Below are 56,113 nucleotides of genomic sequence, written 5' to 3'. Positions count from 1 at the left end.
GAAAACCGTGAGACTGACGCTGGCGGAGCCCAGCGTCGCGGCGATTTCAGGCAGGGCCGGCAAGTAACTGTCGGTCGCCACCGGCTGGGCCGCCAGCAGCAGCGGTAACATGAGCGCGAAGTTCAGGCGAGCGGGGCGCGTGGTGTCCGGCATGACGGTGTTCGGCACGGTATTGGGACGTGGGGTGAAGACGGCGGCAAGGCAAGGTTGCTCGGCGCGCGCACACCGCGGTAACAAGCTGAAACAGTGCGTGGCGGAAGCGGCGCCGGACACGACGCCGCGTCGATCGCCGGCTAGCTGCGCAATGATCCTGGCATGGATTCGCGCGCGGTGTGATCGTGCGCCATCGCGCCGACGCCCAACCGGTCGTATTCTGCCTTGTCGACCGGGCGCGCGTTCGCTCGCCACAGGCCGTTCAGCGGGACGCGCCGGGTCTGCCGGATCATGTGTTCAGTCAAACGGCACGGCCAGCCGGTCGATCACCGCGCTGGTCGCGGGCCGCACGCCGCGCCACCATGCGAACGCCTCGGCCGCCTGCTCGACCAGCATGCCGACGCCGTCCGCGATCCCGTGCACGCCCGCGTTTTTAGCGAGCCGGAGAAACGGCGTGAGCCGCTTGCCATAGGCGAGTTCATAGGCGGTGCCCGTCGGACTGAACACGCTCGGCGGGACAGGCGGCAGATCGCCGGTCAAACTGGCCGACGTCGCGTTGACCACCAGATCGAAACGTCCCATCCGCGCGAGGTCCGCGTAGCTGCCGGCAACGAGCGGGCCGCGTCCGGCGACCTGCGCGGCCAGCGCGCGCGCCTTGTCGACGTCGCGATTCGCGATCACGAGTTCCGCCGGGCCGGCTTCGAGGAACGGCAACAGCGCACCGCGTGCCGCGCCGCCCGCACCGAGCACCAGCACACGCTTGCCGGCCATCGGCAGATTGAGGTTCGCCTCGATATCGCGAACCAGTCCGATGCCGTCGAAGTTGTCCGCCAGGATGCGGCCGCCGTCGAACTTGAGCGCGTTGGCCGCGCCCGCGAGCTGCGCCCGCTCACTGCGTTCGTCCGACATCGCGAATGCGTCGAGCTTGAACGGCGCGGTGACGTTGATGCCCTTGCCGCCGCCGTCGAAAAACGCCCGCACCGCGGCAGCAAAAGCGCCTGCCGGCTCGAGCGGGCCCTCGATCGCCGTATAGCGGAGGTCCTGCTGCGTCTCTTGCGCGAAAAGGCCGTGAATCAGCGGGGATTTGGTGTGTCCGATCGGATTGCCGATCACCGCGTATTGGTCGGTCATCATTGGCTCACTTTTGAATAGAGGACGCCGTCGGCCTGCATCGCGTCGATTTCGGCCGCATCGAACCCGAGGGACCGCGCGACTTCCGCGTTGTGCTGGCCGAGATCGGGCGCGACCTCGCGAATCGTCGTATCGCAATCGGAAAACCGGAACGGCAGGTTGGGCAGGCGCAGCGTCCCGTAGCGCGGATGCTGCTGCTCGACGACCATGCCTCTGGCCTGGATCTGCGGATCGTTCAACACCTCGTCGATGCGCTGCACCTTCGCGCACGGAACGTCGATGCCGTCCAGCAGGTCCAGTACCGACGCGACGGAACGCGCGGCCACCCACGGCTCGACCACCGACAGGATCTCCGCGCGATGCGCATTGCGCCCGGTGCTGTCGTGAAACCGGGTGTCCGCGCCGAAGCCAGCCGGGCCGCCGTGTGCTTCGATCAGTTGTGCAAAGCGCTTCCATGCGTCGTCGACTTGCGCGGCGATCACGAGATCGCCGTCGGCGGCACGGAACACGCCATAGAGTGTCGAGGTCGGCATGTCGTGACCGGTCTGCTCGGGCAGCACGCCCTTCAGCGTGTAGCACTGCACCGCATATTCGTGCATCGACACCAGCGTGTCGTACAGCGCCATGTCGACGTGTTGCCCGCGACCGCTCTTCACGCGCCCCAGCAGCGCGGCATTGATCGCCGCGACCGCATGAATGCCGGTGTACATGTCGCCGAGCGAAATGCGCAGCAGCGGCGGACGCTCGCCGGGCGTGCCGACCATCTGCATGATCCCGCTCTTCGCTTCGGCGATCAGCCCGAAACCCGCGCGATGCGCATCGGGACCGGTGTGACCGTACGCGGAAATCGAGCAGTAGACGAGGCCCGGATTGCGCGCCGACAGTTCTTCATAGCCGAGCCCGAGCTTGTCCAGCGCGCCCGGCCGATAGTTCTCGATGAAGACGTCGGCGGAGTCGCACAGCCGCTGCATGAACGCCTTGCCGCGCGCGTCCTTCATGTTGACGCTCACGCCACGCTTGCCCATGTTGAGCTGCAGGAAGTAGCCGCTTTGCTGGTCGTCGAGCACGGTCGCGTGCTGGCGTCCGGCGTCGCCGGCGCCCGGGCGCTCGACCTTGATCACTTCGGCACCGAGCGCCGCGAGACAGCGCCCGACATACGGGCCGGCGAGGAAATGGCTGTAGTCGACGACGCGAATGCCTTCGAGGGGACGTGCCTGCATCACAGTGCCTCCGGACGGCGCGGCACCATCAGGCGATGTTCGCCGCGTTGAACGACCTGCCCGTCCTGATTGATCAGCTCCGACGGCAGCACGACGATGCCCCAGTCCGGGCGGCTCTTGCTGGCCCGCATCGAACCGACGCGGAACGTCACGTGCAGCACGTCGCCGACCTTGATCGGCAGCAGGAAATCCCAGGTCCAGCCGAGCGACATGCCCGGCAGGAAGCGATAGTCGCTCTGGGTCTTCAGGCCGTCGGCAACGGACAGGCCGAACAGCCCGTGCGCGACGAGGCAGCCGAAATGGCTGGCGTTCGCGTATTCCTCGTCCACGTGAACGGGCGTATGGTCGCCGGTGAGGTCGGCATACGCGAGAATGCGTTCCTTGGTCACGAGGTAGGTCGGGCTCGTGCACGTGTCGCCCTCGCGGGCATCGTCCCAGTATTTCTCGACGATCGTCATGGTCATGCCTCCGCGCGCGGGTTGATCGCCAGCGCCTGCGCGACGCACGAAGCCGGCCTGGCCTGAATCAGTTCGACGGCAAGCCCGTCGGGCAGGCGAATCCAGTTGCGCCCCTGCGGCATCTCCGTCACGTCGAATCGCCGCGCGGCGGCCAGCGCGGCCTCCAGGTCCTCGCACATCACGCCGAGATGGGCGAGCCGGCCTTCCGGGCCGTCATGTTCCGGTGCGTGGATGAACTGCATGCCGCCGAGCGTCCAGTACTGTCGCGGTGCGTCGAGCGGGCCGTCCACTTCGCGCAGCGTCATGCCGAGCACGTCCTCGAAGAAACGGATGTGCCAGTGGATGTCTTTCACCCAGATCGCGACGTGTTCGAGATAGGCTTTCGTGGCGCTCATGCCGTGGCCTCCTCGCGTTGGCGATCGGCCAGCGCGCGCTCCAGCCCCTTGATGCAGGCGACGAGCGTGGCATTGACCGGGGTCGGCACGCCATGGCGCTGCCCGGCGCGCACGACCGAGCCGTTGATGAAGTCGATCTCGGTGATCGAGCCTTTCTCCAGGCTTTGCAGCATCGAGGTCTTGAAGGCGGCGGGCAGCCCCTCGGCGGCGAGCGTCCAGGCCTGTTCGGGATCGGTCATCGACAGCTTGACGCCGGCCGCCTGAGCCGCCGCGATGGCTTCGGCGACCGCCGCGAGCGACGTCGCCTTCAGCAGCGGCTCGTCGTAGAGCTGCCCGTAGGTGAGGCCGGTGAGGCCGGTCAGCGCGCCCGTCGCGACATTCACCAGCAGCTTGTCCCACATCGTGCCGACGATGTTGTCGCTGATCGTCGTCGCGAGGCCGGCGGTATCGAACGCGGCGGCGATCGCCTGCACGCGCGGCGTGATGCGGCCGTCGAGCTCGCCGATGTAGGTGCTTTTGCCGATCACGCCGGATTCGATATGACCCGGCCCGCGCAGCACGCCGCCGACGTAGGTCTTGCCCGCGAGGACGCGCTCGCGGCCGACGGCGTCGCTCAGGATGTCCTCGTGGCCGAGGCCGTTCTGCAGCGACAGCACGACGGTATCAGGCCCGACCAGCGACAGGGCGCCGCGGATCGCGGCGTCGGTGTGGAACGACTTGACCAGCACCACGACCACGTCGGCCGTGCCGACTTCGGCCGCTTGCGTCGTCGCGTGTACGCGTACCTGCCGGGTGCCGCGGGCGTCGTCGACGCGCAGGCCGTCGCGACGCATCGCATCGACGTGTGCGGGCGAGCGGTCGATCAACCAGGTCTCGTGACCGCCTTCGGTGAGGGTGGCGCCGATCGCACAACCCAGTGCGCCGGCTCCCAGAATCGCGATTTTCAATGGTGTCTCCTTGACGTATGACCTCACGATAGGAGCCGCCGCTCATGCCGACAATGCAATGAGTACAATGACGTCATTGCCATGGACAATAATGCGACGATGCCCGCCGATCTGCCGGACCTGAAGCTGCTTCAGCTATTCGATTTGTTGTACGACGTGCGCAGCGTCACGCGCGTCGCCGAGCAGCTCGGCCAGAGCCAGCCGACCGTCAGCATCTGGCTCGGGCATTTGCGGGAACACCTGCACGATCCGCTCTTCATCCGCACCCCCGGCGGCATGGCGCCGACACCGCAAGCCGACGCGCTGATCGGGCCCTGCCGGGAAATTCTCGAATCGCTGCGGCGCTTCACTGCGTGGGAGATCGCGTTCGATCCCGCGACCGCCCAGCGACGCTTTCGCATCTGCATGACCGACGCGAGTCACGTCACGCTGCTGCCGCGGCTGCTGGCCCATGTCCGGGCGCAGGCGCCGGGCGTCCGGCTGGAAGCCGCACGGATCGACGGCAATACGGAGCGGGCGCTCGAATCCGGCGAAGCCGATCTCGCGATCGGCTACGTGCCGTGGCTGGGCGGCGGCATTTATCAGCAGAAGCTGTATGACCAGGACTGGATTTGTCTGGTGAATCGGCATCACCCGAGGATTCGCGGTCGGCTCGGGGCCAGGCAGTATCGTTCGGAAGGGCATGTCGCGATTACGGCGGGAACGGGGGCGCAACTCCTCGAACAGGCGCTGCGGCAGGCGCGCATCGAGCGAGACGTGGTGCTGGAATTGCCGGGCTTTCTGGGGCTGGGGGCGATCGTTCAGACGACCGACCTGATTACGACGCTACCGCGTCATATCGGCGAGACGCTGGCCCAGGCCGGCGATCTGGCGGTTCATGCGTGCCCGATTCCCGTCGAAGGCTTCGCGGTGCGGCAGCATTGGCATGCGCGCTATCACCACGAGGCCGGCAACCGGTGGTTGCGCGGCGTCGTGATTCGACTGTTCGGTGCTTCGCATTGACCTGCGGTTTGGGTGTTCGCGATGGCGGCCGCAGGTTTCGTGGTTTTCGGGTGTTTCCGCGTCGGCTATGCCCGCAAGTCGATCATCGATAGACGATCTGCGCGGCGAGGTCATGCTTGATCGATCTGGCCATGCTTCGGAACTCGGGGTACTCGTGCGGCTGCTTGCCGGTTTCCACGCGTTCACGTTGCCCGGCTACCGCTGCGCAGTTCGAGCAAACGTAGTCGAGAGAATTCGCGGCACGTCGTGCGTTCGCGGATGCCGAACCGGTGCGGCATCACGGCAACGGGCAATTTCCCCCTGATGTGCGCAAGGCACGACGCATGACGAGAACATTGGGCCGGATCACCCCTCGGAAACGCCCCATCCCTGGCTGCTGACATCTGCCAGCGCGTCGAACACGGCCGGCGAGCGTTCCAGGCGCGCGACCGTGCGGGCGCCTTCGAGCGCGGCGACCAACGCGGCTGCGGCCGAGGATGCGCGCGCGGAAGCGAACCCGCACCCCCTGAAATGCGCCGCAATCACCTCGGTCGAATCGGCAAACCCCCGCGCCACCCGCTGGGTCAGCTCGGCGTCGAGCGCGGGCAGTTCGTTTGCCAGGTTTTGCATGAGACACCCGTACTGAAAATCGGTAGCGACCATTTCGGCCGCAAACGTGCTGAAGATCTGGCGAACAAAATTCAGCGCATGACCGGTCGTATCAGCCGAGATGTTCTGCAAGACCGCAATTCGATGGGTGACGTAGTTGTCGATTGCTTCCTCGGCGAGTTGGGCCTTGCCGCGAGGAAAGTGAAAGTAGAACGACCCTTTGGGCGCGCCGCTTTCCTCGAGGATCTGGGTCAGTCCGGTCGCCGTGTAGCCCTGGATGCGAAACAGCCTTTCGGCCGTGGCAATCGCGCGAGCGCGAGCGTCAGTCTTGCGTGTCATGCCGGGAAATTACCACGTTCCGCTTGACCGGTCTATGGCGATCGCCATACTATGGTGATCACCATATTTCGGAGTTCGACGATGCCCGTCGACAAGAGCAAGCCATCGGCGCCGCGACGAACCGTCCTGGCGATGGGCGCGGCCGGCCTGATTGCTGCCTTGCTTCGTCCTGCCCGCGCAACCCCGACAGGAGAGAGTGATTTGGCCACGCCGACATACGGTGCAGGAACGCTTCCGAAAGGAGTGCGCTCGCGCATGATCCATGGGGTGAACGGCCTCGATATTCACATTCTCGAAGCCGGTTATGAAAGCGCCGGCCGGCCGCTCGCGTTGCTTTTGCACGGTTTTCCGGATCTGGCCTACGGCTGGCGGCATCTCATGCCCATCCTGGCCGACGCGGGATACCACGTCGTGGCGCCCGACCAGCGCGGTTATGGACGCACGACCGGTTGGGCGAACGACTATGACGCTCCGCTCGGGCCCTTCAGCCTCCTGAATATGACGCGCGACGCCCTCGGACTGGTATCGGCGTTGGGGTATCGGCATACGTCGATGCTGGTCGGGCACGACCTCGGCTCGCCCGTGGCGGCGTATTGCGCGCTGGCGCGACCGGACGTTTTTCCGTCAGTGGTGCTGATGAGTGCGCCGTTCCCTGGTCCGCCGGCGTTTCCGTTCGACACGGCGCAAAGCGAGCCATCGTCGGCTCAACCGAACAGCGAAGGTCGAAAGTTGGCGGCGGCGCTTGCCGCGCTCGATCCGCCGAGAGCGTATTACCAGCAATACCTGTGCACACGGAACGCCAACCGGGACATGTGGCATCCACCCCAAGGTCTATCAGCGTTTCTGCGGGCATTTTTCCACGTGAAGAGCGCCGACTGGCCGGGCAACAAGCCGCATCCGCTGAAGGCGCTCACGGCCGCGGAGCTGGCGCAAATGCCCACGTACTACGTGATGGATCTCGGCAAGACGATGCCCGAAACCGTTGCGCCATTCCAGCCGTCCGCCGCCGACATCCTTGCCTGCACATGGCTTACCGACGCGGAACTTGGCGTATACACGGCGGAGTATGGCCGTACCGGGTTTCAAGGCGCGCTTCAGGCTTATCGTGTCTTGTCCGATCCCGACCTGAACGCCGAGTTGCGCCTGTTTTCGGGCAGGACGATCGACGTCCCGTCGCTCTTCATTGGCGGCAAGCGCGATTGGGGCACCTATTCTGCGCCGGGCGCGCTCGATCTGATGAGGACGAAGGCGACGACGAGCATGCGCGGCATCGAGCTGATCGACGGCGCAGGCCACTGGATCCAGCAGGAGCAACCGGGCAAACTCGGCGAGCTGCTGCTGGCCTTCGCGAAGGCGTGAAGCGGGGCGGTGCGGGTCCAGTCGTGACGACAGCCTCCGGCTGCGCTGCCCACGGTCGCGGAGTCGCGCCCCGGATGCTGAAGGGCGTCTCGATGTCGGCGCGTCGAGCTGGATGTCACACAGTTACAAGATAGTCGTTGACGCGGCCGGCACCTGCCGTTAGTGTATGCACCGAAGTCCAAGAAGTCCGATTGCTGTTCATCAATTGCTCGCTCCTCCTCAGCGGTATTCGTTGTCCTCTCCCTCCTTGACGCTTCACGCGCTCTTTCAACAGAGCAATTCTCCGTATTTTTTTCTCAAGGAATCTTCATGGATACCGGTATCGTCAAGTGGTTCAACGACAGCAAAGGCTTTGGCTTCATTACTCCGGACAAGGGCGGCGACGACCTGTTCGCTCATTTCTCCGAAATTCGTGCCGACGGCTTCAAGACGCTGGCTGAAAATCAAAAAGTGAGCTTCGAAACGAAGCAAGGCCCGAAGGGTCTGCAAGCGGCCAACATCAAGCCGCTGTAAAGTTTGAAGGGCCCGGCCTCCCACGACGGACGCCGGGTCGCAGCGACATCCCAACGGAGCTTCGCCTCCCCAAGTTGGCGCGATCGCCTTGAGCTGTATCGAGTGATTCAGCTGGCCGAGCGTCACACGTCTCGTTGCACTTCATTCCCCCTCCGGCCGCAACGCCTTATTTTCGCTTTCCGACTGCGTCAGATTCAGTCCGCAATGGCTTTGAATCGGCTTGCCCGTGCGCATTTCGCACGGCACGCGCGCACTCGAACATCATTAAAATTAAAATGCACAACAAACGAATTCAACAATACAACGGCTATGCCGTCCAACCCTCGGCGCATCGCTTGCCCGACGGTAGTTTTTCATCCAACCTCGTGCTCGAACGCGCCGATAGCACGCACGACGAAGGCCGCTATCAGTTCTATTCGCTCGATTACTTCACGAGCGAGGCACAGGCGCTCGCGCATTCGGCACGCTGGGCACGCAACTGGGTCGATTCGCGCGGCTAACGGCCACGCCCTGCAGGCGGCGGAGGCGGCGCGATCCGATTCGAGCACCGTCGCTTCGGCGCCATTCCGTCGCAGGCCGGTGCAGACGAACGACCACGGTGGGTGAAGGCGGAAACGCGCATCGGGTCGAAATCGCGAGGTGTCGATGAAATACGACGCCTTTCGCGACCGGCGGCAATCGCCTCACGTCCGACAGGCCGTTTCGGCGCCGAACCGGTCGACCACGAATTCAGTGAAGCTGCGAAGCTTCGGTGATTGCTGCCTCTCCTGAAGATAAAGCAGGTTCATCGTCCGTTCAGGGCCGGCGAAGTCCGGCATGATCTCGATGAGGCGCTTCTCGCGAATGTCGTCGCGTATCAAGATGGAAGGAAGCATCGCGATACCCAGCCCTCTCAACGCCGCCCGGCGCAACGCGTCCGCATTGTCAATTTTCAGTCTGCCGTCCACGGACAGGCTCATCGGCCCATCCGGGCCTTCCAGCGTCCATTGGGTTTGCGCCGCGTGCCATTCCGCTCGGGGCGGATACGCATACGTCAGGCAGTGATGCTCGGCTAGCGCGTGCGGCGTAGCCGGCGCGCCATGTTCGTGAACGTAAGCGGGCGACGCACACAGCACCAGCCGGTATGGCGCCAGCGGACGCGCCACCACATCCGGGTTGGCGAGCGTGCCGATGCGAATGGCCGCCTCGAAGCCTTCGTCGAACAGATCGGCGAGCGAATCGGTTGCGACGATATCGAGCTGGATCTCGGGGTAGCGTCGGTAATAGTCCGCGAGCGCGGGAATCAGGCACTCGTTCGTAAACACGACAGGCGCGGTCACGCGCAAACGCCCTCGTGGCTGCTTGAGGTGAGCGAGCGCAAGCTGTTCCGTGTCGTCGACCAGACCGAGAATTTCGACGCATCGCTCGTAGTAAGCGTGGCCGAACGCGCTGACTTTCTGCTTGCGGGTCGTGCGGTGAACGAGCACCGCGCCCAGCCGGCTTTCCAGCGCCTGAAGGTAGTTGCCGACCATGGTCGGCGACAGATCGGCCGCCTGCGCCGCCGCCGTCAGGCTACCTGTTTCCACGATACGGACGAATACGGCCATCGCCTTGAGGAGGTCCATTGCGCAATCGTACTGGATTCTGTTTCAAGATGATGCGCGTTTATCGGCCACCGGTTTGGAAATACAGTGCGATAGACGAGCGAAAGGAGAGCAGATATGCCGTATGAACTCACGACGTTGTCGTGTCCGCTTCTGGACCAGGACAGGGTGTCCCGCCATGCGCATCGCTGGGTATCGGATGCCGGCGCGCAAGGGCGGCTGCTTGGCGCATGGCGCACGGAAATCGGTGAGCTATCGCGGATTGTCGTGCTGCGTGGCTTCGAGACGATGGATGCATTGCAGCATGAACGCAATCGGGCGTTGAGCGCCGAGCGACCTTTCGGCATTGAAAGCGCGGCCGTTCGATTGGCCATGGAAAGCCATGCACTTTTCCCTTTTCTACCCGATATCGAACCGGGCGCATTCGGCGGCTTCTACGAGATTCGTCGTTACTGGCTGAAAGCCGGCGGTATCGCGCCGACCATGGCCGCGTGGGAACGTGCGGTGGGCCCGGCCAAAGCCTATACGTCGCATCTCGTCTGCAACATGTACGCGCTCGATGGACCGCCACGCATCACGCACATCTGGGGATTCTCGAGTCTGGAAGAACGCATGGCGTTGAGAAAGCGGCACTACGCCGAGGGTCTGTGGCCGCCGGCAGGCGGGCCGGAACAGATCGAAAGGGCGACGTCGACGATTGGCTTGCCGGAGACGTGGTCGCCGTTGCGTTGAATGCGCCGCCGGCGCAGCACGTTTGGCGCGGACGGCGCGCTGATGGATCGGGCGGCGAGGGCTCGATACAGATGACATGTGCCGTCCGCGAGAAATTCGACAAGCGATGCTAAGCGATATCCGCGGAGACGGCATCGAGAAGCCATGTCGCGACGCGCCGGCTTGCCTTGCTGCGACGGCTTACTCGTCTTTGAATCAATGAGGTTTGCCCGAGGCATTCGAGCGGCGTTCCGTCGACTGTCACCAACTCGCCGGCAGCCAGATGGTCCGCGACCAGCGATTGGCGTGCGAGCGCGACGCCGGCCCCGCGGCGAGCAGCCTCGATCATCAAGCCCGCGTCATTGAACACGATCCGCCTGCGCGCCGGCGGGATATCGCATCCGTTGACCTCATGCCAGGCGTCCCACGATGGGTGGCGAGATCCGCCGAGACGGCTGCAGTCGTCCTCGAGCAACCTCATGCCCGCGAACGCGGCCGCGCGATCGGCTTGGCTCGCCCGACTGCCGGGCGCGTAGACCGGGACCAGCACGTCGTCGGTTGCCGTCATCCGTTCTCCCGGAATCCCCGCCTTCGGATGCAAGCGGATCGCAAGATCGTATTCGCCTTCGTCGAGCGCGACGATCTCGTCCGACACGTGCAGGTCGAGACCAATGTCTTCCAGCGACAAGGAGAGCGATGCGAGCCGGGGCGCGAGCCAGCAGTGCGCGAAGGACGAAACAACGGTCATGCGGACGGTTTCCCGGCGATCGGCCAGCCTGTCGTCGGCCCGCGCGAGCGTTCTCAGTACGCCTTCCGCCGTTGCCAGATAGGCCAGGCCATCGCGGGTCAATGCGAAGCGACCATGCTCCCGGTGGATCAGGCACGTCGCGAGGCGGGTTTCGAGCGCCGCTACGCGCTGGCTGATCGCACTCTGCGACACACCTATTTCGACAGCCGCCTGCCTGAAGCTTTTCAGCCGGGCGACGGCCTCGAAGGCCCGAAGCAAGTGCGTCTGGGGCGGATCACGGCGTACGGGCATCGTCAGGCCTTATGGGTGATAAGAAAAACGCCATCGACAGGGATCATCCGGGCCCCTAGATTATCCGGACGGAATCAAAAGACAAGGGAACGGCGATGGGGAACCACTTCGAGATGCTGGCACGTTGGACCGTCTGGGCGAATGGCCTTCTCTATGAAGCATGCGCCCGTCTTCCGTCGGCGGCGTATTTTCTTGCGCGCGCCTGTGCGTTCGGGTCGATCCACAACACGCTCAATCATCTGCTTGCCACCGACCGTATCTGGCTCGGCCGGCTCTCCGGGGAAGGGCACGACATCCCGTCGCTGGACTTCGTCGTCTGCCAGGATTTTGAAAGCCTGCGTGCCGAACGGCAACGCGAGGATGAGCGGCTTGTCCGCATCATCGGCGCGGTTGCACGCGGCGACCTGGAGACGGAGGTGAACTACACGAGCATGGACGGAACGCCGCAACGAAAGCCGCTTCAACTCGTCCTTTCCCACATTTTTCTTCATCACGCCCACCATCGCGGCCAGGTTCATGCGTTGCTGTCGCAAACGCACGTTGCGCCGCCGGCTCTGGATGTCACGTATTTTCCGCTGAGGTAAGTCGTGCTTGCGTGGAAAGGGCGCAGCGTCGATCCGGGCAAGTGCAACGACCAGACGTTCTGGCTGTAGCGCACCGATTCTCCAAATCGATCATCAGCCAATTCAACACATAGGCATCGATAAGTCGTCGCGATCATTACCACGACAATGCGCCACGCGAAATTCTCGGTGGACGCCAGAATGGCGTTCTGGTCTATCATCCACGATTCATCACGCTGGGTCGGGCACAGTGCACGATCGGCAAGTACCTCGATATTGTCTATAACCAGAAGCGCAGGTCGAAGTCCGGAGTGCCGATTCGCCCGCGGCATTTTCACGGTGCTTCCATCCGAATCAGGTCGCGGTTCAAGCCATTGACTCAGCATTGCGGCGAACCAAAACCGACATTCGGTACACAATCAACGAAATGAGCGATTTGAAAAACGAAGTCTCTCTCGATACGCCGAATGGTCCCGATCCGTCCCGTCGCCGCTCGCTGATTGCCGCCTGCGGTGCGCATGCCGTGCACGACGGGTTGACCGACGTCATTTACGTGTTGTTGCCGATCTGGCAGGTGCAGTTCGCGATCAATTACGCGCAGATAGGCTTGTTGCGCGGGCTCTATTCCGGCGTGATGGCGGGTTTCCAGTTGCTCGCCAGCCGGGCAGCGCGACGCTGGGGGCGGGAGCGTTTGCTGGTGGCCGGGACCGCCCTCGCGGGCGTGGCCTATCTGATCGCGGGTCAGGCCGGTGGGCTGACGGTACTGCTGATCGCGCTGGTGTTGGGCGGACTGGGCGCAAGCACGCAGCATCCGCTCGCGTCGTCGATGGTCACCGATTCCTACGAGGCAGGCGGAGGCGTGAAGGAGGCGCTGGCCCAATACAACTTCTCCGGAGACATCGGCAAGACGCTGATACCCGGCCTGATCGGCCTGCTGTTGACGGTGGTGACGTGGCGAACCGGCGCCACGCTGATCGGCCTGCTGGGCGTGATTTCAGCGGGCCTGCTGTGGTGGCTGATTCCGTCGCGCGACGGGTCGCGAGCGGCGCGCGACAAGACGCTGAAAGCGGCCATCGGCAACGGTTCGTCCGGCGGCTTGCGCGCGCTGCTTGCGACCGGCACCCTCGACAGTGCCGTGCGGATGGGCTTTCTGACGTTCCTGCCGTTCCTGCTCAAAAACAAGGGAGCCGGCACTGCCGGTATCGGTCTCGCGCTGACGTTGCTGTTCGTGGGCGGCGCGTTCGGCAAGTTGTTCTGCGGCTATTTGGGCGCGCGCATAGGGATGATGAAGACGGTGTGGCTCACGGAGTCCGCCACGTCACTGTTGATTGTGCTCGCCGTGTTCTCGCCGCTCTTCGCGATGATGGCGATGCTCCCGCTGCTTGGACTGGCGCTGAACGGGACATCGTCCGTGCTCTACGGTGTCGTGCCGGAGCTGGCCGGTGTCGGCAAGCGCGAGCAGGCGTTCGCCTTGTTCTATACGGGCACGATCGGCGGCGGCGCGCTGTCGCCGGTTCTTTTCGGCCGTCTGGGCGACATCGCGGGCGTTCCGACCGCGCTGCTCGCGCTGGCCTCGGTTCTGCTGCTGACGCTGCCGTTATCGTGGTACGTAAAGAAGGGCCTGGAAGCCTAGCCGCCCGCGATCGACCTGGCGAACGCGATGAACTGTTCGACGCAGGTTGACGAGAACGGTTCGGACCATGTGACGACCAATTCGAGAACATGCGGCCCCGCCAGCGGCACGTAAGCGACGCCCGAGCGTTGCAACGTCGACGTGAAGCTGGGCACGATGGCGACGCCGCGTTCCGCTGCCACCAGCGACACCAGTGTCGTGATCTGCGACGCGGTAGGCCCTATTCGCGGCACAACGCCCTCATGGGCGCACAGATCCTCGAGCGCCGCATTCAGCGCGGAACCGTAACCCGCCGGAAACGTGACGAAGTTCTCCTCGACGAGTTCACGAAACTCGATCGTTGCCTTACCCGCATATTGGCTTTGGGCGGGAACCGCGGCGACGAGCGGCTCCCGCGAAACGACGAGGGCCCCGATGCCTGCTTCGGACGTCTTCGGCGCGGCCCAACCGAATCCAACGTCCATCGTACCGCCGGAGATTTGCTGGCGTTGACTGGCGGTCGATACTTCCCGAAACGCCAGCTCGACTTCCGGCATGCTGCGACTCACCTTGCGGATGATGTTCGAAAACGCGTCGGACATCGGAATGGAACTCGCATAGCCGATCACGACGCGGCCGACCATACCTTGCGCCATCTTGCGCGCCGTTGCCTCCGCCTCGTCGACTGCATGAATGACGCTCCTCGCGTGTTCGAGAAACAGCGCGCCTGCCGGCGTGAGTTGCACCGCACGTGTCGACCGTTCGAACAAGCGGATCCCGAGGTCGGATTCCAGCGCCGCGATATGGCGCGTCAAAGGCGGCTGGGCGATACGCAAACGCAACGCCGCGCGTCCGAAGTGCAATTCATCGGCGACGGTCACGAAATAGCGGAGGCGGCGTAGGTCGAGCATTTTTGTCTTTTCGGTATCAATGGCCACGAAAACAGTATTGGCACGCGTGTCGCCCACTCGTCAGACTGTCACGCAAACCAGATAGGGCATCCCCCGTGGGCAACAGAACCATCCGATTCGCATTTTTCCTGTGTGGGTTTGCGGCTTTTCTCAATCTTTATTCGACTCAGGGCATCCTGCACGAACTCGCCGCGGCATTTGGCGTGAGCGCCGAACAAGCAGGCCAGGGCATCAGCGCTACCACCTTGGCGGTCGCCATTATCGCTCCGTTCGTCGGTGCGCTGGCCGCCCGCTTCGATCGCCAGACGGTGATTTCGTGCGCCGCCGTGGCGTGCGCGCTCCCCGTTCTCTGGTCTGCGCACGCGGCGAGCTTTTCGTCGTTCCTCGCCGCCCGATTTGCCGCGGGCATGCTGATGCCGTTCATTTTCGCGATCTCGATCGCCTGCATCGGCGAGATCTTCAGCCACGACGCGGCGACGGAGGTCAGTGCGCTCTTCGTCGCCGGCACGACACTCGGCGGATTCGCCGGGCGCTTCGTGACCAATATCCTGACGTCTGCGTTCGGCTGGCGTCACGCGCTCGATTTCATCGCGTTCCTGTGTCTCGCAACGGGCCTTGCGATCCACGCGTGCCTGCCGGCGTCCGGCGCCGCGTGCCCGGACGACGATGGCGCATCGACGCCGCGCTGGAAGCTTTTGACGCACGGCCCGTTGCTGGCGTCGTTTCTGGTCGGCGCATGCGTGCTCGCATCGCAGGTCGCGACGTTCACCTTCGTCGGACTGCGACTGGCCAGTGCGCCATTTGGCTTCAATACGGTCGAGATCGGCGCGATCTATGCGGTATTTCTCGTCGCAGTCGTCGTCACGCCGCTGGCGGGCCGCGTCGCGGCGCAACGCGGCCCGCGCGATCTCGCCATCGCGGCGGCCGTACTCGCGATCGTCGGGGCATTGCTGACGCTGTCCGACAGTGTCGTCGCGATCCTGACCGGTCTCGCGCTCAGTTCGACCGCGGTGTTCGTCGAGCAGGCGTCGGCCAATGCGTTCATCTCGCGGGTGGCACGGGGTGCAAGATCGACGGCGATCGGCATCTACCTGTCCTTCTATTACTTTGGCGGAAGTCTCGGCTCGGTCCTGCCCGTCCCCCCATGGAATCGCTGGGGCTGGGCGGGCTGCGTTGCATTCGTCGTCGGTGCGCAGGCGATCGCAGGTGCACTCGTGTTTTTCTTCTGGCGCGGGATGCCTCCCGCCAGCGCAAGCAGACCGCGCTCACCCGAAGTGCGGCTGACTCGGTAGTTCACTTCAAATCACACCTGGAACCGGAGAGAAAAGGATGGAAACGTTTCAATCGCAAGCGGGGTTGCTCGATATCGTCACGCCTGTGCTTCACGAGATGAAAGGCGGAGTCCTGAAGGATGCGCTCGTTGCGGCCTTCTCGGCCGAGGAGGAGACGCTTCGGGACATTGAAAGTGCATTCCGCCGGTTGACCGAGCGTAGCTATCCGGCGTCGGCGCTGCGCACGTTTTTTGCCAGTTGGTCAAAGACCAACAATTCCGCGGCGAGCGTTTCCGGCCTTGCAAACCGGATCACGCTGCTCGCGCGCTCCGAAGCTGGTTCGGCGGCGTCGAACCAGCTTCATGACGTCTGCGCCAGCCTGCAGCGCATCACCGATGAGGATCTCGGCGCGCTGGGCGGTGTGCTCCATGCCGATCTCTTCTATACGATGGCGACGGCTGCGTGCGGTGACGACACATGGCTGCTGAAGTCCGCTTGCCTTCCGTCCGCGCAGGCATTCAAAGACTGGACGGATCGTCAGCGGCTGAAGGAGCGGGATCTCCTCATCGGCTTGCTGACCACGCTGGTTCACGAGGTTTACACGCACGGCGAAGTCGAGTTCATCCACGACCTCTACAAATCCTGGTTCCACACGCACGTCGGCATTCCGGCCGATCGCGTGCGTCACATCGTCGCGTGGGTCACCGTGCATACCGGCGGCACCGAGAGCAACCACTTCGGGCACGCCGTACAGGCGGTCAATGCGTTCGCCGACGCGATGCAGGTGACGATCGACGAGTCGGCCGCGACGACACTGTTCCAGGACTACCTGCGCCGCAAGGCGACCGTCATGCGCGAGTGTGCGCAAGCGCTCGTCTGACACAGCGCAAGGGCGGGCCGGGATCAGGACCCGTCCGACTCAATTCGTATCACTAAGCATGAGGCGCCGCCGATGACCGGCTCGCCTTGCCGTGGCTCCTGATCTCATAGGTTTTCGCCTACAACGACATGAATACACGCGACCTCCCGAAAATCGAGTTGCCGCTGTCGGACCGTGCGCGGAGCATTACCGCACCGGGCACGTCAAGCATGCGCAGCAAAGCAAACGCATTGAAGGACCGTGGCATCAAGGTAATCAATTTCGCCGCTGGAGAGCTTTCTTTAGATGCTTGTCCGCCGATGAAGGCGGGCGCGATCGATGCAGTGGAAAGCCGGCGCAATCGCTATACGCCCCCGATCGGATTGCCTCAGCTCCGTGAAAAGCTGGCGGAAAGCGTGAGCCGGCGATGCGGGACCCTGTTCACGGCAGACGAGATCGCCGTAACGGCGGGCGCAAAGCAGGCGCTCTTCAATGCGTCGATGGTCTTGCTGAACCCCGGCGACGAAGTGATCGTTCCGACGCCCTATTGGGAGACTTTTCCGACCCAGATCCGACTCGCCGGTGCAACGGCCGTCTGCGTCGACACGCAAACCGATCAGTACCGGCTGACCCGGCGTGCGGTCGAGAGCGTGCTGACGGACAGAACCCGAATGATCGTGATCAACACGCCCAACAATCCGACGGGAACCGTCTATCAGCGAGAAGAATTGCTTGGAATCGCGAGGCTCGCGTTCGACCGCCAAATCTGGGTGGTGTTCGACGAATGCTACCGGCATCTCGTCAGGCGCCCCCACGAGCATCACAACATTCTGTCGCTTTTCGAGCCGCTCAGGCAACAGACCGTCCTCGTCGACTCGTTTTCGAAAAGTCAGGCCGTGACCGGCTGGCGTGTCGGCTACGCGTGTGCGCCAGCACACGTGATATCCGCGATGCACAACCTGCAGGGACATACAACGTCAAACCCCAGCAGCCTGTCGCAGTACGCGGCGCTCAGTACGATCACGTCCGGCTCCGAAGCATTCATTGCAGAGATCAACCAGTTCCTGGAACGGCAACTGACCGAGGCACGCGCGTTTCTGGACCGGATCGAGGGCATCGCATATGCACCGCCGGAAGGCGCGTTCTATTTGTTTGTTGATGTTTCCGGAAAGTTGGGCCACCACTACCGCGGGCAGCGGATCCGCGATGTCGACCATCTCGCCGAACTGCTGCTGACGGAAGCGCACGTCGCTGTCGTTCCCGGCGCCGGCTGCGGTGATCAGAACTGCATTCGGATCTCCTATGCAATCGAGCACGAAGAGTTGGCCGAAGGCCTGATGCGCCTCGGCCAATTCATTGCGGAAATCGACGTCGATTGAACTCGATGGCTGACGCCAGAACGCGGTGCGATCGGCTTGCGGAGTAGTGCTGACATGGTGCGCCGGCCCGGCAAGTCTCATCACGATCGAAACGTTCATCAATCAAGGAGGAAGACAATGGAACATTCGACGCACGCTTTCATCGACTACGTCAACGACGCACTGGTCGATGTGGAGGACAGGCAGCTCGTCGATGCGCTGCTGACTGGCTTTGAAAACAATCGCGACAGGTTGCGCGAATACCGAAAAACCTATGAAGGAATCACGTCGAGAAAATGGTCCGCCGACTCGCTCTGTACCTTCTTTTGCGGATGGCGTAGCCCCGACGGCGCCGCCCATGCCGTATCGAGCATCATCGTGCGACTCCTGCAGGAATCCGAGTCGCTCGATGCCGAGCAGAACAAGGTGAAGATGCTGACAGCCGCGCGACACTGCGGCGAGATTATCGTCGAGGATATTGGTCTCGGCGAGCTGCACGGACATCCGCACCACTCGAAGCTGTATCACCGGATGGCAACTGCCATTTGCGGTTCTGACAACTGGCGTCTGCAGGACCGGTTTCTCGATCCCGTCACGAAGGAATTTTCTGCATGGGTGGGACAGAAGCGTCCGCTCGCTCCCGACCTGATCGAGGCCATTGAAATGATGGCGATGACCGAGCTGTTCAACACGGGCGAATACAACCTGATGACGCCGATGTGGAAGAAATGGATCCGCGAGTCGTTCTCGGTTACGGCGACCGAAGTCAACCGGATAGCGTCGTTTCTGAGCGTGCATTGCGGAAGCGTCGAAGCGCGGCATTTCAGGCACGCGGCTGACGCGCTGACGCTCTATGCGGAAGCATCGAACCAAAAGATCAATTATCGCCGTATCGGCATGCTGTCCGACGAGTATGTGATCCGGGCCTGCGAGCACCTTGGAAAAATGGCGTCGGTGCTCCACGCGTGATGGGCCGGTGAAACAAGCCGAACGCGGCGCACACCGGCGCGACCTGCGAGGCCGGATATGGAAGCTGCGGACACCGGCCGGCGAATGCATTCGAATCTTGCTTCGTCAAATGAACAAGTCCACCTCTCGCTGCGGCGAGCTACTGAATCGAGGTTAATGAGCATGCGTATCGAATCAGATTCGATGGGTCCCATCCAGGTCCCGTCGGACAAATACTGGGGTGCACAAACCGAGCGCTCCATTATCAATTTTCCGATCGGCCAATCCCGCTTCAAGTGGGGGCGGTCGATCATCCGTGCAATGGGCATCCTGAAGAAGGCATCTGCGCTCGCGAACCTCAAACTCGGCGAGTTGCCGGAAGCGATCGCCATCCCGATCTCTGAGGCGGCGGATGAAGTGATTTCCGGGGCACTCGACGAGCATTTTCCTCTGGTGGTGTTTCAGACTGGATCCGGAACGCAGTCGAACATGAATGTCAACGAGGTCATCTCCAATCGCGCAATCGAAATGAAGGGTGGGGTGCTCGGCAGCAAGACACCGATTCATCCGAACGATCACGTCAATCGCGGCCAGTCGTCGAACGACACATTTCCCACTGCGATGTATATCGCAGTCGTCACGGAACTATTCGACGTGTTGTTCCCGAGCGTGATGGCGTTGCGCGATACGTTGTTGGAGAAATCCGAGCGATTTTTCGACGTCGTGAAGGTGGGGCGCACGCATTTGCAGGACGCGACTCCGATCACACTCGGGCAGGAGATTGGCGGCTGGGTGAAGCAGATCGACTATTCGCTAGCCTCGATCCGAACCAACCTGACTGGCCTGTACGATCTCGCGATCGGTGGCACGGCTGTGGGAACGGGGTTAAACGCGCATCCGCTGTTCGGTGACACGTGCGCGGCAATCATTGGAGAACTCACAGGTCATCCGTTCCGGTCGTCGGCCAACAAGTTCTTTGCGCTGTCCGCGCACGACGCGCTCGTCAGCACGTCCGCGGCGATCCGGACGCTTGCGATGGCGCTGTTGAAGATCGCCAACGATGTTCGCTGGCTTGCAAGCGGGCCGCGCTGCGGGATCGGCGAGATCCACATTCCCGAGAACGAGCCCGGCTCGTCGATCATGCCCGGGAAGGTCAATCCGACGCAATGCGAAGCGCTCACAATGGTTTGCACGCAGGTATTCGGCAACGACGCGACTGTCGCATTCGCCGGGAGTCAGGGGAATTTCCAGCTCAACGTGTACAAACCCGTGATGGTCCATAACGTACTGGAGAGCATCACGTTGCTCGCCGACGCGTGTCACGCGTTCAACGTGCATTGCGCGGTCGGCATCGAGCCCAATCTCCAGCAGATCGACGAGAACCTCGAAAAGAACCTCATGCTGGTCACCGCGCTCAATCGCCATATCGGCTACGACAACGCAGCGATCGTTGCGAAGACGGCCCACCGCGAAGGGAAATCGCTGCGTGAAGTCGCGAATGCGCTGGGATTCGTTGCGCTGGCAGATTTCGACCGATACGTCGTGCCGCTTGACATGACGCGATCCTGATAAGTAGCGCTGGTTTCTTTCCATTGTGATGCAAGTCGCCGATCAAGAACAAAGGGGAACCACATGCCCGATACGGACATTCGCAGAACCACCCTCAGGGAGCTGCTCGCGATCAAGCAGTGCATTCGCGTCCTTGAGGCGCATAGCCCGATCTCCGCATTGCTGGCGGAGCGCGCTCGGCTCGAACTGGCTTCGGGACAGTGCGTCGGCTATGACGCGATCTGGTCGAGCTCGTTGACCGATTCGACGCATAAAGGCTTGCCGGACATCGAGATCCTGTCGCCGAGTAATCGCCTTCAAGGCATTCGGGAGATTTTTGACGTGTGCGCTCTGCCGATGATTTTCGACGGCGACACCGGCGGGAAACCGGAGCATTTTGCGATTCACGTGAAAATGCTCGAGCGCGCCGGCGTATCGGCCGTCATCATCGAGGACAAGTGCGGGCTCAAGAAGAACTCGCTGTTCGGCAATGCGGTGCCCCAGACTCAGGACGATATCGAGGACTTCTCCGAGAAAATTCGGGTCGGCTGCGCGAGCCGGATAGGTCGCGACCTGATGATCGTTGCTCGCTGCGAGAGTCTGATTCTGGACAAAGGTATCGACGAGGCGATTGGTCGCTGCTTCTCATATGTCGAGGCGGGTGCGGACGGGATCATGATTCACAGCCGCAAGAAGGATGGTCAGGAGATCCTGGATTTTGCGCGGCAGTTCCGGCGGCGCCATGTGGACGTGCCTTTGATCTGCGTGCCGACGAGCTATGCCCATCTCCGGTTCGACGAGCTTCAGGAGGCCGGATTCAACGTGGTGATCTATGCAAACCACATGCTTCGAAGTGCGTATATGGCGATGCGAGATGTTGCCATCGACATCCTCACGCATGGAAGAACGCTCGAGGTCGAGCCGCGATGCCTCGGCATAGATGAAATCCTCGATCTTGTACCGGGAACGCGATGAACGACCGTCCTGCTGCCCTAATCGACGCGCATCGTTTTTCGAACGTGACGTTGAGGTTTGCAGCCAGATTCCGGTTCGGACAGCAGGCGAGTTCACGGCCGTACTCGACGTGTATGGGCACGCCACATGCAACGTGGAGGAGGCTGCCCACTGTGTAGGGGCGCACATCGACGAACATGGACGTGATCCCGCTTGAAGTGCGACACGGCTGCGCTTGGGTAGCAACGCAGCGAATCTGGATGGCCCGGCGTACGTGTCAGGTTATTTCGCTGGTTGAAGGCCCGGATAAGGTGACGGTGCTGCCGCCAGCGTTGGCTGCACGCCGCTGTCGCGCTCGGCCACTGAAGCCGGGCTATCCGCCGAACCGTGCCCCGCCGGCAACGCCACCCGCACATAAAGAAATGCGCGCCGTTCGCGATCGGGCAGCACTTGCGGCCCGTAGCTGATCCTGACCGCGCCATCGTCGATCTCCCCGCCCCGCGCGAAACGCCACGCGCCGGGATCGCTGTCGAGCAGGAATTCGGCGCGCGCATACGCATGCGGCTCGAACAGCTCGGGGATCGTCACCGTCCTTCCGTCGAGCTTGTCGAGCAACGCTTCGACCACGTTGAAGCCGTAGCCGTCGCGCACGATGTCGCAGATGAAGCTGCCCGCGATGCGCGGATTCAGTTCGATCACGTGCGGCACGCCGTCATGCACGATGCAGTCGAGATGCACGGGCCCCCACGTGAGCCCGGCGGCGGCCGTCGCACGCGTGCCGACGTCGATCAGCGCGCGCAGCGTGTCGGCGTCGAGATCGAGTTCCGACGTATACCCGCGCTCGAGAAAACCTGCACCATGCCGCTTCAGCTTGCGCAGCGCGCCGACGTAGCGGCCGTCGAAATACTCGACGCAATATTCGCTGCCCGCCAGGAATTCCTCGATGACGACGCGTTCGGTCGCAAGCGCGGGTGCGCCGGCCTGCGCGGCGGCGGCGAGCGTGTCGAGCTGCGCGCGCACGGCGGCGATGTCCTCGCAGCGGCGCACGCCGTCGCTCGCGGAGCCTTCCGACGGCTTGACGACGACCGGGAAGCGCAACGGGGCAGCCGCCGCCGCGAGCGCCGCCGGCGCGGCCAGCGTACCCGCGACGAACTGCGCGGCCGGGATGCCGTGCTCGGCGAGCAGCGCTTTCTGGTTCGACTTCGACACCGCGTACGCGACATGCCGCGCATCGGGGCCGGGCAACCCGAGCGCATCGGCGACCCATGCCGCGGTGCGCGCATAGGTATCGTGCGCGGTCGTCACGCGCAGCGTGTCGAGTTCGTCCGGAAAGTGCGCGCGCAGCCAGCCGGCGAGCTGGCCGGCGTCGGGCGCGAGGTTGACCGTCTCGACGCCGTCGGGAAACACGCCGTCGAGACGATGCCCGGGCGCGGTGATGACGGTCACGGCCACCTGGCGTGCGAGGGCGGCGCGCACCAGCGCGATGCTGCTGCCGGTGGCGCGTGCGCCGATCACGATGAGTCGCTTCATGAGGAATCCTTGATCGAAGGCGGAAGAGGGAAACCGGCTAGCGTGCGCGCCTGCGCAGGCGCTGCGCCTCGAGGCGCGGCAGCAGATGCTGGACGACGCGCGGCAGCGTATAGATCGGCAACTGCGCGCACGCGAACACGAGCGCCATGGTCGGCGTCGCGGCTAGCCCTAGCGCGGCCCACATCAGCCCAACGTTGCGATTGGCGACGATCAGCGCGACGTTCAGGCGCGTGCGGACGTCGCCGGGCGTGAGCCCGTACGCGACAATCTGAAAACCCGCGTTGACGGCGAACGCGAGGGCGATCGCGGTCAACGCGCGGTGCGGGGCGTCGATGATCGACTGCTGCATGCCGGCCATCGTGCCGAGCGCGAATATGAGCAGCGCGACGACGACGATGGCGTCGATCGGTGTCGCATGGCGCGCGAGCCGTGCGCCCGCAAAGCGCCGCACGAGCAGCGCGACGCCCTCGGCGCTGCCGATCAGCAGCGCGAGCCGCAGCGCGAGGCTCGACGGCGAGATCGACACCGCCGCGTCGTGGCTGAACCACGCGGTCAGCAGCGGCGCGGTCAGCGGCACGAACACCATCGACGCGAGGGTCGCGACGAGCGCGACGCTGGCGTCGAGCGACAGCATCCGCGCGATCGTCGACGTGCCGCTCGACGGCGGCGCGCAGTAGGCGATCACCAGTGCCACGACCCAGTCGTACGGCAGGCCGGCGAGCCGCGCGGCGATGCCGAGCGCGACCGGGCACGCGATCATCGTCATCGCGGGCAGCAGCAGCGACACCGCGGGCCGTCGCGCGACCGCGCGCACGGCGCTCGGTTCGACGCGCAGCAGCGTGCCGAGCACGAACACGAACACGGTAACGGGCATCAGCGGCCGCGCGAGCGCCGCGAGCGGCGGCACCAGCAGCCCGAGGCCGACGCCGCACGCGAGCACGGTCGGACCGCGCCGCACCAGCGCGGCGATCAGTGCACGCACGGACGAACCTCGGGCCGGCGGCGAACGGGCGTGAAGCCGAAGCAGGCAACGGATGGCATGCGGATTCCTCGGAACATGCCCTAGGCTAATCCGGATGATGGGCGAAGTAAAATGATATAAACTGAATCGGTAACAAGAGAAATCGATATGAACATCCCTCTGCTCGAAACTTTCCGGGCCGTCGTGCAGGAAGGCAGCGCGTTGCGTGCGGCCGAACGGCTCGGCTGCACGCAATCGAACGTCACCGCGCGGCTGCGTCAGCTCGAGGAGTCGCTGGACGCGCCGCTGTTCGACCGGCACGGCAAGCGGCTGGTGCTGAACGATGCCGGGCGCCGGCTGATTCCGTATTGCGATCGCATCCTGCGCCTCGTCGACGAGGCGACGCAGGTGGTGCGCGAAACGCCGATTGCCCGCAGCTTCCGGCTCGGTTCGATGGAAAGCACGGCCGCCACGCGGCTGCCGGCGCTGGCCGCCGCGCTGAAGGAACGCGACCCGGCGCTCGGCCTCGCGGTGCAGATCGGCAGCGAGCCGGATCTGGCCGACGCGCTGCTGCGCGGCCGGATCGACGCGGCGCTGACCGCACGGGCGGTGGTCCGGCCCGGGTTGCGTTACGGGCCCGCGTTCGCGGAAGACATGGTGCTGGTGAGCGCGGCGACCGTCACGCGCCGGCAGTTGCTGGCCGGCAACACGGTGCGCTTGCTCGCGTTTCACGATGGCTGCCCGTATCGCGCGGTCGCGGAGCATTGGCTGAAGGCGCGCGGCATCGCGATCGAATCGGTGTCGTCGTTCGGCACGTTCGGCGCGATCCTCGGCTGCGTGGCGGCCGGGATGGGCGTCGCGATCCTGCCGAAGCGGATCACGACCGAACACGTGGCGCGCAAGGCGCTGCGCGCGCACGCGTTCGACGATCTCGACAGCGTGACCACCTACCTCGTCACGCCCGACGAAGCGCCTGCCTTGCCCGAGCTCGACGCGTTGCGCGCGGTGCTGGGCCGGCAGGCGGGGGCGTTGCTCGCGCGCTGATACACGCATGACGCGGCCCTAGGCCGGCGCAACCGCGCCTTCGTCCGCGAAGAAATCGGCCTCGATCTCGCGAATCCGCCGGCAATCCTCGAGCAGCCGCTCGAAGGTCGGGCTGTACAGGCCGACCGTGCCGAGTGCGGTTTGCAGGTCGGTGGTCACGCGCAGCGTGTCGCCGACCTTGATCCACTGCTTGAGCCCGACGAACGACGGCAGCGCCTGGATCGCCTGCCACGTGAAATCCTGCCGTAGCACGCCGTTGCGCGACGACAGCAGCAGCACGTGCCCGCAGTACCCGCGAAAATCCGTCGGCGCGGCGACGTCGCCGAACAGCCGCTCCGGATGCAGCACCGCTTCGACGGCGGCCGACACGTGATTCTCGCCGCTGACCGCACTCGTCAGCCGCGGATCGAGGCTGCCGTGCAGCCGGGCGTTCAGCTCGACGATCGTCGGGCCGTCGACCGTATCGAACAGCTCCAGGTGGGTCGGCCCGAAACGCACGTCGAGCGCGTCGAGCACGTCGGCCGCGTAGTCGAGCAGCGGGGCGTAGCGCGGGTCGGCGTGGTTCAGCACCAGCATCTTGTCGAGCCGCGGCGCGTGCGTGCGGTCGCGATGCACTTCCCACAGGCTGACCACGCGGTGCCGGCCTTCGAACGATACCGAGTCGACGATGTATTCCTGCCCTTCGGAATAGCTCTGGATCACGATGTCGTCGTTCGGCTGGTTGTACAGCGAACGGGTGGCCAGCACGTCGCGCGCGGCGGCCTCGACCTGCTCGAGCGTCCGGCAGATCTTCACGCCGGCCACGCCCGCGCTGCGCGCCGGCTTCACGACGAGCGGCAGCGTGCCGTGCGCGCGCGCCCAATCGAGCGCCTTATCGACCGACGTGCTGTGGAAGTGCGCCGGCGCGCGCAGCCCGGCCTGGCGAATGCGTTCGTTCATCGCGAACTTGTCGCGCCGTGCGGCGGAGGTCGCGAGCGGGTTGCGCGACGGCACGTCGAGCCGCTCGGCCAGCGTGTCGGCCAGCTCGAGCGCCGCATCGAGGCCGTGCAGCACGGCGCCGATCCGCAGATCGTTCAACTGCGCGAGTGTCGCGTCGATGTCGCCGCGATGCTGTACCTGGCGGATGTAGTCGGATGGCACGAACTGGTTCCGGTAGATTTCGGGCAGATCGGGGTCGCTGATCACATGCGCGCAATGGATGCCGTATGCACGAAACGCGGGGGCCAGGTAGGCGGCGGTCGACGCGCCGTCGACGATCAGGACGGTATCGATGAAGCGATGCTGCATGGATTCCTCGCTCGGATGGGGATCGGTTGAAGGAGGTCGGGCGACGGCGCGCTCAGGCCCGCGTGCCGGTACCGGATGCGTCGCGGGGCCAGCGTGCGGCCAGCACGACACAGATCGCGACGAGCACGGTCGCGATCGCAAACGCGCGCGCCGCACCGGCCACGATTGCCGCGCCCTGGCCGGCGACCAGCGCGCCGAGTGCCGCGACGCCGATCGCGGCGCCCACCTGGCGCGCGGTATTGAGGATCGCGGACGCGGTGCCCGAGCGGCCGGCCTCGACGCTGCCGAGCATCGTCGACGTCAGCGCGGGAATCGCGATGCCGCCGCCGATCGCCATCGCCGCGAGCCCGGGCGCCAGCAGCACGTACGGCGTGTGCGGGGCGAGCGTCTGCCACAGCCACGCGTAGCCGGCGAGCGAGACGGCGAGGCCGATGATGACGGTCGCGCGGAAGCCGTAGCGGACCGCGAGCCGCGCGCTTGCGACGTTGGCGAGCATGATGATCGTGAGCGGCGCGAGCGCGAGCCCTGATTCGGTCGCCGTGAAGCCGCGCGCGTTCTGGAAATAGACGCTGAGCGAGAAGATCAGCCCGTAGAACGCCGCATTCGTGACCGCGCCGATTGCCAGCACGCCCGGCACGCGCGGGAGCCGGAACAACGCGAGCTGCAGCATCGGCGCGGCCACGCGCCGTTCGATCGCGACGAACAACGCGCCGAATACGACCGACGCGATCAGCGCGCCGGCCGCATACGAGTCACCCAACCCATGCGCGCCGGCCCGGATGATCCCGCCCGTCAGCAGCCCGAGCACGAGCACCGCGACGAACTGGCCGGCCGGATCGAACAGCCGCGTGCGCGCGGCGGCCGAATCCCGCACGTGGCGCAGCGTGAGCCACAGCCCGAGCGCGCAGATCGGCAGGTTGATGAAGAAGATCGCGCGCCAGCCGAGCGAATCGATCAGCAGGCCGCCGAGCGTCGGCCCGGCCGCGCTGATTGCGCCGCCCGTCGCGCTCCACCACGCGACGGCTCGCACGCGGGCGGCGGCATCGTTGGCGCAAGCATGGGTGATGAGCGCGAGCGACGTGGGCAGGATCATCGCGGCGCCGACGCCCTGCGCGACCCGCGCGGCGACCAGCGTGACCAGCGACGGCGCGAGCGCGCAACCGAGCGACGCGAGCAGGAACAGCGCAAGGCCGTACGCGAACAGCCGGCGGCTGCCGAAGCGGTCGGCCAGCGTGCCGGAGGTCAGCAGCAGTGCGGCGAACGACAGCGTGTACGCATCGACGATCCACTGCAGCCCGTGGATGCTCGATCCGAACGCGTGGCCGAGGCTCGGAATCGCGACGTTGACGACGGTCACGTCGAGCTGCACGATCGCGAAGCCGAGGCTCGCGGCCGCGACGGTCGGGAAGATCGCGCGCAGCGACGTGCGGGGCGAATCCGCGGCGGCGGTCGGCACGCGGTCGCCACGGTCGACGCGGTCGAGCGTCGGGGCACGGTCGCTCATCGCGGCTCCCGGGGCGTGCGGCAGGTATGCGGCGGAAGGCGGTATCGATTCATCGAGCAGGTTTCCGTATGGCGGATGAAGGAAGCCGGCTGCCCGTCGGGCGCTGGCCGCATCGTCGAATCCGACAGAAAACTAGCATCGACCCGTTGGCAAATACAAATAATAAGCAGCGATTTTTTAACAAGTATTCGTGTTAAGGGATGACGCCAGGGACGTGAACCGGTTCCGTGCGCATTGCTGAACTTATATCGATAATTTTTGTTTGCAATCGAATTAATATCATTTCGTAATGCAATGACGGTCTCCTAGTCTTGTCGAGCGCTTCGCACCGAGGACGGCGGAGCGCGGCGGTGATGCCACGCCGCTCTTCGAACCAGATCTTTATACGAGAGACCTATGACCTATCTCGCAGATGCACGCATCGCTTTGACGGCAGCGGAATCCGCTCACATTCGCCAGACGCTCGGCGCGCTGGTCTACGACCCGGCCGGCGGCGCAGGCTATATCAGCGCGGTCCGCAAGCTGGCCTACAACGCGTTTCCCGACCGGATCGTCGACGCATTCGATCGCGCCAAGGCGCCGACCGCGGACGCGCATGGCTCGATCGAGATCGACAACCTGCCGATCGACGACGACGTGAAGGGCAGCCCGCGCTTCGAGGAAACCGGCCGCTCGTTCAAGGCCGGCGTGCTGAGCGAGAACGTGCTGGTCGCGTTGAGCACGCTGGCCGGCGAACCGTACTCGATCGCACACGAGGGCCGCGAGCTGGTGAACAACCTGACGCCGCACAAGGCGACCGCGCGCGACTACACGGGCCTCGGCTCGGAGGTCGAGCTCGACTTTCATATCGAGAACGCCGCGCAGGCGCACATGCCGGAAGGCGACACGTCGCCGTTCGCGCTGCTGCTGCTCGGCGTGCGCAGCGAGGCCGGCGGCGGCCCGTACACGCGGCTCGCCGATGCGCGCCGTGCGCTGCAACTGCTGTCGCCGGACGATATCGCGCAACTCTACGGCGAGCACTACATCATCCGCGTGCCGTACCGGTGGCGCGGCGCGGCGCCCACGCCGCGCGACAACACGGACCTGAGCGCCGTGCTGTCGGGGCCGCTCGATGCGCCGCGCGTGACGGTCGCGTTCTATCCGGACATGGTGCTGGCGGTCAACACGCGCGCGCAGGAAGCGCTGGCCAACCTGTATCGCGCGGTGCGCGAGGTGTCGTTCGGCGTGCAGGTGTCGCCGGGCAAGCTGGTGCTGATCAACAATCACTTCACGCTGCATTCGCGCGACCGCTTCGATCCGCAGTACGACGAGAACGACCGCGCGTTTCGCTGGGTGCAGCGCGTGTTCGTCGCGCGCAGCCTGTGGAATTTCCGCGCGTTCACGCCGCTGCAGGCGCGTGTGTTCGACCCGAAGGCGCTGTATGCGGGCGAATCGGCGCAGGCCAGGCAGCCGTCGCCCGTCGTGCAACCGGCGCCGCAGCGTGCGGCCGCGGTCGAACTCGAAGCGACGCCTGCGTGATCGATCCGGCTGGGCAGCGGCCGGCGCCGGCCGTTGCCGACCCGCTGCCCGCCCTCGCTCCACGCATCCTCGAATAAAAACAGGATTCCACAAGACATGAGCAGAACCGCCTTTGCCGTTACACGCATCGCCCGCGTGCTGGCCGCCGCGCTGATCGCCGGGAGCGCCGTCGCCGCGCACGCCGCATCGTTCGACCTGAGCCCCGAGCAGCCGGCCCGGCAGCGCGGCACCGTGAACCCGGCCGTCGAGCAGGCCTTGCCGGCCGGCTTCCGGTTCGCCGAAGCGAACACGCTGACGATCGGCATCGCGCCGAACTTGCCGCCGCTCAGCACCTATGCGACCGACGCGCGCACGGTGGTCGGCTTCGATCCCGATCTCGCGCAACTGATCGCGGACAGCGTCGGCCGCAAGCTGAAGATCGTGCCGCTCGCGTGGGCCGACTGGCCGCTTGCGCTGCAGTCGGGCAAGGTCGATGCGGTGATCTCGAACGTGACGGTGACCGAGCAGCGCAAGGAGAAGTTCGATTTCTCGACTTACCGGAAGGACCAGCTCGGCTTCTACGTGAAGACCGGCAGCAAGCTGGCCGCGATCCGCGAGCCGAAGGACGTCGCGGGGCTGCGCGTCGTGACCGATTCGGGCACGAACCAGGAAAAGATCCTGCTCGAATGGAACCGGCAGAACGTCGCGCGCGGCCTCGCGCCGGTCGAGATCCAGTATTACGCGGATGCGGCCGAGCGCTGGGTCGCGTTGCAGTCGGGCCGGGTCGACACGATCTTCAGCGTGAATTCGATGCTCGCGTACCAGGCGTCGCTGCGTGGCGATGCGAAACTGATCGGCACCGTCAGCGGCGGCTGGCCGCGCACCGCGGATATCGCGATCACGACCCGCAAGGGCAGCGGCCTCGCCGATCCGCTGACGCTCGCGATCAATGCGCTGATCGCGAACGGCAGCTACCGGAAGGCGCTCGATCACTGGCAGCTGGATGCCGAGGCGATCGACCGGTCGCAGACCAATCCGCCGGGGCTGCCGCGCACTTGACGACGGCGCATGGCGAGACTCGAGCGAGCGGCCGCTGTTCGGCTGCAGCATGAAATGGCGGCTGCGATCCGGCTACGGGTTGACGCCGGACGGTTTCGTGCCCGGCCGGTTGCCCGCGATCTCGATCGTCGTTTCCCAGCGGAAGTAGCCCGATACGGCGCCGTCGCGATCGAGCACGGCGAAATCGGCCGTGCATGTGGTACTGCCCGGCGCCAGCACTTCGCCGCGCCAGAAATGGTCCTTCATCGGCCGGCACGATGGATGCAGCAGGTCATCGCCGTCCGGCACCGGCGTGGCGGCGTCGCGGATTTCCGCTTCGAGCGGCGTGACGATGCCCGCGTCCTTCAGCGCGAACCGGACGAACAGCACGGTGACCTCCGCACGCAGCGCCAGCGCGGTTTCGCGCAGATGAAGCTGGTCACCCGGCGACAGGCCGGCGAAGAGCCGGTTGTCGTTGTGTCCGACCTGCCCGGCGTCGCCGGGGCTCAACACGTAGATGTGCCGGCCGTCGATCACGGTCGGCGCGTCGGCGTCCCGGCTCGCCTCGGGGTAGGCCGACAGAAGCGTGACGGCGTCGACGATCGCGAGCGCATCGCAACGAACACCAGACATGAGCACCTCCTCCGCAACAAGGGAGCGGCGCGGGCAGCCGTCGTGCGGCCGCCCGCATGCCGCGATCAGTTATGGATCGAGATGAACGGGTCCCACGAGAAGCAGCCCTGGCTCTGGCAATTGCGATCGATGATCTGGAACTGGAAGTGGTAGGTCACGCGGCCGACCTTCAGGCATTCCGACGACCAGTAGTAGTTCGCGACCTTCTGACACGTCGGTACTTCCGGCTTGCTGGTGTTCGGCACCGGGATCGACGCCTCCGCGACCCGCGGCGTCGGCGTCGAGATCAGGTCGTTGCCGACGTTGCCGATGAACTTGTAGAACACCACCTGGTTTTCGAAGCCCAGCGACAGGCTCGTTTCGCGCCAGCGGATCAGGTCGCCGACCTGCGCCTTCAGATCGAGCTCGCCGCCCGCCTGCCCGGAAATGACGTTGTCCTGGTTGGTGACCATGTAGACGTAGTGCCAGTCGATCAGCGTCGGCGCCGCCGGATTCTTGCTGGGATTCGGATATTTTTTGAGAATGGTTTCGGTATCGAACGAAACGAGCACATCGGTAACGCGTGACATAGAAGCTCCCGTTTGAAGTAATGGGACTTATCGTTGCGCGAATTGCTTCGTGCAGCCGCCATCGCCTTGTGCTGCAAGGCTTTTCGCCGGTATCGACACATCCAGAAGCGACGGCGAATGCAGATTATCCCGTTTGGTTAAACGTGGAAGCTGTAAAGGTAAACAGGTCGATAAAATGATTTATCGAGTTAATTTTAAAATCGGAATCAATCGATTCGATGCGTGACATGAATATCACGAAATTGAATCTGTTAATTGATTGGCCGATGATGTGCGGGGACGGAAGAAGGGGCGCTTACCGGTAGGTCCAGAGCCGGTGCAGCACGAACGTCGTCGGCGGGATCAGCAGCGCGATCGCGACGACGCCCATTGCCCGCGGCGCATCCAGCGCCTCGGCGGCGCGCGCGATGAGCATCGTTTCGACGAACCCGGCGAGCATGACCGCGAGAAAGCGCATCGCGTTGCGGGTGCGCACCGTCGACGAGAAGCTCCACAGCGTATTCGCCAGGTACGAGAATGCGGTGGCGCAGAGGAATGCGATCGCGTTCGCGGTCACCGGCGCCGCATCGAGGCGCGTGAACAGCGCCGTCGCGACCAGCACATGGATCGCGGTCGAGCAGAGCCCGGACACGCCGAAGCGCACGAGCCGCGTGCGCTCGGCCTGGAGCTGTGTGCTCATGGCGAGCGCGGGTCAGCGCGCGCCGATGCGCGCCCGGACCGGCTGCGCGCGCCGGCGAGCCGGCTGCCGGCGTGCGTCGCGCGCGACCGGCAGTTCGATCACCTTGCCGTGCGCCTGGTAGCGGCGGCGGATCAGGTAGACGGGCCGTTGCTTCGATTCGTCGTAGATCCGCCCGACGTATTCGCCGACGACGCCGATCCCGATCAGCTCGATGCCGCCGATGAACAGCGTGACCGAGATCAGCGACGCGTAGCCGAGCACCGGGTTGCCGAACAGCAGCGTGCGCAGGATGATGAACGCGCCGTACACGAACGCGAGCGCCGCGATGCCGACGCCGATGTAGGTCCAGCTGCGCAGCGGCACGGTGCTGAAGCTGGTGATGCCTTCCAGCGCGAAATTCCACAGCTTCCAGCCGGAGAATTTCGAGTGTCCGGCGCTGCGCGGATCGCGCTGGTATTCGACGATCACGGTCTTGTAGCCGACCCACGCGAACAGCCCTTTCATGAAGCGGTGCCGCTCGGGCAGGTTGCGCAGCGCGTTCACGACCTTGCGGTCCATCAACCGGAAATCGCCGACGTTCTCCGGCAGCTTCACGTCCGACAGCAGGTTGTGCACGCGATAGTAGAGCGCGGCGGCGGTGCGCTTCGCGAACGAATCGCACGCGCGGTTGCTGCGTTTCGCCGCGACGACCTCCGCGCCGTCGCGCCAGTGCTCGATCATCACCGGGATCAGGCTCGGCGGGTCCTGCAGGTCGGCGTCGAGCGGGATCACCGCGTCGCCGGCGGCTTCGTCGAGGCCGGCCGTCAGCGCGGCCTCCTTGCCGAAGTTGCGGGTCAGGTCGATCACGCGCACGCGCCGCTCGGCGGCGCCGATCCGGACCAGGCGTTCCAGCGTATCGTCGCGGCTGCCGTCGTTCACGCAGACGATCTCGAAGCGGATCGCATCGATCGCGCTCAGCAACGGAATCACGACGTCGAAGAAGCGCTCGACGGCTTCGCCTTCGTTGTAGAACGGCACGACCAGCGAGACGAGCGGCGTGTAGATGGATTCCCGCATGATGATTCCCCTTGTGATGTCGTCTTACCGGCCGGCGCCGAGCGTCGGGCGGCCGGTGCGGCGCATGCCGTGCGCCGGGCGGTGGTGTGCTCGAGACGGATGGGCGAACCCGGTCTCGGTCGAGGTATCGCGCGCGTCGGGTATCGACGGCACGTCGCGTCGTTCCTGCGCGATCCGGCTGACGAGCAGCGCGAGCGACGCGAGCGTCACGAGCGGCATGAACTGGAACGGCAGGTGCGGCACGACCGCGAGGCCCGCGAGCGGCATCGGCCACAGCAGCATCAGCCATTCGCGGTCGAAGCGGCGCCAGCCGCGCGTCAACGCATAGCGCGCGTACCACGCGATCACGATGCCGTACCAGGTCAGGTCGTAGTCGTACAGATAGGGGCTGACGAGCAGGCATGCGCATGCGAGGGTCGCGGCGCGCAGTGCGTACGAGCACGCGCCGCGCCACGCGTAGACGACCGCGATCGCGGCAACCGCCGCCGACAGCAACTGAAGGCCGCGCGCGACGAGCGCGGGCCAGCTGGCCATCGTCGCGAGCGCGAACACGGTCGGCATGCGCGCGAGCTGTGCACGGCCGGTGCCGACGATGGCGTAGACGTCGGCGATCACGTGCGCGAACGCGACCCACGGGCCGACGCCGAACGCGAGTGTCGCGAGCAGGGCGCTGACCGCGATCGTCGCGGCCCATGCGGTCAGCGCGCGCCATTGGCCGGCACACAGCAGCGCGAGCGGGAACAGTACCGCGAGCTGCGGCTTCATCGTCAGCAACCCGAAGCAGATCCCGGCGCAGACGGGGCGGCGGTTCAGCGCGAGCAGGCCGACGGCGGCGAGCGTCGTGGTGAAGAGGCTCGTCTGCCCGACGATCACCGTGAGGAATGCGCCGGGGAACGCCAGCGCGCACAGCCACGCGGCATCGCGCTGCACGGTCGCGTGAATCGTTGCAGCGAACAGCGCATACGTGATGCCGAGCCACAGCACCAGCGCCAGCGTGTACGGCAGCCAGCCGAGCGGCAGCACGAGCAGCAGCATCGTCGGCGGATAGAGCCACGGCTGCGTGCCGTTTGCGAGCGTGATCGTTGGAACCGCCGATTTCTCGATCGCGAACAGCGTGGCGTAATGCCACGCGTTGGCGCCGTGCCCGTGCGCGGCGAGCCACGCGGCGCTCCAGATCGGCGAGAAATCGGGCGACAGCGGTTCCGGTGCGCCGTGCTTCGACAGGATCATGCGGATCAGGTAGAGGGCGATGAACAGCAGTTCCGTCAGTAGCACGGCGGCCGCATAGACGCGCACGCGGTCGCGATTGAGCCAGTGCGGATGGCGGCGCGGACCCGCGATCGGGAGTTCCGGATGCACGTCGACGGCGGAATGCGCGTGGCGGGCGAACGAAGACGCTTTCATTGCTTGCCTCGCGACGCCAGTGCCGTGCGACGCACGACGACGAACAGCACCGCGAGCAGCACGACGGGTCCGATCTGCGGCAGCTTCATCAGCCGATTGAACATCTCGAAGATCGGCAGCAACCATGCGATCACGAGGATGCCCTGGTCGCCGGGAAGCCAGCCTTCGTCGAGACCGTGCGCGATCAGGCAGAAGATGGCGATGCCGAGCCACGTCAGTTCGTAGTGCCACAGATACGGTGTCGTCAGAAGCGTGGCGACCGCCAGCACCGCGCCGCGCAGGCGCATGTCGTGCGTACGGCGCCACACGCTGACGGCCGCGGCGATCGCGAGCAGCGCGACCGCGGCCTGGGCGGCAAGCGCGGCGGCGACCGGTGCGCCCGCGAGCCGCAGCGCCGCGAACGGCGTCGGCGACGCGAGCCAGTACGACGCGAGCATGAAATGCTGTTCGCGTACCGTCGACATCGCACGAGCCAGCCCGTGCAGCGCGGCCGGGCCGGCCAGGGCGACGCCGGCCGCGGTGAACAGTGTCGCGCTGATCGCCGCGGCCGCGAAGGTGCGCCACGCACGTGTCGCGATCAGCACGAACGGGAACACGACCGCGAGCTGAGGCTTGATCGCGAGCAGCCCGATCAGCACGCCCGCGAGCACCGGACGCTTGCAGAGCAGATGCAGCGCGAGTGCCGCGAGGCCGGCGGTCAGGATGCTGTTCTGACCGAACAGCGCGGACATGCACACCGCCGAATACGCGATGACGACCACCATCGCGGCGCGCGGCACGGGAAGATGCGCACGCAGTCCCGACAACCGCGAGACGGCGAGCGCGTAGCATAAAAGACTGCCCGCGAAAAAGAGGAAGTAAGCGGGCAGGAAAGGCACGAGGGCAACCGGCGCGATGAACAGCAGCATCGTCGGCGGATAGAGCCAGGGAAGCGGCCGGTGTTGGAGAAACGCACCGAAGTGCGCGAACTCGGCCTGCACGAATGACGAAGCGTCGTAGGCCGATGCGGCATGGCCTTGCAACACGAGATGCGATGCGGTCCAGAAGACCGAGAAGTCGGTGCCGGGGCGGGCCGTGGCGTTCGACGTGAAGCCGTTGGTGACGACGCCCCAGACGATCACCAGCGCAGCGAAGAGCATCAGCATGATGCAGCTGTACGGAATGATCCGGTCGGCCGTTAGCCATTGAGCACAGCGTATTGCGCGATCGCGCGTTCCACGATTGGCTGTGTACATGATGCCCCGTCTGTCGTGTGGCCGCGTGGTCTGTCGCAGCCGTTTGATGTTGTCGTGCCTTCGGATCGATCGCTCTGAAATGGCGTTGTCCGTGAATTCATTGTTGAAGAAAAAATCGCGTGATGCAAACCGCGCACGGTCGGCCGACATTGAATGTGTTCAGCGATTCGGGTGAAAACCGCCATTTCTGGTATGAGAAAACGCCATTACCGGGATTCGTGTTTCTGGCCTGAAACATTCCGCGATTTTTACCGGCTGTGCGTGCCGCCGGACCCGCGACACACGAGCGGCTTGCGGCGTTCGGGAAAATCCCGAGAAAATTTTTTAGGCCCTTTGTGCAGCGCGGCGACGGCGTTTCATGCCGGCTGCATTCGCCGGCACCGCATATATCAAAGTTGAAACATTTCGGCTGCCGGGCGTTTGACGGGCGGCCGTGTGGATCGCCGGAACCCTTGGTGCGCCTCGATTCCGCCCGGGATGGTCCGCTCTTTGCGTAAGCGTTGGCACGGCAGTCGACGACGTGACGACCGGGCGGTTCAGGCAAACAGCAGAGGAACCGGCCCGCGAATCACCTGCGGAAAAGACGGGCCGGAGCGCGTCGGGGAATACGCCGCTCCAGGTCGATCAACCGCGGCAACCGTCGTCGAACGACCAACGAGACCCGATAGCTTCCGGGCAATAAGAAATCGGCATGGCGGTACATGGGGAATAAAAATGAACGACCACAGCACATCGCGGATCGCAAGCCGCGTTAAAGACACATTGCAGCTTTGCCGGGAGTTCATCTCTCGTTCAACCGAATTCCATGCGTCGAACGGCAGTCGTGCCGTTCCGGTCGCTCGACTCGCCCGGTTCATCCGGCCGGTCGAACCGTACACGCGTCTCTCATGCTCCGTCTCGCCGATATCCGTTCGCACGGACCGGGGTGGTCCACCCCGTTTCCGCGACTGATCGTCGGTTGCCGATTTCCAGAGTAGTGCCGGTGGTGCCAGCCCCCGACGTCCTGACCGACGAAGGGTATTTCATAGCAGTCCGAAAGGAGAGTGCTCATGTCGAGAATCATCGAAAAGATCGCCTGGTTCGTCGAGGATCAGGACGGTGTGACGGCCATCGAATACGGCCTGATCGCCGCGCTGATCGCGATCGGCATCGTCGGTGCGCTGACGACGGTCGGTACGGATCTGAAGACCGTCTTCAACACGGTCGCCGACGATCTGGATTCGGTCGTAGCAGCCATTTGACGAACGGTACGACGAACGACCCTCCGGATTGTTCGTCGGCACCACACGGCATCAACAACCTGCCTCGACGTATCGATGCCGGATCATCCGATCCAGCCGGCGCGCCAGGCTTCGAAAGTGACTACGCAAGGAGATCATCATGTCCAAGTTCATTCAACAAGTCGGCCGTTTCGTCCGCGATGAAGACGGTGTGACGGCCATCGAATACGGCCTGATCGCCGCGCTGATCGCCATCGGCATCATTGCCGCGCTGTCGACGGTCGGCAAGGACCTCAAGACCGTGTTCACCACGATCGCGGACGACCTCGATTCGGCGGTCGCAGCCATCTGATGGACCGTGCCGCGGACGGCTCGGCTGGTGCAGCGTTCGAGCCGTCCCCGGCGATTCCGTCAACCGGAAACCGGAGACCGTCATGCAAACCATCATGCGTGTCGTACGCGGCTGGATCGCCGACGAACAGGGTGTGACGTCGATCGAGTATGCGTTGCTCGCGTCGATGTTCGCCGTCGCGGTGCTGGGCAGCGTCGTCACGCTGAAGGGCTCGCTCGGCGATGCGTACGAGATGATCGCCGCGGCCGTGACGGCCGCCGTGAGCACCGCGTTGTCCATGGTTTCCTGATCCACCGATTCGATACGCGAGGTTCGTCATGCTTCCCGTTGCGCCGCCTTACCCGGTTCCGTTGTGCGTGACGCTGCTCGCGGTCGCCGCGGCCAGCACGGACATCGCGACCCGTCGCATTCCGAACCGTCTCGTCTTGCTCGGCCTGGGCGGCGCGCTGGTTGCGCAGTGCCTGCTGCACGGCGTGCCGGTGGGCGTGCTCGGATGGCTCGCCGGCGCGGCGACCGGCTTCGGCCTGCTGCTGCCGTTCTACCTGTTGCGCGGCATGGCGGCGGGCGACGTGAAGCTGATGCTCGCGATCGGCGCATGGGTCGGCGCGGAAATGACGTTTTACATCGTGCTGGCCACGTTCGTGGCCGGCGGGATCGGCGCCATCGCGTACGCGCTGCTGCGCGGGCGGATGCGCCAGATGTGGACGAACGTGCGCACGCTGATCGTGCGGCGCTCGCAGGCGGCGCGCGCCGAGGCCGACGACGGCCCCGTCGAGATCGCATCGGTCGGCACGCTGCCGTACGGCGTGGCGATCGCGGTCGGCACGCTGGGCACGCTGTTCGCGTCGTGCGCATAGCGCGGCGGAATCGCAACGAGAACGCAACGAGGACGCAACGATCATGAACACGAACCACACCGAACCGAGACGCGATGCGCAGGTGGCACGCCTGCCCGATCCGCCGCCGTCGCGGGAGGCCCATACGAAGCCGGGCGCGCAGCTGCCGCCGGCGCCGCGCTCGCTCGCGGAAACCGGGTTGAGCATGGCGTTCGTCGGCGGCCTCGTGCTGAAGTCGACGCTGGTGCTCGGCCGCCCGTCGTACGGCGATCTGGTCGAACGGCACTGCCTGCCGCTCGCGGTGCTCGACGAAGTGTTTGCGTTCCTGGTGCGCGAGCATCTCGTCGAGCTGACCCATCGTGGCGCGACGGATCTCGACGTGACGTTCCGCCTGACCGATGCGGGCCGCGTGCTCGCGCTCGAGGAACGGGAGCGCAGCGGCTACAGCGGACCCGCGCCGGTGACGCTCGACGCGTATCTCGCGAGCGTGGCCGCGCATTCGGTGCGCAAGCTGCACATCGGCCAGAGCGACGTGTGGGCGGCGTTCGAAGGCATCGTGATCGACACGGCGGTGCTCGATGCGGCGGCCGCCGCGCTGAACGCGGGCCGGCCGCTGCTGATCTACGGCCCGGCCGGCAGCGGCAAGACCTTTCTCGCCGAGCGGCTCGGCGCGCTGATGCACGGCCGCGTGCCGATCCCGTACGCGATCTGCGCGGCCGGCGAAGTGATCGAGGTCTACGACCCGCTCGTGCACGTCGACGTCGGGTCGCAGGCCGGCGGCCAGTCGGTCGATCGCCGCTGGCGCCTGTGCGAACGGCCGGTCGTGATGTCGGGCGGCGAGCTGACGCTCGACGAGCTCGACCTGCGTCGCGACGAAGCAGCCGGTTTCTATCAGGCGCCGCCGCACATGAAGGCGAACATGGGCATGTACGTCGTCGACGATCTCGGCCGCCAGCGCGTCGAGCCGCGCGACCTGCTCAACCGCTGGCTGCGTCCGCTCGATCGCGGCGTCGATTTCATGACGCTCGAATCCGGCAACCGCTTCGTGATGCCGTTCGACGTGTGGCCGGTGTTCTCGAGCAACCTGGCGCCGGAGCAGTTCTGCGACGACGCGTTCATGCGCCGCCTCGGCTCGAAGCTGCACGTCGGCGCGATGTCGATCGACGACTACCGCGCGGTGTACGACGCGGCCTGCGCGTCGCTCGGGCTCGTGTCGGCGAGCGATGCCTTCGACTTCCTGCTGCATCGGCTTCACCTGCCGACCGGCAAGGCGTTTCTCGCGTGCTTTCCGGCGGACTTGCTGCGCCTCGTGGCCGCCGGCGCGCGTTACCGCGGCGATCCGCCCGAGGTGACGCACGACGCGCTGTACGACGCGTGGGCGAGTTATTTCGGCGCGGCGCCTGAACGGGACGGCAGCCATCCGCCGCCCGTCGAGCGCGGAGGCCGCACGTTCATCACCGGTTGAGCCGTTTCTTTCACGATTCGTCGAGGAGCATTGCCATGAAAAACAGTCGAGCGCTCATGATGCTGGTCGTCGCGATGATCGCGGGTCTCGCCGCGGTCGTGTTCGCGTCCCGCTGGCTGGTACAGACGTCCACGAGCTCGGTCACGTCCGTCGCGGTGGCCACCACCGACCTGAACCTGGGCGAACCGCTCGGGCCGAACCAGATCCACATGGTCAGCTGGCCGGCCGGCAGCGTGCCGACCGGCGCCTTCACCGATACGAAAACGCTCGAAGGGCGCGTCGTGCGCACCAGCCTCGCGCGCGGCGAGCCGGTGATCGAGTCGAAGCTCGCGCCGGTCGGCACGAAGGGCGGGCTGTCCGCGGTGATTGCCGACGGCAGCCGCGCGATCACGGTGCGCGTGAACGACGTGGTCGGCGTCGCGGGCTTCGCGCTGCCGGGCAACTACGTCGACGTGATCGTCAACACGCAGGAACAGCAGGGCAAGACCGACGGGCAGAGCATCTCGAAGATCGTGCTCGAGCACATCCTCGTGCTGGCCGTCGCGCAGCAGGTCAGCCGCGACGACACGGCGCCGAAGGTGGTCAACGCGGTGACGCTGGAAGTCACGCCCGACCAGGCCGAACGGCTCGACCTCGCACGCAGCGTCGGCACGCTGTCGCTCGTGCTGCGCAACCAGGTCGACCAGAAGACGCTGACCACCGGCGGCGCGACCAAGCTGACGCTGCTCGGCAAGGAACCCGTGCCGGAAGCGGCACCGGCGCCCGTCCATGTGCGGCCGGTCCGCGTGCACGTCGCGTCGCACGCGGCGCCGGAAGTCCGGCGCGACTGCGTCGGCGTGCTGACGGGCGTGAAGGGCAGCGTCGAATGTTTCTGAAACGAATGCCTATAGCCAGACCAACAAACCGGCCGCCGTCATCGCGCGGCGGCCTTGGAAGTCGATAACCGGCACGGCGCCGGTCTCTCGGGGGATCAGACGAAATGAAGATCAAACCGCAACGCACAGGTACCGGCCCGCTGCGCACACGCGTCGCACGGGGCACGATGATGGCCGCGATCCTCTGTTCGGGATGGCTGACCGTGTATGGCGCGCTCGCGCAGGAAGGCATCGAGTCGGCGGTGCTGACGAAGGGCGGCGCCAGCGCGCCGGCCGCGGTCGGCAAGGGGCCGATGCAGATGACGATCAGCATGGCGCCGGTGCCGGCCGCCGCGCCCGCCGCGTCGGCGGGGCCGCTGCGCGGGCCGAACTGCGTCGGCGCCGTGCGCGAATCGACCAGCGTCGCCGTGCCGCTCGGCAAGTCGCTGCTGGTGCCGATGCCAGAGCCGGTCCGCAATCGGACGATCGGCAACCCGGCCGTCGCGCAGGCGACGATGGTGTCGCCGCAGACGCTGTACATCCTCGGGCTTGCGGTCGGCACGACCAACATGATCGTGCAGGGCAGGAGCGGCGCATGCCGCGTGATCGACGTCGCGGTCGGCGCGGACGCCGGCGGCCTGCAGGCGTCGCTGCTGCAACTGATGCCGAACGAGCGCGACATCCATGTGTCGACCGCGGCCGGCACGATCGTGCTGGCCGGCACCGTGTCGAGCTCGCAGGCCGCGCAGCAGGCCGTGCAGATCGCCCATGCGTACGGCGACAGCGCGGGCGATGCGGGTGGCGGCAAGCAGGGCGGCGGCGTGCTCAACATGCTGAACGTCACGTCGCCGCAGCAGGTAATGCTCGAGGTGAAGGTGGCCGAGGTGTCGAAGACGCTGATCAACCAGATGGGCAGCGCGTTCAACATCCAGGGCGGCTTCGGTTCGTGGAGCGGCGCGCTGGTCAGCAACCTGCTCGCGGGCGTCGCGAGCGGCGCCGTGTTCAACAAGGCGAACAACAAGCCGTTCAGCATCGCGGCCGACGCGCAGAACACCGACAACCTCGTCAAGATCCTCGCGGAGCCGAACCTCGTGACGATCAGCGGCCAGGAAGCGACGTTCCTCGCGGGCGGCAAGATCTTCATCCCGATCCCGCAGAGCGGCAGCAATGGCGTCTCGTCGATCACGCTGCAGGAAGAGGAATTCGGCGTCGCGCTGAAGTTCACGCCGACGGTGCTGGCCAACGGCCGGATCAGCCTGAAGGTCGCGCCGGAAGTGTCGGAACTGTCGCAGACGGGCGTCACGCTGAGCGCGTCCAACATCGGCGGCACGTCGATCCTGCCGCTGATCACGACACGGCGAGCGTCGACGACGGTGCAGATGAGCGACGGCGAATCGTTCGCGATCGGCGGGCTGATCAAGGACAACGCGAGCGGCGCGCTGAAGGCGATTCCCGGCGTCGGCGAAGTGCCGGTGCTCGGCGCGCTGTTCCGCAGCACGTCGTTCCAGCAGGATCGCACCGAGCTGATCTTCCTGATCACGCCGCACCTGGTGAAGCCGCTGCAGACCGCGGACGTCGCGCTGCCGACCGACAGCTTCTCGAAGCCGAACGAAGTCGACGTCTTTGCGACCGGCAACATGGAAGGCCGTGGCGGCGTGCGCAAGGCGGGCGCGCAGCCGATGCAACCCGCGAACGGCGCAGCCGCCGCGCCGCAGACGCCGGCCCAGGCGCCGGCACCTGCTCCGGCGCCGAAGTCGGAAGCACCGGTCGCGCCGGCCGCGTTGCCCGCACCGCGCGCGCCGCAAGACGCCGACGTGCAGCCGCCGGTGCCGGCCGAGCCGCCGAAGGCGCCGGCGCCGGTCGCGGCCGCCGCCCCGCAGTCCGACGCGGCCACCGCGGCGCGTGTCGCGCGCATCGAAGCCGCCGCCGCGCGCCTCGCGGCCGCCGGCCCCGAACCGTCGGCCCCGCCGGCGGCGCGACCGAAGCACCGGAGCGCGGCGGCGCCGAAAGCGCAGGTTGCGCGCGCCGCCGCGGAACCCCAGTCCACCGATCGTTGAAACCGTCCAAGGGGAAGCTCATGAAATCCGCCTACCTCGTATTCGTGCGCCGCGCGGCGCTCGCCGCCCCGCTCGCGTTCGCGCTTGCCGGCTGCATGTCGTCGACCCCGGTATGGGACAGCCGCTTCGGCGACTCGGTCCGCACCGTGATGCACGCCCAGATCATCGATCCGCATGCCGGCGAACGTCCGGTGTCGGCATCGGGGGTCGACGGCAGCGCCGCCGCATCTGCGCTCGATAACTACGACAAGTCGTTCAAGCAGGTCCAGCCGCCCACCAATGCGTTCGTGATCGGCATCGGCAAGTCCACCCAGTAACGACGGCACGCTCAGGGAGAACGCCATGAACCGCGCAGCCCGCTATCCGAAAGTCACGCGTCGCAGCCTGCACCGCCAGCGCGGTGCCGTCGCGATCATCGTCGGTCTCGCACTGGCGGTGATGATCGGGTTCGTCGGGCTGGCGCTGGATCTCGGCAAGCTGTACGTCACGCGCAGCGAACTGCAGAACAGCGCCGATGCCTGCGCGCTGTCCGCCGCGCGCGACCTGACGTCGGCGATCAGCCTGTCGGTGGCCGAGGCCGACGGCATCGCCGCCGGCCATCTGAATTTCGTGTTTTTCCAGAAGAAGTCGGTACAGATGTCGACGAACGCGAACGTCACGTTCAGCGATTCGCTGACCAACCCGTTCCTGACCAAGAACGCGGTCACGACGCCGGCGAACATCAAGTACGTGCAGTGCACCGCGACGCTGAGCAACATCGCGCACTGGTTCATCGAGGTGCTGAACGTGTTGCCGGGCACGAAGCTCGCGAATGCGGCGGAAGTGTCGGCGAGCGCGATCGCGACCGTCGGCGGCGGCCAGACCACCTGCGCGATCCCCGTGTTCGTGTGCCGTGGCCCGTCCGATCCGGCCTACAAGGTCGGCGACTGGATCTCGTCGCCGTCCGGGTCGTCGTCGACCTACGGGCCCGGCAACTTCGGCTGGGCGGCGCTCGACGGCTCGACGAACGAGACGACGCTCGCGAGCGAGCTGTCGGGCAATACCTGCAACATCACGAGCCCGCCCGATCTGGCCACCACGGGCATGAAGTCGGCGTCGCAGCGGGCGTGGAATACGCGTTTCGGCATCTATACGAACGGCGCGAACGGTTCGAGCGGCCAGCCCGATTTCACCGGCTACGCATACGTCGGGCCGGACTACGGGCCGCCCGGAACGGCGGGCATCAAGGGTGACGCATACACGCAGTTCGTGGCCGACCGCGCGAGCTTCAAGCCTTATCAGGGCGACGGCGCGCCGCCGTCGGGCAGCGGCATCGCCACCAACGGCACGGCGACGGCGAGCAACTACTCGACGTACGGCAGCGACCGGCGCCTCGCGCTCGCGCCGGAAGGCGACTGTTCGACGCTGAAGGGCAGCAGCGGCAAGGTGCACGTCACGCAATGGGATTGCGTGCTGATGCTCGATCCGCTCCCGTTCAGCGCCGGCAGCGGCGCCGTCGTCGCGCACCTCGAATACCTCGGCTCGTCGGTCTCGGGCAACAACCCGTGCGCGACGCATGGCTTGCCCGGCAGCGGCAGTGCGTCGGGCACCCAGGTGCCGATGCTCGTTCAATAGCGGAGAGACGATCATGAAGAAGCCGCCGATTCGTCGTTCGCGCACCCGTGGCGTCGTCGCCGTCGAGTTCGCGCTCGTGCTGATGCCGATGATCATGCTCGCGACGGGCGTGGCCGAGTTCGGTCGCGCGATCTACCAGTACGAGACGCTGACCAAGGCCACGCGCGACGCGGCACGCTACCTGTCGGTCTGGCTGCCGACCGACAGCGCGTATCCGGTGTCGCAGGCGCAGTGCCTCGTCGTGTACGGCAACACGACGTGCGGCTCGTCGGGCACCGAGCTGGTGCCCGGGCTCACGACGTCGATGGTCACGATCTGCGACGCGCAGCGCACGACCGGCTGCAGCGATGCGTCCGACCCGGCGCAGTTCGCGAACCTGCCGACCTACGATTCGAACAACAACGCGGCGAGCGGCACGGCCACGGGCGCGATCAACGTCGTCGAAGTGAAGATCTCGGGCTACCAGTACCAGCCGATCCCCGCGTACCCGTGGCTGCCGTCGATCACCTTCGGCAACATCGTCACCGTGATGAGGCAGGTGTCATGAACGCGCGCCATTTTCCGCTGTCCCGCCGGCGCGCGCAGCGCGGCGTGGCGATCGTCGAATTCGCGCTGATCGCGTCGGTGCTGATCATGCTGCTGATCGGCATCTTCGAGTTCGGCCGCGTGCTGTTCTACTGGAACACCGCGAGCGAGGCCGTGCGTCTCGGCGCGCGCACCGCGGTGGTCTGCGACGTGAACGCCGCGGGTGTCGTGAAGCGCGTGCGATCGCTGCTGCCGCTGCTGTCGAGCGCGAACGTGTCGGTCAACTACACGCCGTCGAGCTGCGACGTGAACACGTGCTCGTTCGTGACGGTGAGCGTCACGAACGTCACCGTCAAGACCATGATCCCGTTCATGAACGTCACGGTCAGGATGCCGCCGTTCACGACGACGCTGCCGCGCGAAAGCCTGAATTCCGCGACGGGCGGCTCCGCCTGCAACTAATCGAAATGACGAGGCACACGACATGATCAACATCCTCGTAGCTTCCGACGATACCGCGCGGCTCACGCAGATCGCGCGTCTCGTGGCCGACTGCGGACGCTATCGCACGACGCGCGCCACCGGCCGCCCGTCGCAGATCGAGCATCGCACCGACGGGCTCGATGCGTTCGACATCCTGCTGATCGACGGCACGTCGCTCGAGCCGTCCGAGCTGTCGGCGATCGAGCGCATCTGCCGCGCGCATGCGGGCCTGACCTGCATCCTCGTGACGGCCGACGCATCGCCGCACGTGCTGCTCGACGCGATGCGCGCGGGTGCCCGCGACGTGCTGCAGTGGCCGCTCGATCCGCAGGCGCTCGGCAACGCGCTCGGGCGGGCGGCGGCGCAAAGCACGCGGCGCGATACCGACGACACGCGGATCGTGTCGTTCATGTCGTGCAAGGGCGGGGTCGGCACGAGCTTCGCGGCCGGCAACATCGCGTTCGAGATCGCGGAGGGCTTCAAGCGCCGCGTGCTGCTGATCGACCTGAACCAGCAGTTCGCCGACGCGGCATTCCTCGTCAGCGACGAAACGCCGCCGTCGACGCTGCCGCAGCTGTGCGCGCAGATCGAGCGGCTCGACGGCGCGTTTCTCGACGCGAGCGTTGCGCACGTGACGGAAAACTTTCACGTGCTGGCGGGCGCCGGCGACCCGGTCAAGGCCGCCGAGATGCGCGAGGACGCGCTCGAATGGATTCTCGGCGTCGCCGCGCCGCGCTACGACTTCGTGATCTTCGACGTCGGCGTCGGCATCAACCCGCTGTCGATGGTCGCGCTCGATCGCAGCGACCAGATCCAGATCGTGCTGCAGCCCGCGATGCCGCACGTGCGCGCCGGCCGCCGGCTGCTGGAAATGCTCGTGTCGCTCGGCTACTCGACCGACCAGTTGCGGCTGATCGTGAACCGCACGACCCGCGCGAGCGAGCGGACCCGCACCGCGCTCGAGGAGGTGCTCGGCCTGCACGCGGCCTGCACGATTCCGGACGACGCCGACACCGTGCTCGAAGCGATCAACCAGGGCCATCCGGTGTCGCGGCTCGCGCGCGGCTCGGCGGTCGTCCGGGCGTTGCAGGGCTGTGCGAAGCAACTCGTCGACGGCGAAGTGCGCGCGGGACGCGGCGCGACGCACAGCGAACCGTTGATGTCCCGGCTGTTCGGCCGCAAGGCCACGCCGAAGCTCAAGTCGATGTAATTCTTTCGGGGAACCATCATGTCATTGCGCGAACAGATGTCCTTGCACCGGGCCCAGCCGCTGGCGGCCAGCGAAGCGGCCGGCCCGGCGCATTCGTCGGTGCGCGACGCATACCAGAAGCTGCGCCGCGACATTCACCTGGCGGTGCTCGAGCGCGTCGAGCTCGAGCGCCTGTCCCGGCTGCATCAGGATCAGATCCGCATGGAAATCGGCGCGCTGATCGCGCGCATCCTTGACGAGGAGCGGCTGCCGGCGAACGACATCGAGCGGCGCCAGCTCGCGATCGACGTGTACGACGAGATGTTCGGCTTCGGTCCGCTCGAAGCATTGCTGCGCGACCCCGGCATTTCCGACATCCTCGTGAACACGTACCGGCAGGTCTACGTCGAGCGCTGCGGCCAGCTCGAACTGACCGACGTGACGTTCTACGACGACGCGCACCTGATGAAGGTGATCGAGAAGATCGTGTCGCGCGTCGGGCGCCGCATCGACGAATCGAGCCCGATGGTCGACGCCCGGCTGCCGGACGGTTCGCGCGTGAACGCGATCATCCCGCCGTCCGCGATCGACGGGCCGCTGATGTCGATCCGGCGCTTCGCGGTCAACCCGCTGAAGATGGACGACCTGGTGCGCTTCCACAGCCTGACGCCGCCGATGGCCGAGCTGCTCGACGCGCTGTCGCGCGCGAAGGTGAACGTGCTGGTGTCGGGCGGCACGGGCAGCGGCAAGACGACGCTGCTCAACATCCTGTCCGGCTTCATTCCGCGCAACGAGCGGATCGTGACGATCGAGGACGCCGCCGAGCTGCAACTGCAGCAGCCGCACGTACTGCGGCTCGAGACGCGCCCGCCGAACATCGAGGGCAAGGGCGAGATCACGCAGCGCACGCTGGTGCGCAACGCGCTGCGGATGCGCCCGGACCGCATCATCCTCGGCGAAGTGCGCGGTGCCGAAGCGCTCGACATGCTTAACGCGATGAACACTGGCCACGAAGGCTCGCTCGCGACGATCCATGCGAACACGCCGCGCGACGCGCTGACGCGCCTCGAGAACATGGTCAGCGTGTCCGGCCTGACGCTGCCGCCGAAGACGATGCGCCAGCAGATCGCGTCGGCGATCTCGGTGGTCGTGCAGGCGGCGCGCCTGACCGACGGCAAGCGCAAGATCGTCAGCATCCAGGAGCTGACCGGGATGGAAGGCGACATCATCAACATGCAGGAGATCTTCACGTTCAAGCGCACGGGCGTGGACCGCGACGGCTCGGTGCGCGGCCACTTCTGCGCGACCGGCGTGCGGCCGAAGTTCGCCGAGCGGCTGCAGGCATTCGGCATCAACCTGCCGGATTCGCTGTACGACCCGTCCGTGCATTACGAGACGGACTGACGCCAGGGCGCCGTGCGCTGCCGGGGAGGCCTCATGAATGCGATCTTTTACGGTTTTGTGATTCTTACCTTCGTCGCGGTCGTGCTGTCGATCGAGGGCATCTATCAATGGTGGAACGCGCGGCACGGCGCCGCCGCGCGCCGGATCGAATCGCGCATTCGCGCGATGTCGGCCGGCGGCAACGTCCAGCAGGAGCGGCTGTCGATCCTGAAGAAGCGCATGCTCGACGAGTCGAAGCCGTTCGACCGGCTGCTGCTGCGCCTGCCGCGCGTGCATGCGCTCGATCTCGTGATCCAGCAGTCGGGCCTCGACTGGACGCTGCCGAAGCTGATCACGCTCAGTGCGACGTTCGCGGCCCTCGCGTGGTTCGTGGCGAGTTTCGCCCGCTTGCCGCAACTCGCCGCGGTGCCGGTGGCGCTGGTCGCCGGGTGGCTGCCGATGACGTACGTGCTGCGCTGCCGCGCCAAGCGGATGCGCAAGCTCGAGCGGCAGTTGCCGGACATCTGCGACATGATCGCGCGCGCGCTGCGTTCCGGCCATTCGTTCACGAGCACGCTCGGGATGGTCGGCGACGAGTTTTCCGAGCCGATGGGCGGCGAATTCCGCGTCACGTTCGACGAGGTCAACTACGGCGTGTCGCTGCACGACGCGCTGACGAATCTCGCGACGCGCGTGCCGGTGCAGGACCTGCGCTACTTCGTGATCGCGGTGCTTATCCAGCGCGAGACGGGCGGCAACCTGGCCGAATTGCTCGAGAGCATCGCCGGGCTGATCCGCGAGCGCTTCAAGCTGTTCGACAAGGTGCGCGTGCTGTCGGCGGAAGGGCGGCTGTCGGCGTGGATTCTCGGGCTCTTGCCGTTCGGCACCGCGGCGGTGATGGCGCTGCTGAACCGCGAATTCCTGTCGGTGCTCTGGGAGGACCCGGCGGGGATCCGGATGGTCGGCACGATGCTGGTGTCGATGCTGTTCGGCCTGTTCTGGATCCGCCGTATCGTGCGCATTCGCGTCTGACGCGCGAGCCGAATAACGAACCGTTGCGAGGTTGTCATGCAAAACCTGAGCGTGGTCCAGGCCGTGATGCTGGGCGGCTTGTTCATCTTCGTGGCCGGCGGCGTGCTCGTCGCGATGCTGCTGTTCTCGCCGCGCGGCATCCAGCGCCGGCTCCAGCAGGCCGGCGGGACCGGGGCGGGCGGCGTCGCCGGCCCGGGAGACGGCGACGACATGGCGTCGCGCTGGGTCGCGAAGCTGGTCGAGCTGTCCAGCCCGATCTCGAAGCTGTCGGTGCCGAAGGAGGGCTGGGAGAATTCGCCGTTGCGCATCCGGCTGATGAATGCCGGATGGCGCAACCAGAGCGCGGCCGCGGTGTACTTCACCGCGAAGACGATGCTCGCGCTCGGCCTGCCGTGCGCCGCGCTGCTGGCGCTGATCACCACGTCGCTCGGCGACGAGCGTGCGCTGCTGTCGCTGATCCTCGTCGCGCTCGCCGGCATCGGCTATTACATTCCGAACATCGTGCTGTCGCAGCGGGTCAAGGTGCGCCAGCGGAAGATCTTCGAGGATTTTCCGGACGCGCTCGACCTGCTGACGGTGTGCGTCGAAGCCGGCCTCGGGCTCGACGCGGCGCTGATGAAGGTGAGCGAGGAGCTGCGGTTTCGCAGCGAGGTGGTCGCGAGCGAACTCGACCTGCTGCTGCTCGAGATGCGCTCCGGTTTCACGAAGGAGACGGCGCTGCGCAATCTCGCGCTGCGCACCGGCGTGGAGGACATCGAATCGTTCTGCGCGATGCTGATCCAGGCCGACCGGTTCGGCACGAGCATCAGCGAATCGCTGCGCGTGCTGTCGGACATGCTGCGCACGCGGCGCCGGATGCGCGCGGAGGAACGCGCGGCGAAGATCGCGCTGAAGCTGCTGTTTCCGCTGATCTTCTGCATCTTTCCCGCGCTGATGATGGTGCTGCTCGGCCCGGCGATGATTCACGTCTATCGCGTGCTGCTGCCGACGTTCGTTGGCGTCGCGCCGTGAGCGGCGCGCGGATGCGGCTGCACGCGCATCGATAAAGGCCGGATGTGCCGGCCCCGGGGCCACGCGGTGGCCATCCGGCGGCCGGCACGGCAACAGGCTTCATGGAGGCTCCCTCCCCAGGCGGCGCCGCGAGACAGGTCGACCATAGCGGCGTCAATGCATCCTGGACCCATGGTCGGCCATGGAACAAGCCGTAGTCCACCGCCTTCACGGCTGCCCCCTACTGCTAACCCGTTGAAGCGGCGGTGCCCCGTGGCGGGGCGCCGGCGCGCCGCGCGTCACTGGAAGTGATGCACGTAGCGCAGCACCATCCGCGTGCCCTGCGGCCGGTTGCGCGCATAGGTCTCGAAGTACGCGTTGAACAGCAGGTGATCGTGCGGCGAGAAGCTGACCATCGCCCCCGGCCCGATCGCGAACACGGCCTCGCGCGTACCCGGCACGTCCTGCCCGTTGGCCTTCATGTCGGTGGTCTGGCGCAGCCAGTAGCCGTTGAGCCCCAGCCGCAGGCCGGGCCGCACTTCGTACTCGGTCGCGAAGTTCACGTGGAGCGCCTGGCCGGCCTGCGTCGACGTCACGTCGGGGCCGAGTGCCGTGGCCGGCTGATGGTTGGTCGCGTTCCACAGATAGTGCAGCCGCCACGACACGGTCCATTTCGGCGTGAGCCACAGCGTCGCGGCCCAGTACGGATCGAACGACCAGAAATGGCTGCCGGGATTGATCGCGCGCGACGGATCGTACGCGCCGGTCGGCACGATGAACTGGAATTCGACGCGCTGCGCGAAGCGCGGGCCCTGCGTGCCCATCACCGGGTCGAACTGGATGAACGGGCCGATCAGCAGATCGCCGAAGCCGGCGTGCGCATTCAGCGCGACGTTGCCGATGCCGTCGTCGGTGCGCGCGGACGCAATCCACGGCAGGATCACGTCGAGGCCCGGATGCATGCCCGCGAACGTCAGCGGCGACTGATAGACGAGCTGGCTCAAGCCGGCGAACAGGTCGATGTCCTGCTTCGGCAACCCGACCTTGTTGCCCGCATTGTCGTTGACGCGGCCGGCCGTGTAGTACTGCAGGTATTGCGTGCCGTACCAGCCGGCGCCGGCCGGCGGCATCCCGTCGAGGAAACTGGTCATGCCGAGGTTGACCGCGGGCAGGTCGGCCGCGTGGGCCGGCGCGTGGCCGGCGAGGCCGGCGATCGCGAAGCCTGCGGCGACGAGCAGGCGAGAGCCGAGTTTCATGTTCACCACCTCCTGGTTATTTGTTTGTATGACTAATTAAAAGGCGCGTGAAAGATCGGGATGATCGGCGATCGCGCGATACTGGCCGGCATGAAACACGAGCGGCGCCTTGCCGAATGCGTCGAACCGTTCGATCTCGCCGATGAAGAGCAGGTGGTCGCCGCCTTCGTAGTGGCCGACGTTGCGGCACACGAAGCGCGCGCTCGCGCCGGCGAGGCACGGCACGCCGCCGCTTTCCGATGCCACGTGCGGCACGCCGTCGAACTTGTCGGCGCTGGGCGTCGCGAAGCGCCGCGACAGGTCGATCTGGTCGTGCGCGAGGATGTTGATCGCGAAGTGCGTGGCCGCGACGAAATCCGGGCGGCTCGGCGCGACCTTGCGCAGGCTCCACAGCACGAGTGGCGGATCGAGCGACAGCGACGAGAACGAATTCGCGGTGAGGCCCACCTTGCGCCCGTCGGCCGCGCACGTGGTGATCACGGTGACGCCGGTCGGGAACTGCCCGAACGCGGCGCGCAACTGCATCGGGTCGAGGGCCGCGCGGTCGGTGACGGTCGTTTCCATGGCGGTTACTCCGCACGCACGCTGTGTTCGCGGATCAGCGCCGCGCACGCCGACGGCTCGAACCACCACGGCGCGAACCGGCGCGGGTCGTCGAAGCCGTCGACGATCGTTTTCGCGAGCGACGGCGACTGGCCGGCCGCGCCGAGCAGTTCGAGGATGTGCGGCGGCGGCGGGGTGAGCAGCGAGTTGGTCCAGCGCACGACATGCTGCGCATAGGCCCAGTAGCCTTCGAAGGTCTGCTGCATCCAGTCTTCGCCGAACGGCGCGGCGCCGCGCGCGACGATCGCGTCGAAATACGCGTTCGCGCATTTCGCGGCGTTGTTCGAGCCCTGGCCGGTGATCGGATCGTTGACGACCACCGCATCGGCCATCCCGAACACGGTGCGGCCCGACGGCAGCCGGAAGAACGGCTTGCGCACGGTCGGCGCGAAACGTCCGGCCAACGTGCCGTTCGGATCGGTGACTTCGACGTCGCGGCAGCGTTCGAATTCCCATGGCACGTACTGTTGCAGGAACGACAGGCTGCGGTCCAGATGCTGCTCGGGCGTCTTCACGTCGGCCCAGCAGTCGAGCGGGCCGCCGGGGATGCCTTCGAACACCATGATTTCGCATGGGCCCGTGGTGGTCAGCGCGGGAAACACGAAATACTCGCCGATGCCCGGCAGCAGGTTGAAGCGTACGCGCGAATACGGCTCGCTCGGCGTCATCCCTTTCACGTAGGTGAGAGCCAGTGCGCGCTGCGGGCGGTCGAACGGGCTGCGCGCATCGTCGCGGCCGAGCAGGCCGACGATGTCGCCCTTGCCGGCCGCGAGCAGCACGAGGTCGTGGCTGCGCGCGAGTGCCTCGAGTTCGGGCACGCCGATGTCGGCGATGCGCACGTCCGCGCCGCGGCGGCGCACGCCGTCGAGCCAGTCGGCCATCTTCACGCGCTGGTCGACCGACTGCGCGTAGCGGGTGAGGCGCGACGACCAGTCGATCGCCTTGCGGCCGTGGCCGTCCGGGTGCGGCACCGCGATGCCGATGCCTTCGACGGCCGGGCACGCTTCCTCCCACGTATTCAGGCCGAGATCGCGCTCGATCTGCAACGACGTGTGGAACATGCACTGGCTCGACATGACCTTGCCCGTGCGGATCTGCTCCGCGTCACGATTGGTCGCGAGCGTGACGTGGTAGCCCTGGTCGAGCAGGGCGAAGGCGAGTTGCAGGCCGGACTGGCCGGCGCCGACGATAGCGATGCGTCTCATGGGAATGTCCTCGGTTGGCCGCGTGACGGCCGGAGTGGTTGCAAGAAGGGGCGACGCGGCACGGTCACTCCGCGAGCCGCGGAATCGCCGGCACCGCCTGTTCGGGGCCCATCGCGGCATAGCCGCCGTCCACCGCGTAGTCGGCGCCGGTCACGAAGCTCGCCGCGTCGCTGCACAGGAACGTGACGACCTGCGCGACTTCCGACGGATCGCCGACGCGTCCGAGCAGGTGGAACGGTGCGGCGACGCGATCGGTCTTCGCGCGGTCGCCGTGCGTCATCTCGTCCATCACGCGCGACCAGGTCCAGCCCGGCGATACCGAGTTGACGCGGATGCGATCGGGCGCGAGATCCATCGCCATGCTGCGCGTGAGCTGGCGGATCGCGGCCTTCGAGGTCGGATACAGCCAGCGGCCGGTTTGCGCGCACTGCGCGGAGATCGAGCTGAAGTTCACGATCGCGCCGCCGCCGCGCCGGGCCATGTGCGGATGCACGGCCTTCGCGAGCATCGCGGCCGACACGACGTTGACGTCCATCGCGGCGAGCCAGTCGTTGCGGGTCGCGTGGATGCCGTCGTCGACATAGCTGCACGCGAGGTTGACGAGCACGTCGATCGCGCCGAACCGCTCGACGATCGTCGCGATCGCGCGCTCGATCGCACGATCGTCGGTGATGTCGAGCGCGATGAACAGCGCCCGTTCGCCGAGCGATGCGGCCACGCGTGCGCCGTTGTCCGCATCGAGATCGAGGATCGCGACGCACGCACCGGCGCGGCTCAGGTCCTGCGCGACCGCGGCGCCGATCAGCGTGGCGCCGCCGGTGACGAGCGCGACTTTGCCAGCAAGGGCATTCATGGTGTGTCTCCGGGAATCGTGGGGTGAGGGAAGGGCCGCGTCAGTGCGCATCCGTCGATGGCGTGCTGTCGTGCCAGCGGCGCATCAGGCCGTTCGACGGCACGGTTTCGTCGAGCAGCTTGCGGGCCGTGTCGACGCCCGCGACCGGCAGGCCGGCCGGATCGAGCAGGCCGATCTGCACGAGCACGCTCGCCTGGTCCCAGTAGATGTGTTCGTGATAGAGCTTGTCGCCGCGAAACTTGACGATCGCGACGAGCGGAATCTCGACACGCTTGCCGGTCGGCGCGACGCCCGGGAGCATCCAGTCGATCTCGGTGGTGTGCGTGAAGCGGAACAGCAGCTCGTCGACGATCTGGCTCGCGCCGATCGTGCGCGAGATCGGCGTGATCGTCGTGTCGGGCGGGTTCGCATGCACGAAGTGATGCGTGTAGAAGCGCTTCAGTTCGTCGTGGCCGACGCCGCCCGTCAGTGTCGGAATATGGTTGACGTACGGCTCGGCGACCATCGTGGCCATCGTCGCGTCGACGTTGCGCGTGTCGAACTCGTGCTTCAGGTGCGTTTCCCACAGCGCGGACAGGTCGTAGCGCGGGCCGAGCGCGGCGCGGAACGCGGCGATCGCGCGCTGGTGGGCCATGACCGCGGCGGCCTTGTCGAAATGATCGCCGCCGGCGCGGGCGAATGCATGATCGACGCCGGGGTAGACGTAGACTTCGACGCCGTCGCGACCCGCCAGCGCAGCCGCGATGCGCTGCTGCGCGTCGGGCGGGCAGAAGCGGTCCAGCTCCGCGATCTGCAGCACGAGCCGCCCGTGCAGGTGCGCGGCTTCGTCCAGCGCATGCTCGATGCCCACGCCGTAGTAACTGACCGCCGCGGCCACGCCCGGCAGCCGGCACGCGGCGAGATACGCGAGCTTGCCGCCGAGGCAGTAGCCGAGCACGCCGGCCTCGCCCGTGCATTCCGGCCGCTCGCGCAGCTCGGCCAGCGCGGCGCCGATGTCCTCGACGCCCTTGTTTTCGTCGTATTCGCGATAAAGGGCCATCGCGCGCGCGAAATCGGCCGCCGTATCACCGAGCTCGATGCCCGGGGCCTGGCGCCAGAACAGGTCCGGCACGAGCACCGTATAGCCTTCCTCGGCGTAATAGTCGGCCACGTCGCGCATCGTCGCGTTCGCGCCGAAGATCTCGTGACAGAGCACGATGCCCGGCCCGGTGCCGCCGGCCGGCGTGCTCAGGTACGCGCGGAATGCGCCGCCGTCCGGCGCTGGAATCTCGATGTGACGTCCGTTCATGGGTCCCTCCATGCGGTTGGTTTCGGTGACGGCCCAGTATTGGCGGCCGAAATGGGCGTTTCTATCCGCTTTCTTCGGCCGGTATCCGCGAATTCCGGAAACCTGCGGCAGCGGCTGCCGCAGGCCGGCGGGCCGGGGCCGAGTGCGGGTATGTGCGGATGCGGAAGATCCGCACAGTTTTCTACGATGCGCGAACGGTCCGCTTCTTGCGTGGCTTGCGCGGGACTTGCGTGTTTCGTAGGACGGACTGTCCGGATACTCCAGGCGCTGTCCGGATCGTGCGGCGGATTCCCCGATAGCGGGAATGCATGCACGGCGCGAGTGCGATCGAGCACGACGGGAGAACTTCGATGGCGCAATTTTTCGAAACCGGCTGGCTGGCCGATGCCGCCTGTTTCAATCACGACACGCTGCTGCTGCAGTCGAACGACGTCGACGAGGTGCGCGCACGCGTGGCCGATGTGTTCAAGCCGCACCGGCTCACGCCGACCGGCGAATCGCGTGCGCTGCACAGCTGCATGCACCATGCGCGCTGGGGCAACCTGTCGTTGAACCTGCTCGATTACGGTGGCGGCGTCAGCATCGAGCCGGGGCCGCTCGAGCATTTCTTCCTGCTGCAGATTCCACTGCGCGGCGACGCCGAGATCGAATGCGGCGCGACGCGCTTCGTGTCGTCGCCGGGCACCGCGTCGCTGCTTTCGCCGACGCTGCCGTTGAAGATGCGCTGGGGCGATGCGTGCCCGCAGGTGATCCTGCGCATCGAGCGTGAAGTGATGGAGCGCCACGCGCAGCGGCATTTCGGCGACGACCGGCGTGCGAGCGTCGAATTCGAACCGGAATTCAGCCTGGCGTCGCCGCAGGGCACCTGTCTCGCGCAATTGCTGCCGGTGCTCGCCGGCGCGATCGCGACGGACGCGCATCCGTTGCGTCATCCGCTTGCGTTCGAGCAGCTCGAATCGACGCTGCTCAACCTGCTGCTGCACGGCCACCCGAACAGCGCACGCGACGG

General features: G+C 65.9%; 58 protein-coding genes (2 of these 58 cut by a window edge). 32 read left to right on the top strand and 26 right to left on the bottom strand.

Annotated features, from left to right (window positions below; genetic code table 11):
• From SY91_RS30495 to SY91_RS30470, 6 genes are all read right to left on the bottom strand, one after another.
• Positions 1 to 153 carry the 5' end (the start) of an MFS transporter gene (locus SY91_RS30495; RefSeq protein ID WP_023475099.1) on the bottom strand. The gene continues 1,080 nt to the left of window position 1, outside the view, so only the first 153 of its 1,233 coding nucleotides appear in the window; it begins with the start codon at positions 151 to 153; the stop codon falls past the left edge of the window.
• A 297-nt stretch (positions 154 to 450) separates the two neighbouring features.
• On the bottom strand, positions 451 to 1,284 hold the full coding sequence (gene aroE, locus SY91_RS30490) for a shikimate dehydrogenase (protein ID WP_043886748.1): 834 nt from the start codon (positions 1,282 to 1,284) through the stop codon (positions 451 to 453).
• Entirely contained in the window at positions 1,284 to 2,504 is a 1,221-nt protein-coding gene (locus tag SY91_RS30485; RefSeq protein ID WP_023475096.1) for a CaiB/BaiF CoA transferase family protein, read from the bottom strand. Before SY91_RS30485 ends, aroE begins: the two co-directional genes overlap by 1 nt.
• On the bottom strand, positions 2,504 to 2,962 hold the full coding sequence (locus tag SY91_RS30480; RefSeq protein ID WP_023475095.1) for a MaoC family dehydratase: 459 nt from the start codon (positions 2,960 to 2,962) through the stop codon (positions 2,504 to 2,506). Before SY91_RS30480 ends, SY91_RS30485 begins: the two co-directional genes overlap by 1 nt.
• A 2-nt stretch (positions 2,963 to 2,964) precedes the next feature.
• On the bottom strand, positions 2,965 to 3,357 hold the full coding sequence (locus SY91_RS30475) for a VOC family protein (RefSeq protein WP_023475094.1): 393 nt from the start codon (positions 3,355 to 3,357) through the stop codon (positions 2,965 to 2,967).
• Positions 3,354 to 4,304 (bottom strand): ketopantoate reductase family protein, encoded by a 951-nt coding sequence (locus SY91_RS30470; protein ID WP_023475093.1) that lies wholly within the window; start codon positions 4,302 to 4,304, stop codon positions 3,354 to 3,356. The genes SY91_RS30475 and SY91_RS30470 overlap by 4 nt, the downstream gene beginning before the upstream one ends.
• 81 nt (positions 4,305 to 4,385) lie before the next feature.
• On the opposite strand from SY91_RS30470, the gene SY91_RS30465 reads away from it, so the two are divergent.
• Positions 4,386 to 5,306: a LysR family transcriptional regulator gene (locus SY91_RS30465; protein ID WP_023475092.1), complete on the top strand. Its 921-nt coding sequence runs from the start codon at positions 4,386 to 4,388 to the stop codon at positions 5,304 to 5,306.
• Between the two features lie 345 nt (positions 5,307 to 5,651).
• Here the strand turns inward: SY91_RS30465 and SY91_RS30460 are convergent, their stop codons facing one another.
• Entirely contained in the window at positions 5,652 to 6,233 is a 582-nt protein-coding gene (locus tag SY91_RS30460; protein ID WP_023475091.1) for a TetR/AcrR family transcriptional regulator, read from the bottom strand.
• A gap of 255 nt (positions 6,234 to 6,488) precedes the next feature.
• On the opposite strand from SY91_RS30460, the gene SY91_RS30455 reads away from it, so the two are divergent.
• The 3 genes from SY91_RS30455 (at position 6,489) to SY91_RS30445 (ending at position 8,605) form a co-directional block, all read left to right on the top strand.
• Entirely contained in the window at positions 6,489 to 7,592 is a 1,104-nt protein-coding gene (locus SY91_RS30455; RefSeq protein WP_043886704.1) for an alpha/beta fold hydrolase, read from the top strand.
• Positions 7,593 to 7,901: 309 nt separating this feature from the next.
• Positions 7,902 to 8,105, top strand: coding sequence for a cold-shock protein (locus SY91_RS30450; protein WP_011549079.1), 204 nt, complete (start codon positions 7,902 to 7,904; stop codon positions 8,103 to 8,105).
• Between the two features lie 275 nt (positions 8,106 to 8,380).
• Positions 8,381 to 8,605 (top strand): hypothetical protein, encoded by a 225-nt coding sequence (locus SY91_RS30445; RefSeq protein WP_043886699.1) that lies wholly within the window; start codon positions 8,381 to 8,383, stop codon positions 8,603 to 8,605.
• A gap of 183 nt (positions 8,606 to 8,788) precedes the next feature.
• On the opposite strand, the gene SY91_RS30440 is transcribed toward SY91_RS30445, so the two are convergent.
• Complete coding sequence (locus tag SY91_RS30440) at positions 8,789 to 9,709, bottom strand: LysR family transcriptional regulator (protein WP_023475088.1); 921 nt, start codon at positions 9,707 to 9,709, stop codon at positions 8,789 to 8,791.
• A 96-nt stretch (positions 9,710 to 9,805) separates the two neighbouring features.
• On the opposite strand from SY91_RS30440, the gene SY91_RS30435 reads away from it, so the two are divergent.
• Positions 9,806 to 10,420: an NIPSNAP family protein gene (locus SY91_RS30435; protein WP_023475087.1), complete on the top strand. Its 615-nt coding sequence runs from the start codon at positions 9,806 to 9,808 to the stop codon at positions 10,418 to 10,420.
• 109 nt (positions 10,421 to 10,529) lie between these two features.
• Here the strand turns inward: SY91_RS30435 and SY91_RS30430 are convergent, their stop codons facing one another.
• On the bottom strand, positions 10,530 to 11,405 hold the full coding sequence (locus SY91_RS30430; protein ID WP_185642986.1) for a LysR family transcriptional regulator: 876 nt from the start codon (positions 11,403 to 11,405) through the stop codon (positions 10,530 to 10,532).
• Positions 11,406 to 11,533: 128 nt separating this feature from the next.
• Between SY91_RS30430 and SY91_RS30425 the strand changes: the two genes are divergently transcribed.
• Both SY91_RS30425 and SY91_RS30420 read left to right on the top strand, forming a co-directional pair.
• Positions 11,534 to 12,022: a DinB family protein gene (locus tag SY91_RS30425; protein ID WP_023475085.1), complete on the top strand. Its 489-nt coding sequence runs from the start codon at positions 11,534 to 11,536 to the stop codon at positions 12,020 to 12,022.
• Between the two features lie 406 nt (positions 12,023 to 12,428).
• Positions 12,429 to 13,634, top strand: a complete 1,206-nt coding sequence (locus SY91_RS30420) for an MFS transporter (RefSeq protein ID WP_043886696.1) — start codon at positions 12,429 to 12,431, stop codon at positions 13,632 to 13,634.
• Here the strand turns inward: SY91_RS30420 and SY91_RS30415 are convergent.
• Positions 13,631 to 14,524, bottom strand: a complete 894-nt coding sequence (locus tag SY91_RS30415; RefSeq protein WP_023475083.1) for a LysR substrate-binding domain-containing protein — start codon at positions 14,522 to 14,524, stop codon at positions 13,631 to 13,633. The two genes, SY91_RS30420 and SY91_RS30415, sit on opposite strands and share 4 nt — an antisense overlap.
• Before the next feature lie 95 nt (positions 14,525 to 14,619).
• Between SY91_RS30415 and SY91_RS30410 the strand changes: the two genes are divergently transcribed.
• The 6 genes from SY91_RS30410 to aepX all read left to right on the top strand — a co-directional run bounded on the left by SY91_RS30410 (position 14,620) and on the right by aepX (position 21,483).
• Positions 14,620 to 15,816: an MFS transporter gene (locus tag SY91_RS30410; RefSeq protein ID WP_023475082.1), complete on the top strand. Its 1,197-nt coding sequence runs from the start codon at positions 14,620 to 14,622 to the stop codon at positions 15,814 to 15,816.
• A 37-nt stretch (positions 15,817 to 15,853) separates the two neighbouring features.
• The gene (locus SY91_RS30405) at positions 15,854 to 16,675 is read left to right on the top strand and encodes a hypothetical protein (protein WP_023475081.1); all 822 of its coding nucleotides are present in this window, start codon (positions 15,854 to 15,856) and stop codon (positions 16,673 to 16,675) included.
• Between the two features lie 128 nt (positions 16,676 to 16,803).
• Positions 16,804 to 18,033: a pyridoxal phosphate-dependent aminotransferase gene (locus tag SY91_RS30400; protein WP_023475080.1), complete on the top strand. Its 1,230-nt coding sequence runs from the start codon at positions 16,804 to 16,806 to the stop codon at positions 18,031 to 18,033.
• 117 nt (positions 18,034 to 18,150) lie between these two features.
• Positions 18,151 to 18,981, top strand: a complete 831-nt coding sequence (locus SY91_RS30395; protein WP_023475079.1) for a hypothetical protein — start codon at positions 18,151 to 18,153, stop codon at positions 18,979 to 18,981.
• A 162-nt stretch (positions 18,982 to 19,143) separates the two neighbouring features.
• Positions 19,144 to 20,529: a class II fumarate hydratase gene (gene fumC, locus SY91_RS30390; protein ID WP_043886747.1), complete on the top strand. Its 1,386-nt coding sequence runs from the start codon at positions 19,144 to 19,146 to the stop codon at positions 20,527 to 20,529.
• Between the two features lie 63 nt (positions 20,530 to 20,592).
• Complete coding sequence (gene aepX, locus SY91_RS30385) at positions 20,593 to 21,483, top strand: phosphoenolpyruvate mutase (protein WP_023475077.1); 891 nt, start codon at positions 20,593 to 20,595, stop codon at positions 21,481 to 21,483.
• Positions 21,484 to 21,744: 261 nt separating this feature from the next.
• On the opposite strand, the gene SY91_RS30380 is transcribed toward aepX, so the two are convergent.
• Positions 21,745 to 22,992 carry an acetyl-CoA carboxylase biotin carboxylase subunit family protein gene (locus SY91_RS30380; protein ID WP_023475076.1) on the bottom strand — a complete coding sequence of 416 codons (1,248 nt, stop codon included), beginning with the start codon at positions 22,990 to 22,992 and terminating at the stop codon, positions 21,745 to 21,747.
• 37 nt (positions 22,993 to 23,029) lie between these two features.
• Positions 23,030 to 23,974, bottom strand: coding sequence for a hypothetical protein (locus SY91_RS30375; RefSeq protein ID WP_023475075.1), 945 nt, complete (start codon positions 23,972 to 23,974; stop codon positions 23,030 to 23,032).
• A gap of 147 nt (positions 23,975 to 24,121) precedes the next feature.
• Between SY91_RS30375 and SY91_RS30370 the strand changes: the two genes are divergently transcribed.
• Positions 24,122 to 24,997, top strand: coding sequence for a LysR family transcriptional regulator (locus SY91_RS30370; protein ID WP_023475074.1), 876 nt, complete (start codon positions 24,122 to 24,124; stop codon positions 24,995 to 24,997).
• 18 nt (positions 24,998 to 25,015) lie between these two features.
• Here the strand turns inward: SY91_RS30370 and SY91_RS30365 are convergent, their stop codons facing one another.
• On the bottom strand, positions 25,016 to 26,284 hold the full coding sequence (locus tag SY91_RS30365) for an ATP-grasp domain-containing protein (protein ID WP_023475073.1): 1,269 nt from the start codon (positions 26,282 to 26,284) through the stop codon (positions 25,016 to 25,018).
• Between the two features lie 52 nt (positions 26,285 to 26,336).
• A complete protein-coding gene (locus SY91_RS30360; protein ID WP_023475072.1) occupies positions 26,337 to 27,788 on the bottom strand; it encodes an MFS transporter in 1,452 nt (483 codons plus the stop codon).
• A 396-nt stretch (positions 27,789 to 28,184) separates the two neighbouring features.
• On the opposite strand from SY91_RS30360, the gene SY91_RS30355 reads away from it, so the two are divergent.
• Together SY91_RS30355 and SY91_RS30350 are read left to right on the top strand one after the other, a co-directional pair.
• Positions 28,185 to 29,306: a TauD/TfdA family dioxygenase gene (locus tag SY91_RS30355; RefSeq protein WP_023475071.1), complete on the top strand. Its 1,122-nt coding sequence runs from the start codon at positions 28,185 to 28,187 to the stop codon at positions 29,304 to 29,306.
• A 96-nt stretch (positions 29,307 to 29,402) separates the two neighbouring features.
• Positions 29,403 to 30,344, top strand: a complete 942-nt coding sequence (locus SY91_RS30350) for an ABC transporter substrate-binding protein (RefSeq protein ID WP_023475070.1) — start codon at positions 29,403 to 29,405, stop codon at positions 30,342 to 30,344.
• 72 nt (positions 30,345 to 30,416) lie between these two features.
• Here the strand turns inward: SY91_RS30350 and SY91_RS30345 are convergent, their stop codons facing one another.
• From SY91_RS30345 to SY91_RS30315, 7 genes are all read right to left on the bottom strand, one after another.
• Positions 30,417 to 30,956 carry an AidA/PixA family protein gene (locus SY91_RS30345; RefSeq protein WP_023475069.1) on the bottom strand — a complete coding sequence of 180 codons (540 nt, stop codon included), beginning with the start codon at positions 30,954 to 30,956 and terminating at the stop codon, positions 30,417 to 30,419.
• A gap of 65 nt (positions 30,957 to 31,021) precedes the next feature.
• Positions 31,022 to 31,525, bottom strand: coding sequence for an inclusion body family protein (locus SY91_RS30340; protein ID WP_023475068.1), 504 nt, complete (start codon positions 31,523 to 31,525; stop codon positions 31,022 to 31,024).
• Between the two features lie 295 nt (positions 31,526 to 31,820).
• Positions 31,821 to 32,204, bottom strand: coding sequence for a GtrA family protein (locus tag SY91_RS30335; RefSeq protein ID WP_023475067.1), 384 nt, complete (start codon positions 32,202 to 32,204; stop codon positions 31,821 to 31,823).
• Positions 32,205 to 32,216: 12 nt separating this feature from the next.
• A complete protein-coding gene (locus tag SY91_RS30330) occupies positions 32,217 to 33,260 on the bottom strand; it encodes a glycosyltransferase family 2 protein (protein WP_011549064.1) in 1,044 nt (347 codons plus the stop codon).
• Positions 33,261 to 33,284: 24 nt separating this feature from the next.
• Positions 33,285 to 34,664: a glycosyltransferase family 87 protein gene (locus SY91_RS30325; RefSeq protein ID WP_185921501.1), complete on the bottom strand. Its 1,380-nt coding sequence runs from the start codon at positions 34,662 to 34,664 to the stop codon at positions 33,285 to 33,287.
• A complete protein-coding gene (locus SY91_RS30320; protein WP_105798115.1) occupies positions 34,661 to 35,899 on the bottom strand; it encodes a glycosyltransferase family 87 protein in 1,239 nt (412 codons plus the stop codon). The genes SY91_RS30325 and SY91_RS30320 overlap by 4 nt, the downstream gene beginning before the upstream one ends.
• A gap of 536 nt (positions 35,900 to 36,435) precedes the next feature.
• Positions 36,436 to 36,777 (bottom strand): hypothetical protein, encoded by a 342-nt coding sequence (locus SY91_RS30315; RefSeq protein WP_185921500.1) that lies wholly within the window; start codon positions 36,775 to 36,777, stop codon positions 36,436 to 36,438.
• A gap of 171 nt (positions 36,778 to 36,948) precedes the next feature.
• On the opposite strand from SY91_RS30315, the gene SY91_RS30310 reads away from it, so the two are divergent.
• From SY91_RS30310 to SY91_RS30240, 15 genes are all read left to right on the top strand, one after another.
• Entirely contained in the window at positions 36,949 to 37,140 is a 192-nt protein-coding gene (locus SY91_RS30310) for a Flp family type IVb pilin (protein ID WP_011549060.1), read from the top strand.
• Positions 37,141 to 37,279: 139 nt separating this feature from the next.
• Positions 37,280 to 37,471, top strand: coding sequence for a Flp family type IVb pilin (locus SY91_RS30305; RefSeq protein WP_011549059.1), 192 nt, complete (start codon positions 37,280 to 37,282; stop codon positions 37,469 to 37,471).
• An 82-nt stretch (positions 37,472 to 37,553) separates the two neighbouring features.
• Positions 37,554 to 37,760 (top strand): Flp family type IVb pilin, encoded by a 207-nt coding sequence (locus SY91_RS30300; RefSeq protein WP_105798114.1) that lies wholly within the window; start codon positions 37,554 to 37,556, stop codon positions 37,758 to 37,760.
• A gap of 28 nt (positions 37,761 to 37,788) precedes the next feature.
• On the top strand, positions 37,789 to 38,328 hold the full coding sequence (locus SY91_RS30295; RefSeq protein WP_185921499.1) for a prepilin peptidase: 540 nt from the start codon (positions 37,789 to 37,791) through the stop codon (positions 38,326 to 38,328).
• Positions 38,329 to 38,371: 43 nt separating this feature from the next.
• Positions 38,372 to 39,772, top strand: a complete 1,401-nt coding sequence (locus SY91_RS30290) for an ATP-binding protein (protein ID WP_027810920.1) — start codon at positions 38,372 to 38,374, stop codon at positions 39,770 to 39,772.
• A 35-nt stretch (positions 39,773 to 39,807) separates the two neighbouring features.
• Positions 39,808 to 40,647: a Flp pilus assembly protein CpaB gene (cpaB, locus tag SY91_RS30285; RefSeq protein ID WP_105798112.1), complete on the top strand. Its 840-nt coding sequence runs from the start codon at positions 39,808 to 39,810 to the stop codon at positions 40,645 to 40,647.
• A gap of 104 nt (positions 40,648 to 40,751) precedes the next feature.
• The gene (locus SY91_RS30280) at positions 40,752 to 42,683 is read left to right on the top strand and encodes a type II and III secretion system protein family protein (protein ID WP_185921498.1); all 1,932 of its coding nucleotides are present in this window, start codon (positions 40,752 to 40,754) and stop codon (positions 42,681 to 42,683) included.
• A gap of 20 nt (positions 42,684 to 42,703) precedes the next feature.
• Positions 42,704 to 43,000 carry a hypothetical protein gene (locus SY91_RS30275; RefSeq protein WP_023477411.1) on the top strand — a complete coding sequence of 99 codons (297 nt, stop codon included), beginning with the start codon at positions 42,704 to 42,706 and terminating at the stop codon, positions 42,998 to 43,000.
• A 25-nt stretch (positions 43,001 to 43,025) separates the two neighbouring features.
• Positions 43,026 to 44,297: a VWA domain-containing protein gene (locus SY91_RS30270; RefSeq protein WP_023477412.1), complete on the top strand. Its 1,272-nt coding sequence runs from the start codon at positions 43,026 to 43,028 to the stop codon at positions 44,295 to 44,297.
• Between the two features lie 13 nt (positions 44,298 to 44,310).
• The gene (locus SY91_RS30265) at positions 44,311 to 44,844 is read left to right on the top strand and encodes a TadE/TadG family type IV pilus assembly protein (protein WP_023477413.1); all 534 of its coding nucleotides are present in this window, start codon (positions 44,311 to 44,313) and stop codon (positions 44,842 to 44,844) included.
• A complete protein-coding gene (locus SY91_RS30260; RefSeq protein ID WP_011549050.1) occupies positions 44,841 to 45,284 on the top strand; it encodes a TadE/TadG family type IV pilus assembly protein in 444 nt (147 codons plus the stop codon). Before SY91_RS30265 ends, SY91_RS30260 begins: the two co-directional genes overlap by 4 nt.
• A 22-nt stretch (positions 45,285 to 45,306) precedes the next feature.
• Positions 45,307 to 46,515: an AAA family ATPase gene (locus SY91_RS30255; RefSeq protein WP_023477414.1), complete on the top strand. Its 1,209-nt coding sequence runs from the start codon at positions 45,307 to 45,309 to the stop codon at positions 46,513 to 46,515.
• Positions 46,516 to 46,533: 18 nt separating this feature from the next.
• Positions 46,534 to 47,898: a CpaF family protein gene (locus SY91_RS30250; protein WP_023477415.1), complete on the top strand. Its 1,365-nt coding sequence runs from the start codon at positions 46,534 to 46,536 to the stop codon at positions 47,896 to 47,898.
• 33 nt (positions 47,899 to 47,931) lie between these two features.
• Entirely contained in the window at positions 47,932 to 48,909 is a 978-nt protein-coding gene (locus tag SY91_RS30245) for a type II secretion system F family protein (RefSeq protein ID WP_011695056.1), read from the top strand.
• A 36-nt stretch (positions 48,910 to 48,945) separates the two neighbouring features.
• Positions 48,946 to 49,920 (top strand): type II secretion system F family protein, encoded by a 975-nt coding sequence (locus SY91_RS30240; protein ID WP_023477416.1) that lies wholly within the window; start codon positions 48,946 to 48,948, stop codon positions 49,918 to 49,920.
• A 278-nt stretch (positions 49,921 to 50,198) separates the two neighbouring features.
• Here SY91_RS30240 and SY91_RS30235 read toward each other — a convergent pair whose 3' ends face one another.
• The 5 genes from SY91_RS30235 to SY91_RS30215 form a co-directional block, all read right to left on the bottom strand.
• Positions 50,199 to 51,155 (bottom strand): transporter, encoded by a 957-nt coding sequence (locus tag SY91_RS30235; RefSeq protein ID WP_043888436.1) that lies wholly within the window; start codon positions 51,153 to 51,155, stop codon positions 50,199 to 50,201.
• Between the two features lie 36 nt (positions 51,156 to 51,191).
• A complete protein-coding gene (locus tag SY91_RS30230; RefSeq protein WP_023477418.1) occupies positions 51,192 to 51,719 on the bottom strand; it encodes a flavin reductase family protein in 528 nt (175 codons plus the stop codon).
• A 5-nt stretch (positions 51,720 to 51,724) separates the two neighbouring features.
• Complete coding sequence (locus SY91_RS30225; protein ID WP_023477419.1) at positions 51,725 to 52,963, bottom strand: styrene monooxygenase/indole monooxygenase family protein; 1,239 nt, start codon at positions 52,961 to 52,963, stop codon at positions 51,725 to 51,727.
• Positions 52,964 to 53,027: 64 nt separating this feature from the next.
• Positions 53,028 to 53,816, bottom strand: coding sequence for an SDR family oxidoreductase (locus SY91_RS30220; protein WP_011549043.1), 789 nt, complete (start codon positions 53,814 to 53,816; stop codon positions 53,028 to 53,030).
• A gap of 40 nt (positions 53,817 to 53,856) precedes the next feature.
• A complete protein-coding gene (locus tag SY91_RS30215; RefSeq protein ID WP_023477420.1) occupies positions 53,857 to 55,104 on the bottom strand; it encodes a dienelactone hydrolase family protein in 1,248 nt (415 codons plus the stop codon).
• Between the two features lie 350 nt (positions 55,105 to 55,454).
• Between SY91_RS30215 and SY91_RS30210 the strand changes: the two genes are divergently transcribed.
• A protein-coding gene (locus SY91_RS30210; protein ID WP_041489513.1) for an AraC family transcriptional regulator crosses the window boundary here: on the top strand, positions 55,455 to 56,113 show its 5' portion. It continues 367 nt past the right edge of the window; only the first 659 of its 1,026 coding nucleotides appear in the window; its start codon is at positions 55,455 to 55,457; the stop codon falls past the right edge of the window.

Origin of the sequence: Burkholderia cenocepacia, from assembly GCF_014211915.1 — a bacterium.
Lineage (GTDB): Bacteria > Pseudomonadota > Gammaproteobacteria > Burkholderiales > Burkholderiaceae > Burkholderia > Burkholderia orbicola.
Note: the sequence above shows the minus strand (reverse complement) of the source record. Positions and strands in the feature narration are given on the sequence as shown.

Coding starts and splice junctions, on each gene's coding strand:
- aroE (WP_043886748.1), bottom strand. CDS start 1,284: ATGACCGACCAATACGCGGTGATCGGCAATCCGATCGGACACACCAAA.
- SY91_RS30370 (WP_023475074.1), top strand. CDS start 24,122: ATGAACATCCCTCTGCTCGAAACTTTCCGGGCCGTCGTGCAGGAAGGC.
- SY91_RS30425 (WP_023475085.1), top strand. CDS start 11,534: ATGGGGAACCACTTCGAGATGCTGGCACGTTGGACCGTCTGGGCGAAT.
- SY91_RS30365 (WP_023475073.1), bottom strand. CDS start 26,284: ATGCAGCATCGCTTCATCGATACCGTCCTGATCGTCGACGGCGCGTCG.
- SY91_RS30320 (WP_105798115.1), bottom strand. CDS start 35,899: ATGTACACAGCCAATCGTGGAACGCGCGATCGCGCAATACGCTGTGCT.
- SY91_RS30460 (WP_023475091.1), bottom strand. CDS start 6,233: ATGACACGCAAGACTGACGCTCGCGCTCGCGCGATTGCCACGGCCGAA.
- SY91_RS30355 (WP_023475071.1), top strand. CDS start 28,185: ATGACCTATCTCGCAGATGCACGCATCGCTTTGACGGCAGCGGAATCC.
- SY91_RS30275 (WP_023477411.1), top strand. CDS start 42,704: ATGAAATCCGCCTACCTCGTATTCGTGCGCCGCGCGGCGCTCGCCGCC.
- SY91_RS30480 (WP_023475095.1), bottom strand. CDS start 2,962: ATGACGATCGTCGAGAAATACTGGGACGATGCCCGCGAGGGCGACACG.
- SY91_RS30405 (WP_023475081.1), top strand. CDS start 15,854: ATGGAAACGTTTCAATCGCAAGCGGGGTTGCTCGATATCGTCACGCCT.
- SY91_RS30455 (WP_043886704.1), top strand. CDS start 6,489: ATGATCCATGGGGTGAACGGCCTCGATATTCACATTCTCGAAGCCGGT.
- SY91_RS30450 (WP_011549079.1), top strand. CDS start 7,902: ATGGATACCGGTATCGTCAAGTGGTTCAACGACAGCAAAGGCTTTGGC.
- SY91_RS30255 (WP_023477414.1), top strand. CDS start 45,307: ATGATCAACATCCTCGTAGCTTCCGACGATACCGCGCGGCTCACGCAG.
- SY91_RS30440 (WP_023475088.1), bottom strand. CDS start 9,709: ATGGACCTCCTCAAGGCGATGGCCGTATTCGTCCGTATCGTGGAAACA.
- SY91_RS30220 (WP_011549043.1), bottom strand. CDS start 53,816: ATGAATGCCCTTGCTGGCAAAGTCGCGCTCGTCACCGGCGGCGCCACG.
- SY91_RS30245 (WP_011695056.1), top strand. CDS start 47,932: ATGAATGCGATCTTTTACGGTTTTGTGATTCTTACCTTCGTCGCGGTC.
- SY91_RS30360 (WP_023475072.1), bottom strand. CDS start 27,788: ATGAGCGACCGTGCCCCGACGCTCGACCGCGTCGACCGTGGCGACCGC.
- SY91_RS30400 (WP_023475080.1), top strand. CDS start 16,804: ATGAATACACGCGACCTCCCGAAAATCGAGTTGCCGCTGTCGGACCGT.
- SY91_RS30485 (WP_023475096.1), bottom strand. CDS start 2,504: ATGCAGGCACGTCCCCTCGAAGGCATTCGCGTCGTCGACTACAGCCAT.
- SY91_RS30265 (WP_023477413.1), top strand. CDS start 44,311: ATGAAGAAGCCGCCGATTCGTCGTTCGCGCACCCGTGGCGTCGTCGCC.
- SY91_RS30225 (WP_023477419.1), bottom strand. CDS start 52,963: ATGAGACGCATCGCTATCGTCGGCGCCGGCCAGTCCGGCCTGCAACTC.
- SY91_RS30465 (WP_023475092.1), top strand. CDS start 4,386: ATGGACAATAATGCGACGATGCCCGCCGATCTGCCGGACCTGAAGCTG.
- aepX (WP_023475077.1), top strand. CDS start 20,593: ATGCCCGATACGGACATTCGCAGAACCACCCTCAGGGAGCTGCTCGCG.
- SY91_RS30445 (WP_043886699.1), top strand. CDS start 8,381: ATGCACAACAAACGAATTCAACAATACAACGGCTATGCCGTCCAACCC.
- SY91_RS30335 (WP_023475067.1), bottom strand. CDS start 32,204: ATGAGCACACAGCTCCAGGCCGAGCGCACGCGGCTCGTGCGCTTCGGC.
- SY91_RS30395 (WP_023475079.1), top strand. CDS start 18,151: ATGGAACATTCGACGCACGCTTTCATCGACTACGTCAACGACGCACTG.
- SY91_RS30270 (WP_023477412.1), top strand. CDS start 43,026: ATGAACCGCGCAGCCCGCTATCCGAAAGTCACGCGTCGCAGCCTGCAC.
- SY91_RS30280 (WP_185921498.1), top strand. CDS start 40,752: ATGAAGATCAAACCGCAACGCACAGGTACCGGCCCGCTGCGCACACGC.
- SY91_RS30300 (WP_105798114.1), top strand. CDS start 37,554: ATGCAAACCATCATGCGTGTCGTACGCGGCTGGATCGCCGACGAACAG.
- SY91_RS30305 (WP_011549059.1), top strand. CDS start 37,280: ATGTCCAAGTTCATTCAACAAGTCGGCCGTTTCGTCCGCGATGAAGAC.
- SY91_RS30325 (WP_185921501.1), bottom strand. CDS start 34,664: ATGAAAGCGTCTTCGTTCGCCCGCCACGCGCATTCCGCCGTCGACGTG.
- SY91_RS30310 (WP_011549060.1), top strand. CDS start 36,949: ATGTCGAGAATCATCGAAAAGATCGCCTGGTTCGTCGAGGATCAGGAC.
- SY91_RS30260 (WP_011549050.1), top strand. CDS start 44,841: ATGAACGCGCGCCATTTTCCGCTGTCCCGCCGGCGCGCGCAGCGCGGC.
- SY91_RS30240 (WP_023477416.1), top strand. CDS start 48,946: ATGCAAAACCTGAGCGTGGTCCAGGCCGTGATGCTGGGCGGCTTGTTC.
- SY91_RS30340 (WP_023475068.1), bottom strand. CDS start 31,525: ATGTCACGCGTTACCGATGTGCTCGTTTCGTTCGATACCGAAACCATT.
- SY91_RS30215 (WP_023477420.1), bottom strand. CDS start 55,104: ATGAACGGACGTCACATCGAGATTCCAGCGCCGGACGGCGGCGCATTC.
- SY91_RS30415 (WP_023475083.1), bottom strand. CDS start 14,524: ATGCTCGACCTACGCCGCCTCCGCTATTTCGTGACCGTCGCCGATGAA.
- SY91_RS30435 (WP_023475087.1), top strand. CDS start 9,806: ATGCCGTATGAACTCACGACGTTGTCGTGTCCGCTTCTGGACCAGGAC.
- SY91_RS30230 (WP_023477418.1), bottom strand. CDS start 51,719: ATGGAAACGACCGTCACCGACCGCGCGGCCCTCGACCCGATGCAGTTG.
- SY91_RS30345 (WP_023475069.1), bottom strand. CDS start 30,956: ATGTCTGGTGTTCGTTGCGATGCGCTCGCGATCGTCGACGCCGTCACG.
- fumC (WP_043886747.1), top strand. CDS start 19,144: ATGCGTATCGAATCAGATTCGATGGGTCCCATCCAGGTCCCGTCGGAC.
- cpaB (WP_105798112.1), top strand. CDS start 39,808: ATGAAAAACAGTCGAGCGCTCATGATGCTGGTCGTCGCGATGATCGCG.
- SY91_RS30420 (WP_043886696.1), top strand. CDS start 12,429: ATGAGCGATTTGAAAAACGAAGTCTCTCTCGATACGCCGAATGGTCCC.
- SY91_RS30295 (WP_185921499.1), top strand. CDS start 37,789: ATGCTTCCCGTTGCGCCGCCTTACCCGGTTCCGTTGTGCGTGACGCTG.
- SY91_RS30235 (WP_043888436.1), bottom strand. CDS start 51,155: ATGAAACTCGGCTCTCGCCTGCTCGTCGCCGCAGGCTTCGCGATCGCC.
- SY91_RS30475 (WP_023475094.1), bottom strand. CDS start 3,357: ATGAGCGCCACGAAAGCCTATCTCGAACACGTCGCGATCTGGGTGAAA.
- SY91_RS30290 (WP_027810920.1), top strand. CDS start 38,372: ATGAACACGAACCACACCGAACCGAGACGCGATGCGCAGGTGGCACGC.
- SY91_RS30330 (WP_011549064.1), bottom strand. CDS start 33,260: ATGCGGGAATCCATCTACACGCCGCTCGTCTCGCTGGTCGTGCCGTTC.
- SY91_RS30250 (WP_023477415.1), top strand. CDS start 46,534: ATGTCATTGCGCGAACAGATGTCCTTGCACCGGGCCCAGCCGCTGGCG.
- SY91_RS30350 (WP_023475070.1), top strand. CDS start 29,403: ATGAGCAGAACCGCCTTTGCCGTTACACGCATCGCCCGCGTGCTGGCC.
- SY91_RS30380 (WP_023475076.1), bottom strand. CDS start 22,992: ATGAAGCGACTCATCGTGATCGGCGCACGCGCCACCGGCAGCAGCATC.